This is a genomic window from Streptomyces sp. NBC_01549, from assembly GCF_026339955.1.
Classification (GTDB): Bacteria; Actinomycetota; Actinomycetes; order Streptomycetales; family Streptomycetaceae; genus Streptomyces.
Genome location: NZ_JAPEPW010000001.1, coordinates 3,697,514 through 3,754,766, shown reverse-complemented (window position 1 = coordinate 3,754,766; position 57,253 = coordinate 3,697,514). Strand labels below are relative to the sequence as shown.

Sequence of the window (57,253 nt, the reverse complement as noted above, 5' to 3'; positions counted from 1 at the left end):
CGCACGAACTCTCCGGCGGCCAGCGTCAGCGCGTCTCCATCGCTCGCGCGTTGGCGGTGGACCCGCGCCTCATCCTGGCCGACGAACCGACGTCGATGCTGGACGTCTCCGTGCGCGTCGGCGTGCTCAACCTGATGCGGCGCCTGCGCGACGAGCGGAACATCGCCATGCTCTACATCACCCACGACCTGGGCTCCGCCCGCTACCTCGCGGACACCACCATGGTCATGTTCGCCGGCGAACTCGTCGAGGGCGGAGATGCGTTGGCGGTGATGGACGCCCCCGCCCACCCCTACACCCGCCTACTGCTGTCCGCCGTACCCGACCCCGAACGGGTCGGCAGCTACGACCCCGTCGAGCGCGCCAGGCTCCGCGAGGCGATCCTCAACCCCACGTCCTGCCCCTACGGCGACGACGGCGCGTGCAGCCGCACCGAGCCCGTCCGCCACATCGTCGGCGAAGACGACGGACAGCCCCACTGGGTGCGCTGCCATCTGCGCGCACCCGCCTCCGACATCGCCCGCCGCGTCCTGAAGGCCACCGACCGGCCGGACGGCGAGGCCACCGACGACACCGAGAAAGCGGAGACCACCGCCGCATGACCCACGACCTCACCCTCCCCTCCGGCAGCCACATCGCCGAGGGGCTGGCCGAACGCGCCCTGCGCGACCCCCACCGCCCCCGCTTCCACTTCACCTCGCCCGGCGGCTGGCTCAACGACCCCAACGGGCTGAGCCACTGGAACGGCGTCTACCACCTCTTCTACCAGTACAACCCGCTTGCCGCCGCCCACCACCGCATCCACTGGGGCCACGCCACCAGTACCGACCTCGTGCACTGGGCCGATGAGCCAGTCGCCCTAGTGCCAGGCTCGGACGGCCCGGACCGCGATGGCTGTTGGTCCGGTGTCCTGGTGGACGACGGGGGAGTGCCCACGCTCGTCTACTCGGGCAGGCACGGCGAGCATGAACTCCCGTGCGTGGCCAGGGGATCGGCGGATCTGAGGTACTGGACCAAGGACCCGGCCAACCCGGTCATCACCGCCCCGCCCGAGGGCGTCGACATCACGGCTTTCCGCGACCACTGCGTCTGGCGGGAGGGCCAGGTGTGGCGCCAGCTGGTGGGCTCGGGCATCCGGGGCGTCGGCGGAACGGCCTTCCTGTACGAATCCGACGACCTGCGCAGTTGGCGCTACGTCGGCCCCCTGCTGACCGGCGACGCCTCGCAGAACCAGGGCGAGCTCGACTGGACCGGCACGATGTGGGAGTGCGTCGACCTCTTCCGGCTCGGCGAGGACGAGGAGGACGGCAGCACCGACGTGCTGGTCTTCTCCGCCTGGGACGAGGGCACCACCCACCACCCCCTGTACTGGACCGGCCGCTACCAGGGCGACACCTTCAACCCGACCGCCCTCCACCGCCTCGACTACGGCGGACGCTACTTCTACGCCCCCCAGTCCACTCGCGACGAGCACGGCCGCCGCATCATGTTCGGCTGGCTCCAGGAGGGACGGACGGATGAGGCGAACGCGCAGGCCGGCTGGTGCGGCGTGATGTCCCTGCCGAGGGTCGTCACGCTCGCCACGGACGGCGGCCTGCATCAGGCCCCCGCGCCGGAGCTGACCGAGCTGCGGCGGGAGCGCGTAGAGGTGGCTCCGGGCCGGCAGGCCGACCGGTACACCAGGCTGCCCGCCGTGCGCGGGGACCAGCTGGACATCGAGACGACCCTGCGTCTCGCTCCCGGAGCGACCGCCCGGCTCGTGGTCCGCGAGACACCGGACGGCGCGGAACGCACGGTCGTGGAGGTGAGCAGGGCGCAGGACGGAACGGGCGGCACCCTCCGCCTGCACCGCGAGACCAGCAGCCTCGACCCGACGGTCGACACCGAACCCCGTTACGGCGAACTGCCGTTGGGCACTGACGGGCGGGTCGACCTGCGCGTCCTCGTCGACCACTCCGCACTGGAGGTCTTCGCCAACGGGCGTGCCCTCACCGCCCGCATCTACCCCACCCGCCCGGACGAGGCCGTCGGCGTCGGTATCGGCGCCGACGGCGACGTGGCCCTGGAGCGGTTCGACGCCTGGCAGATGGCGTCGGGCTTCACCAACGGACCCCGGCCGCTCTGGCCGTGACGGTCTTACACACGGCCACGGCCCGCGGGGTGGACGTCCCCCTGGGCCGTGGCCCACCCTCCCCTGCTCTCCTCAGGAGCTGCCATGAGCGTGTCCCGCCGTACCCTCCTGCTCGCCGGAGGAACCGCCGCCACCCTGCTGCCTCTCGGAGGCATCCTCCCCGCAGCACAGGCCGCCACCCCGAGCGCCGCCGGAGCGACCGCCGCCGCCACCCCGATTCCCGACCCCATCCCCGTCACCGGCACCTGGACCCTCACCTCCGACGGCGGCCAGAAGGCGACCGCCGGCCGTCGCGGGCCCGCCCTCGCCCTGTCCGAGCAGCAACTCGCGGCCAAGGGCACGTATGCGGCCCGCGTCACGCCCCAATCCTCTTCCGCCGTAGGCGCGTTGGTGTTCCGGGCAGCCCTGGACGGCTCGACCGGATACGCGGTCGCCATCGACCCCGGCCGCGCCCGCATACGGCTCTACGACCTGACCGGCGGCGACACACTCGCCACCGCTCCACTTCCGGGCGCGCGGACCGCAAGACCCTATGACCTCGAAGTGGCGGTCGACGGACCCGAGCTGACGGTGCATGTCGACGGCAAGCGGCTCCTCCACACCGAGGACCACCGCCACGACACCGGCTCGGTGGGCCTGCTCGCCCAGGGCGGCACCGTCACCTTCGGCCCGCCCTCCGTCTCCGCCGTCACCACCAACCTCACCGGCTGGACCACAAGCGGCGGCACCTGGACGGCGACCCCGCTGGGCTGGCGCGCGGACCCGTCCCAGGGAACCACCACCCGCGCCGTCACCACGACCCAGGCATACGACACCGCGCTGCAGGCCGACCTGCTCCTGCACGACACCTCCGCGGTCGCCGAACTGCTGGTGCGTACCGACGAGGCGGCCACCCGCGGCTACGGCGTCCAAGTAGACCCGGGTCACAGCAGGCTGAGGCTCTACCGCATCGACGGGAACGTCACCCTCGGCACGTACGCGACCGCCATCGAGGCCGACGCGGTCTACCGCCTGCGCGTCGAAGCCGAGGGCACCGAACTGCGCGTGCACTGGCAGACCAACTTCCTCTCTCCCGACGGCTACAGCCCCGTCATCACCGCCCAGGACTCGACCCACACGACGGGCCGACTCGCCGTCAGGGCATCGGCCGGCGCGGTGTCCTTCGAGAACATCGCCGCCGCGGACCTCGTCACCAGCGTCCAAGGCTGGACGGCCCGCTCCGGCACCTGGACCCCCGACCTGCGCGGCATCCGCGGCGAGAACGGCCTGCGGACGGCTCCCTTCACCGACGGCGACCTGGTGGCGAGAGCCGACATCACCCCGGCTGGCACCTCGTCCTCGGCCGGTCTCGTCCTGCGCGCGTCCGCGAACGGCTCCGGCGGCTACGAGGCCCGCCTGGAAGCCGGCCGGAACGCCGTCGTCCTGCTGGACCGCTCCTCCGGCGCCCGCCTCGCCTCCGCCTCCGGCCCGGTCCGGCGCATCGCGTCCGGCGGCACGTACCGCGTCGAGGCCCGCGCGACGGGCAGGACGATCGAGGTGTACGTGGACGGCGTACGGGCGCTGAAAACCCGCGTGTCCCGCACCACGGGCGCCACCGTCGGCACCACGGCCGCGCACGGGGCGTCGTACTTCCAGAACGTCGAGGTCCGCGGCACCGCCGACTACTTCACCGAGCCGTACCGCCCCACGTACCACTACTCCCAGCTCAGCGGCTCCACCAGCGACCCCAACGGCCTGGTCCACTACGACGGCGAATACCACCTCTTCCACCAGGACCAGGGCCGCTGGGCGCACGCGGTCAGCACCGACCTCGTCCACTGGCAGCCCCTGCCGATCGCCCTGCCCTGGAACGAGTACGGCAACTGCTGGTCGGGCTCGGCGATCGTCGACGCCGACGACACCTCCGGCCTCTTCGACGGCGGATCGGGCCTGATCGCGTACTACACCAGCTACCACCCGGACAAGCCGGGCGGAAACGCCAGCGTGCGCATCGCCTACAGCAAGGACAAGGGCCGCTCCTGGCAGTGGCACGGCGGATCGGCCCCGACCATTCAGAACCCGGGCGGCCCCGACGCCGGCTGGACGTTCCGCGACCCGAAGGTCATCCGCGACGAGGCCCACGACCAGTGGCTGATGGTGGTCTCCGGCGGCGACCACGTCCGCTTCTTCACCTCAACCGACCTGCTCACCTGGACCCAGGTCAGCTCCTTCGGTTACGGCGACTGGGTCACGCCGGGCGTCTGGGAGTGCCCCGACTTCTTCCCGCTCCGGGTCGACGGCGACGAGAACCGCGTCAAGTGGGTCCTCACCCTGAGCACGGGCGCCGTACGCGCCACGAACGGCTCGGCCGCCCAGTACTTCACCGGCGACTGGAACGGCACCAGCTTCCGCCCTGACCAGAGCGCCGGCGCGACCTTGCGCGCGGACTCCGGCCGCGACTACTACGCCGCCATGTCCTACTACGGCCTGGTCGACGGCCGCCGCGTCTGGCTCGGCTGGATGAGCAACTGGGACTACCCCTTCAGCGCCCCGACCGGCGCGTGGAACGGCCAGCTCAGCATCCCGCGGGAACTGACCCTCACGGACACCGCCGACGGCGTACGCCTGGCTCAGCGCCCGATTCCGGAGCTGTCCGCTCTGCGCACGTCCACCACGACCCGCAAGGACCTCTCCGTCAGCCCCGAATCCGCGAACCCGCTCGCGGGTGTGACGGGCATCGCCTACGAAATCGAGGCCGAGATCACCCTCGGCACCGCCACGGAGATCGGCTTCAAGCTCCGCGCCGACGACGACCAGCACACGACGGTCGGATACGACGCCGAGGCGAACCAACTCTTCGTGGACCGGTCGGAAGCGGGCCTGAGCGACTTCACCCAGTACTTCGCGGGCCGCACGACCGCAGCGATGAAGCCGGCCAGCGGCCGGGTGACCCTGCGCGTGTACGTCGATTCGTCATCGGTCGAGGCATTCGGCGCAGACGGCCAGGCCGCCGTGACAAGCCTGATCTTCCCCTCCCCGGCCGCCGACAGCATGGCCTTCTACACCAAGGGCGGCACCGCGCACATCGAGTCGCTCACGGTGCACCGGCTGGAGGGCACCTACCGCCTCGTGGACCAGGTGAAGCCGCTGGTGGCCACCCCGACCGGCGGTGAATTCCGCTCGGACCTCGGCAACTTGACGATCACCCCCGCCGGTCGCTGGTCGACGGACAGCGCAGGCCGCACCGGAACCTTCGACCAGGACTCCAACGCGATCTCAGCGCGCACGGCGACAGACCTGGACCTCACCACCCTGGTCCGGCTCGGCGGCCCCGCCCCGGACACAGGCGGCGCCCTCTCCCTCCTCTGGCGCGCCTCCTCCGACGGCACCAACGCCTACTGCCTCAACATCGACCCCGACCTACGGGTGATCCGCCTGGTCGCCAAGGCCAACGGCTTCTTCGACGACGGCGCCGCCCTCGCGCGCGTCCCGGCCCTGGTCCGCCGCGGCACCACGTATCCGGTCCGCATCCTGGCCCAAGGCGACCGCATCCAGGTGTTCCTCAACGGCGAGCAGATCATCAACGTGACGGACACGACGTACACCAACGGACACATCGGCCTCAACGTGTTCGGAGGGAGGGCGGCGTACCAGGACACGTACGCGAAGGAGCTCTGATCTCTGGTCAGGGCGACCAGCGACAATGACCGCGGAGGCTCCATCCCCGGTACCGGGCGTGGAGCCTCCGCGAGCTGGAAGGGCAATCCGCTGCGGGCATGCGGGCCCTCTCCCCGAGCTGCGAGATCGCCCTTCAATGCCCTACTTGATGGACTGAGTGGATGAAGATTCTGTCGCCTCGCGCGCTGCGGGCTCTTGAACAGTTCAATGCCGCCTACCCCTGGGATCACAACGCCCACTACCACCGCTGGATCCTGCGGCAGCTGCCGAGACGCTTCAACCGGGCCCTGGACATCGGCTCTGGAAGCGGTGACCTCGCAAGGCTTCTGGCCGGCCGTGCTGCCGCCGTGAAGGGAATCGATTCCGATCCGGCGATCACCGCTCAGGCCCAGAAGCTGACTCCAGCTGCGCTCGCAGTGACTTTCACCGTCGCGGATGCGATGGCCGAGTTCCCCGCCGACTCGTACGACGTCATCACGTGCGTCGCCACAATCCACCACCTGCCGTTCACACAGGCGCTCACCCGTTTCCGCCGCCATCTGGCGCCGGGAGGAACCTTGGTGATCGTCGGACTGTCCCACGCTCAGACCCCTGTAGACCACCTGCTCGGCGCGCTCGCCATCCCGGCCAACGCCGCCATGGGCTGGCTGAAGAACAAGGGCCGTCCCTCGCCCCGGCCCGTCTCCATGACGGCCCCTACTCGCCCAGCGGACATGACCTTCGACGACATCGTCCGTGAAACCAGAAACGTACTTCCCGGCGCACGGCTGCGACGACGGCTGTTCTGGCGCTACACGCTCGTATGGCATCACCGCTGAGCGGTCCGCACCGATTCAGAAGGCGGGCGGGCAACTGGACGCGGGTGAGGCCGATCAGCGCGACACTGCGGATGCCTTCGCATGCAGCTACGCCCTCTGGACAAGGGCTGCGTGCGTGCGCGATGCGTGAGCGGACTGTCCGGCACGGGCCGTCATACGCTGGATGAAGCGCGAAGCCGCATGGCGCTGACCAGGCGAAGCAGCACCACGAGGCAGTGTCGAGCAGCACCCGGCAGGGATTCGATCCCACTCCTAAAGCGGGTGTCGCAGGTTCGAATCCTGCCGGGGGCACAACGCATTAAGCCGCTGACCTGGGGTTTCTCCCCCAGGGAGGCGCTCTTTCCGGCCCCGGACTCCTCGTCCGGGGCCGTTTGCGTGAGCGACGGGGACTGCTCGGCCGGTAGCGGGTCTGTATGCGCAGGTCTGGACGTCGGGCCCCTTTCCGGTTCAGGCCAGACCGAACTTCTCGGCGTGCACCTGTCGCGCAGGACCCGCAGGCCTCGTAGGCCGGCGAGCACGGCCCTGGTCATGGCGGGCGGGCCGCAGACGTACACGTCGCATTCGGTAATGTCGGGGACCAGCCGGTGCCGAACGGCGCAGTGCCGCCCTCGCCGGTTCTGCCGGTGAGCAGGTGCAGCCGTCCGCCCCGGAGCGCGACCAGGTGGCGCACCTCGTTCAGTTGCACGGCGTCGACGTCGCTGCGCACCCGGTACAGCACGACGATGTCGCCGGTCGCCTGTTCCTCCAGCATGGCCCGCACGGGCGTGATCCCCACGCCGCCGGCGATCAGCAGGGTGCCGGGCCGGGTCCGGTGCAGCGAGGTGAACGCCCCGTACGGTCCCTCGACGAAGGCGCGGCTGCCGACCGGGGCGTTCCGCAGGCCGGCGCCGGTTCCTCACTTGTCGTGGGCTCGCTGGTCGGATGCTGGCCGACGGGGAGGGGTGCGAGCGAGATCAGCATGCCGGATGGACGGCAGACAGTACGCTGCATCCAGCGGGATCGGGCCCGCAGCACAGTGTCCGGGAGGTGCTTCATGACGGCCGAGATGATGGCCCCGGCGTGGATGCATGAGCAGATCACGGCGGAGGAGTACGAGTCCTGGTCCGAGGAGCAGTGCGCCGGTATCGAGATCGTGGACGGGATGGTCGTCGTGAGTCCGAGTGCGTCCAAGCGACACAACCGGCTGGCCCGGATTCTGGCGAACGCCCTGGATGCCGCCTCGGGCCCGGAGTGGAACGCCGACACGGACTTCGACGTCCGGCTTCAGGACGTCCCTCTCACCAATCGCCGCCCGGACGTCGTCGTGTACCGCGCAGACACGATCGACATCACCCCCACTCGCCCTGAGCACGTGCTGCTGGTCGCGGAGGTGGTGTCGCCAGGCTCGGAGACCACCGACCGGATCGTGAAGGTCGACCAGTACGCCAAGGCAGGCATCGGCTTCTACTGGAGGATCGAGCAGGCCGCGACAGGCGTTCCTCTCGTGTACACCTACGTTCTCGACCCCGCGACGAAGACCTACCGGGACGGAGACGTGTTCACCGGCGTCCTCAAGGTAGCGGCCCCCTTCCCGGTGGAGATCGACCTCGGCCAGATCTGACCCACGCGCTGCTCAGCAGCCGACAGCGCGTGAGCGATGCGTGAGCGGACATCCCAATACAGGGCGGCATGAGCCGGAGTCAAGTGGCTCGCCGTGCGGTTCTGACCAGGGGAAACAGCACCGCGCGGCAGCGCCAGGCACTCCCCGGCAAGGATTCGATCCCACTCCTAAAGCGAGTGTCGCAGGTTCGAATCCTGCCGGGGGGCACAGCAAGAAGGGCCAGCTCAGGAGGGGTTTCCTCCAGGGCTGGCCCTTGGCCGTTTCCGTGCCATGCCACTACGTCCGAGTGACGTCCTTGTTGTTGCTGTCCGAGGGGCCTCCCCCGCCGTCGCGAGTCATCGGGCCGAGGCGGTCGGCAATGGCCCGATCACGGTCGCTGGTCATGTGCTGATAGATCAGCGCGGCCCGCGAGCTGCTGTGGCCCATCCGCGTCATCAGCTCCCGGGTGCCGGCCCCGGCAGTGGAGGGCGGCGTATTGCCCGTGTCGCGATCGGTGAGGACATGGTCCGGGTCCGAGACGGTCTCGCCGACATCGAAACGTTCGTCGCACAGCGATCAAGGGCGTGTATGGCGACTCAGAGCCGGGTGGGCAATCGCTGCCACTTCCGCGGCATGTCGTACCCCAACGCCTACATGCCGACGCGTGGTTGAAGTTCGCCCCCCAGAACCAGGTGAAGAGATGATGACCTGCGGCGAATGCGGGGAGCCGACCCTCAGCATCGAGGTCGACATGCTGGACGACCCCAATAACTTGTACCTGTTCTGCTTGTCCTGCACCGCTCGGATCCCAGTCCCCACCCATATGGACGACTCCACCGTGCCGATGCCCAAGAGCAGCAGCTGAGAGGCACACCAGCCCAAGGTTGAGCATCCCGAGCGAGTTGCCTCGGGATGAAGAGGTCACGCCAGACGCATGCCAGGGAACTACGGGTATCCGAATCCGCTGCTATCCAAGGCGCCGACACCCATAAGATTCACCGGATCAAATTCTGATATGCACCTACAGGATTGACTCCGAGTGCGACCAATACGGTGAAAAATGCAGTCGGCGCGTTCGCTGGTTGTCTTCTTTTGGGGGCGTGTGCTGGAATGTCGGCGACATGCCCTTTCGGAGTGCATAGTAAATGGTCTGGGTCTCCTCATTTCGGCCCATGTCCGCTTTTGCTTGTACGCCGTGGTGATTGGAAAAGAGGTGGCGGCAATTTCCGCAGTGAAGCTTTCTTGGTGTACGCGCACTGCATCAGCGTCCCTGATGGCACTTGCGATCACGAGCGCTCTAGCGACCGCTCAAGCCCAGGCCCTGGGCAATCCGGCGGGTGTGGGCGCCCTTCGCGCATCCGGCACCCCGGGAGTCCCGCAGGCCCCGGTCACGGTGTTCGTCGAGAACTTCGAAAACAAAACAGGCGGCACCCCGACTTTCCTGGAGGACTACGTTGGGGCTCCACCGCTCAACGAGAGGTACACGGCCGACCCACCCTGGCTTGACCACGGACAGTGCAACGGCATCATCCTGAACCAGACCGGTGCTGATCAGCCTAACTGCCGGTGGCTGCAGTATTTGAAGGGCATGGCCAATGCGCTGGGGCAGGTCGGCGGGATGAATCCGCCGACCAACCACGCGGTGTCGGCGTACAGCGACACTGCGAACCCTGGCTCCGACCGGGTGGAGTTCCGGACCGAGCAGCCGATCCCGATCGCGAAGCCGAATCGCTACATCACCTTCGCGGTGGACGTAGCTGCAGATAATTGCGCACTCAAGAATCCACTGCTGAAATTCTATCTGACCGGCAGCGGGTCGGACATCCCGACCTTCACCACCCCCATCAATCCCTGCACCGACCCCAACTCCAAGCCCTACCCCGGAGGAATGAGAGGGCTCAAGGCCGGGTCGTTCGCCAGCGACAGAGCCGTACTGTTCAACGGCACTCAGTTGGGCATCAAGATGCTCAATGGGCAAGGAGAGTGGAACGGCAACGACCACGCCTTCGACAACATCCGGATCCTGGATGCGACTCCACAGCTGGACAAGTCGTTCAGTCCCGCCACCATTGACGAGGGTGGCACCTCGACGCTCACCATGACGGTGACCAACACCAGTGAACTGGCGGCGAAGAACGACTTCGGCTTCACCGACAGCCTGCCCGCGGGCGTGAGCGTGGCCCCGTCCCCCAACGCGTCGACGACCTGCGGCAGCGGCGCGGTCTCCGCGGCGGCGGGGGGCGCGTCCGTCGCTCTGGACGGCGGCGACCTGGCCGCCGGCGAGAAGTCCTGCACGGTCACGGTGAATGTCACCGCCGTCAAGGCGGGAACCTACGTCAACCGCCCCGAAGCGATCACTACGGTTGGCCTGAATCCCCCGGGCCCCGCGCCCCTGACCGTCAAGAAAAAGGGAGCGACAGCGGTGGGCACCGCGACGGGCTCGGGCGGTCTGCTGTCCGGCAACGTGGTGCAGGTACCGGTGGACATCCCGGTCAACGCTTGCGGCAACTCCGTGAACGTCATCGGACTGCTCAACCCGGCGGCGGGAAACGCCTGCGTCAACGGCTAGCAGACCAGGTCACTCGCCGCGCCGGGACCGGGCGGGTCCCGGCGGGCACAGATCGTCCGGCTGACATCACCAGTTGACACTAACGCCGCTGAATGAGGGCAGACAACGGCAACTCTGCCCGCAGTGGCAGACAGCCATAAGGGCCCGTTCCGTGAGGTCGCCCCACGCAGCGATCGAACTCCTAAAGCGGGTGTCGCAGGTTCGAATCCTGCCGGGGGCACGGAGAAACACCTGGTCAGAGGCCCTTCCGTCCGACGGACGGGAGGGCCTTCGTGCGCGCGGCACAGCGCCAGGGCGGGCCAGACCCACCTGGCTACCTTCCGGCGCGTTCTCCCCGGCGTTGGAGGGGCGGCATCTGCCAGACCCCCTTTCAGGGTGGGGGAGGCGGCGCACGGGTCGGGCAGCGGGACGGCGCGGCGGCGACGGCTCTTGGGACCGTCGCCGTACCGGACATCCCGACGCCGTCGGCCCCGGTGACGGACGTACAGGACCCGGCTCCCCGGGTCGGTGTCGGACCGGCGAAGCCCGCCGGTCCCACTCCGGCGTCGGCGGACGGCCTCGTGCAGCCGCCCACCGGCCGCCCCCTCCGCAGGGCGTTCGGACGTCGCTGCGCCGGCGCGGCACCCGCCCGGGACCCAGCTGTGCAGTGTGCCGGGATGAGGGCGCGTTCCTCGGTGATACCCGGCGGGTGCGCCACGTGCCGGGCGTCGGGCCGCGCTGCGCGTGCGATGCTGGAATCCTGGAGCACGCCGGGTCTTCGGGCCCCGCGTCCTCACCGGGCGTGACGGCCCCAGGGCGGCGATGCGTATGACCGGGCAGCAGTGCCAGGATCGTGAGAACAGCCGATACCAGAGTGTGCGGCAGGCCCCGCCCTGCCCGCAAAGCGGGGCCGGGTGAGCGTCTCCGCGCCGGCGCAGGAGTCCGTGCTCGCGCCCGGGGTGATGTCGGCGGCGGTCCTGCCGGGGGACGATGTGCTGCGTGAACTCGGTGTCGGCGCCGCCGAGGGTCTCGGCGGCGAGGAGGTCGTACGACGGCAGGTGCGGTTCGGCCCCAACGCGGTCGCCACACACCATGCCCGGGTGTTCCCTGTGCTGTGGCATCAGCTGCGCTCTCCTCTGCTCGGACTGCTGATGGCGGCCGCTGTCGCGTCTTTCCTGGTGGGCGAGCGAAGCGACGCGGTGATCATCGGGGTGATCGTGAGCGCGTCCGTCGGGCTGGGTTTCGTCAACGAGTACCGGGCCGAGCAGGCAGCCGAGGCGCTGCACTCCCAGATCCGCCACCAGGCCGTGGCGCTGCGCGACGGCCTGGCGACCCTGGTGGATGTCACGGCACTGGTCCCCGGTGACGTGGTGGAACTGCGTCTGGGCGACATCGTTCCGGCGGACCTGCGGCTGCTGCGGGTCACCGGTCTGGCGTGCGACGAGTCGGTGCTGACCGGCGAGTCGCTGCCGATGGACAAGAACCTCGCCGCGGTCGCGGCCGGGACCCCGTTGGCCGAGTTGTCCGGGTGCGCTCTCATGGGCACGGTCGTCCGGACCGGTTCCGCCCGCGGGGTAGTGGTGGCCACCGGGGCGCACACCGAGTTCGGGAAGATCGCCGCCGGGCTCGACACCCACCCGCTCGACACCGAGTTCCAGGTCGGCCTGCGGCGCTTCTCGCTGCTGTTGGTCTACGTCGCGGGCGCGCTGACCACCTCGATCTTCGTGATCAGCGTCGTCCTGCACAAGCCGGTCATCGACGCGCTGCTGTTCTCGCTCGCCATCGCGGTCGGTATCACCCCGCAGCTGCTGCCCGCGGTCGTCTCGACCAGCCTGGCCGCCGGGTCGCGCCGGATGAGCCGGCGCAAGGTGTTGGTGAAGCGGCTGGTCTGCATCGAGGACCTGGGCGACGTCGATGTCCTGTTCACCGACAAGACCGGCACGCTCACCATGGGCCGCATCGAGTACATGCGCGCCGTCCCCGCCGACGGCCACGGCTTTGAGGCGGTGGTGCGGTGGGGACTGCTCAGTACCGAGAACGCGGCGCGGGACGCGCAGGACGTCGGCGGGAACCCGTTGGACCAGGCCCTGTGGCGGTCTCCGGCCGCCGCGGGCGAGCGGGCCGCGCTGGACGGGTACACACAGGTCGCGGTGCTGCCCTTCGATCACGAACGGCGCATGGTATCGGTCCTCGTACGGGACGGGGGCGGGCGTTCGAGCCTGGTCACCAAGGGTGCTCCGGAGACCGTCCTGGACCGCTGCGTCGAGGTCCCGCCCGAAGCCCGTGCGGCGCTGGCGGCGGAGTTCGCCGCAGGGAACCGGGTGGTCGCCGTCGCCACCCGGCCCGTCGCTCCCGGAACGCAGACCGTCGAACCCGACAGCGAGCGGGAACTGAGCCTGGCCGGACTGCTGGTGTTCCTCGACCCGCCCAAGCCGGACGCCGCCACGGCGCTGCGCAGACTCTCCGGCCTCGGCATCGCGGTGAAGGTCGTCACCGGTGACAACGCCGCGGTCGCCGCCAAGGTCTGCCACGACCTGGGGCTCAACGACGCGGGCGCGATGACCGGAAGCGAGGTCGATGCCCTGGACGACGCACAGCTGGCCGAGGCGATCACCAGGACCACCGTCTTCGCACGGGTGAGTCCCGAGGCCAAGGCCCGCATCGTGCACGCACAACGGCTCAGCCGCGGCGGCGTGGCGTTCCTGGGCGACGGAGTCAACGACGCACTGGCCCTGCACGCCGCCGACGTGGGCATCTCCGTCGACTCGGCCACCGACGTCGCCAAGGACGCGGCCGACGTCATCCTGCTGGAGAAGGACCTCGACGTCCTCGCGGACGGTGTGGCCGAGGGCCGCAGGATCTTCGCCAACACCATCAAGTACGTACTGATGGGCACGTCCAGCAACTTCGGCAACATGGCCTCCGCGGCGGGCGCCTCGCTGTTCCTGTCCTTCCTGCCGATGCTCCCCTCACAGATCCTGCTGAACAACCTTCTCTACGACAGCAGTCAGCTCGCCATCCCCACCGACAACGTGGACGAGGAACAGCTGCGGAAGCCCTCGCACTGGGACATCGCCTTCATCCGCCGGTTCATGATCTCCTTCGGGCCGCTCAGCTCGGTGTTCGACTTCCTCACCTTCGGCGTCATGCTCTGGGTCTTCCACTCCGGGCCGGCCCAGTTCCGCTCCGGCTGGTTCGTCGAGTCGCTGGCCACCCAGACCCTGGTGATCTTCGCCATCCGTACCCGGCGCGTCCCGTTCTTCCGCAGTCACCCCAGCCTGCCGCTGACTCTCGCCGCGCTCGGCGTCGTCCTGGTCGGCGCGGTGCTGCCGGCCACCCCGCTCGCCCACGCCCTGGGCTTCCAGCCGCTTCCCGGGGCGTTCTTCACCGCGCTGGTCGGCATGATCCTCGCCTACCTGGTCCTCATCGAAATCGGCAAACGGCTGTTTTACGGCGCCGTGGCAGTGGCACCTCCGGTTCCCGGGCACTACGCCGACCGGCGTCACCTGCGGCGCCGTGCCGGCCGCTTCAGCACTGCCGCGCCCCGCCCCACGCCGGCCGACGGCCCGCCGTGATGCGGACCGTCGACCCAGCGGGGCGGGGCGCGGACAGGGAAGGAGACCCTGCGGTGACCCGGCAGGCGACATGCGCCGTGGGTCACCGCGGGCTCACGGCCACAGGGGCCCTCACCTGGTCTCGGTCGCCCCACTCGGTGCCGGCACGCGAGCGGAGTCGGTCAGGCCGAGGTCCGGTACGGGTGCGGGGGACGGCGGCACCGTGGCGGGAGCCCTGAGGGCCGGTACGGGTGCGGGAGCCGGCGGCACCGTGGCGGCGGCCGCGTTCGCTTCGCGGGCGAGGAAGGAGCCGAGTTCTCCGATGGTGCTCATCAGCGGTGCCGGGAAGACGACGGTGGTGTTCTTGTCCACGCCGATCTCGACCAGGCTCTGCAGGTTGCGCAGTTGCAGGGCGAGCGGGTGGGCCATCATCGTGTCGGAGGCGTCGCCCAGGGCGGCAGCGGCCAGGGACTCTCCCTCGGCGTTGATGATCTTGGACCGCTTCTCCCGCTCGGCCTCGGCCTGCCGGGCCATCGCGCGCTTCATGGACTCGGGCAGCTGGATGTCCTTCAGCTCCACCAGGGTGACCTCCACGCCCCATTCGGCGGTGGTGATGTCGAGGATCTGGCGGATGTCCAGGTTGATGCGGTCGGTCTCGGACAGGGTCTCGTCCAGGGTGTGCTGGCCGACGACCTTGCGCAGGGTGGTCTGGGCGATCTGGTCGATCGCGGAGTTCACGTTCTCGATCGCGATGACCGACTTGACGGCGTCGACCACGCGGAAGTAGGCCACGGCGGAGACGTCGACGCTGACGTTGTCCTTGGTGATGATGCCCTGGGACTGGATCGGCATGGTGACGACCCGCAGCGACACCCGGTGCAGGGCGTCGACGAACGGGATGATGAACCGCAGCCCCGGGGAGCGTGTTCCGACGAGTCGGCCGAAGCGGAACAGCACCCCTTTCTCGTACTGCTTGACGACCTTCACGGCCATGGCGAGCGCCACGAGGGCCAGAAGGCCGACCACGACGATGAGAACGATCAGGGCTTGCATGCAAGGCTCCTCGGGACGAGGACCGCGGCGTTCGCGCGTGGTCCTGGGAAATGGGTCGGCGGAGCACGTGACGCCAGGGGGCGAGCACTCTGTGAGTGCTCGTGTCCCGTCGCGAGGAGCGCGATTCACCGGCACCGGGCACCCGATGCCGTACGGGCCTCGGGACCGGCCGTGTGTCCAGCATCGCCCCACGCGCACGCACACCGCATGGGCCGAACGGTCCCCACCGTGACGGCCCCCGCACAGGCGAGAGGTCAGCCCTTGTCCGCGGGCAGGGGGACGGTCCAGTCGAGGGTGGTGCCGGTGGGCCGGTGCCAGCCGATGGTGAGGGTGCCACCGAGTTCCATGGCGCGGATGCGGAGGGCGGCCAGTCCGCTGCGACGGGTGCGAGCCGGGTCGACGCAGTGGCCGTTGTCGCAGACCCGCAGCCTCAGGTGCGTGGCGGTGGCCTCGACCGTGACGTCCACGGCGGTGGCGTGGGTGTGCCGGGCGGCGTTGACGAGGGCTTCGCGGAGCACGGCGAGCAACTGGTCGGCGATGTCGTCGGCGACGAGGGTGTCCAACAGGCCGGTCATGCGCAGGGCGGGAGTGGAACCCAGGGTCGCTGCGGCCTCGCCGGTCTCGGCGACCAGCCGCGTCCGCAGGCGGGTGTGCCCCGTGCTGTCACGCTGCCCCAAGGCGTAGATCGTCGACCGAATGATCCCGATGATGCCGTCGAGGTCGTCCACGACCCGTTGGACGGCCTCTGCGGTCTGCGGGCGGTCGGAGACCTGCGCGAGGACCGATTGCAGGGCCAGTCCTCCGGCGAACAGGCGCTGGATGGCCAGGTCGTGCAGGTCGAGGGCGATGCGGTCACGGTCGCCGAGGAGCAGGAGCTGTTCGGCGGCGCGGCGGTGCTCGGCGATCTCCAGGGCGAGTGCGGCGTGGTTGGCGAATCCGGCGATCATGGCGACGGTCGCGTCGGCGAAGGCGGAACGACCGGGGAGACCGCCGACCAGGAGAACGCCCCGCACGTGTTCGGGGGTGCCGAGCGGGACCAGGAAGACCGGCCCCAGCGGCATGAGGGCGGTGTCGTGTTCGGTTCGGGGGTCGGAATTCCCGTCGCCGACCGTAATCGTCTCGCCGGAGGTGTAGACCTTCGCGGCCAACGCGGTGCCCGGCAGGACCAGCCCGCGTACGCGGTCGGCGTCCTGGCCCGCGGCGGCTTCGACGACCAGGTCGCCGGTGCGGGGGACGGGCACGGCGAGGGCGACCAGATGGGCGTCGGCCATGTCCCGGACGGTGGCGGTGAAGGTGTCCAGGACCTCGGCCGGGGCGGTGCCGGACAGCAGGCTGCGGGTCAGTTCGCCGCTGGCCGCCAGCCAGCGTTCACGGCGCTGCGCCGTTTCGTACAGCCGGGCGTTGTCGATCGCCACCCCGGCCGCTGCGGCCAGCGTCACCAGCACCGCCTCGTCATCGGCGTCGAACTCGGCCCCACCGCGTTTGTCGGTCAGATACAGGTTGCCGAACACCGCTTCGCGCACCCGGAGGGGTACGCCCAGGAAAGTCCGCATCGGCGGATGCCCGGCCGGAAAACCGACGGCCTCCGGGTGCTCGTTGAGGTCGGCCAGCCGCAGCGGGCGCGGTTCACGGATCAGCAGCAGTCCGAGGATGCCCCGGCCTTCCGGAGGGTGCCCGATGGCGACGAGGGCCCTCTCGTCGATCCCGTCCGTGACGAACTCTTCGAGACCGCCTTCCTCGCCCAGTACGCCCAGCGCCCCGTACTCGGCGTCGACCAGGGTGACCGCGGACCGCACGATCTGCCGCAGCACCGTACCCAGGTCCAGATCGGTCCCGACGGCCAGGACCGCCTCCAGCAGTCCGTGCACCCGCTCCCGGGCAGAACGCACTCGCGTGATCTGCGCCTGCATTTCCTGCAGTTGTTCGTCCAACCGGAGCTGGGGCGGCGCCCCGCCCCTGGTGCCCTCTGTAGCGCTCGTGTCCTCGTCCACTCCGGCTCCCCTCGGGAGGAAGACTCCCTCCGGTCCCTCCAGCATGCATCCGGGATACCGCCGTCGACCCGTCGCGGACGGAACCACGTCTGAACCGTCGCATCGAGCGGGCAGACCGGCAACCGACGCGGTCGGCGCCCCACGGCCGGACACCCTCGGTCTCCGGCTCTGTCCCGGGAGTGGCGCTCGCAGAGACGACGCGCGTGCCGCACGAGCCGGGCCAGGGCTTGGGCGATCGCCCGTTCCGCCCCGGAAAACGTCAGATGCTCCGTCCGCCACGGCCGGGAGGAGCCTGAGCACCTACCGAGAGCATTTCGGACGCACGACGACGCCGTTCCCGGCAAGTGACTGACACAGGCATCTGAAAGCTGCCTGTGACGGGATCGCCCGATGGACACCATCGCAAGGCCCGCCGAAGATACGCCCCCGGTCACGCACACACCTACCGGATGCCCATGCCCCGGCTGAGCCTCACGCCGGACGTCATCCGGTCCTCGCGCCACGGGTGCCGGTGTCTCCGCAAGCGCCCGGCCCCGGCCGGCCCCGGCCGGAACGGATCCGGCACACATGAGGCCGGGAAACCTCGTGAACACACGAGAACCATGGAGGAGTGTCTTCCCGGGCCAGGCACCCAACTACCGACGTTTCCGCAGGTCACGAACCCGACCGGAGAAAACTCCTAAAGCGGGTGTCGCAGGTTCGAATCCTGCCGGGGGCACAAGGCCAAAGGCCCCGGACCGATCATGGTCCGGGGCCTTTGACATCCACTTTTGACATCAACGGGGGCTGTCAGCAGCCGAGCCATCCATGACACTCACGGCAAGAATCCGTCGTCGATGTCGGCACACCAGCAAGTCTCACGATCAGCGACCGCCAGGACGAACGGCACGTCGACGTCGTCACGCCACCCAAGCGCCACGAAGTGGTCTCGCAGGAAAGCGTCAGCTGCGGTCAGGGCCGCCCATGGACTGTCGTAGCTCTGCGCTGCCTGCTCGCCGGTGCCGTCGCAACCGTGCCCCGTCCACGTCCACGTCCACGAAGATCGCCCCTCCGGGACCGTGATGGACAGGATCTCCACCTCCTCGTTCGCGGTGAACATCACGTCGACCGTCATGAGCTTCGCACCAGTGGCCAGTTCACGGTGCTCCTTCGTCCCGGGCGACGTAGCGGATGACCTCAACCTCGTCAAGGATGACCATGCCTTCGCTCACGAGTTCGTCCAGTTGTGGGAGGAAGGCACGGATGACGTCTTCGGTGTCGACGATGATGACGGTCACCGGCAGGTGTTCGCTGACGGCCAGCAGCCGAGGGGTGTGGATCAGCGAGGAGGCTCCGTAGCCTTCGACGCCTCGGAAGACCGAGGCTCCGGCCAGCCCGGTGGCGCGGGCCCGGTGGACGATCTCGGTGAAGAGGGGCTTGTGGTGCCAGGTGTCGTTCTCGCTGATGAAGATCGTCACGCGCAATGCCGTACCAGTCAGTCTCATTGCTGCTGCCTCCACCTGTTGACGCGGTGGGTCGGTGTCGCCGCGATCCATACCGATGCCAGGGCGGCCGGCATCGTCCCGGCTGGACGGACGAGTCAGTTCTGGATGGCGACGGGAACTGGACTGCTCCGTTCCTCAGGGTCACAAAGCGGAACGCCACAGCGGGCCTCCCTGGTTGAATGCTCCCCGAATCACGATCACACAATGTCCTCGGAGCGGGTTACAGCCAGGTCAGGAGCACGTAGCCGGCGGCTGCGGCGGCGAGGCCGAGCAGGAGGCTGCCCAGGGCGTTGAGTCCGGCTTCGGCGAGGGAACCGTCCTCAAGGAGGCGGACGGTCTCGAAGGAGAAAGTGCTGAAGGTGGTCAGTCCGCCGCACAGGCCGGTGCCGAGCAGCAGCATCACGGACGATGGCAGGCCGTGGGCTGCCGCCGCTCCGGCCAGTGCACCGAGGATGAACGAGCCGACCGCGTTGACGGTAAGCGTTCCGACGGGAAAGACGCTGTCGTGGCGAGCCTGGACGGCCTTGTCGGTGAGATACCGCAGAGGGGCACCGATCATGCCGCCAAGGAAGACCATGAGGACGGGCATCAGCGCATCTCCCCCTCGGCGAGCGGACGAGGCACGCCGGTGAAGTGGGCGACCACCTGCACCGGGTCCAGGGTCACCAGGGCCTGGGGGACGACGTCGTGGACCTCCGAGAGGAAGGCACGCACACGGTCTTCCTCGTCGATGACCACGACGGTCAGGGGGAGGTCTTCGGCGAGGTCGAGCAGGCGGGTGGTGTGCACGAGAGAGGAGACGCCAAAGCCCTCGAAGCCACGGAAGACGCTGGCGCCGGCGAGCCCGGCGCGGTGCGCGCGGTGGACGATCTCGGTGTAGGCCGGATTGTGGTGGTACTGGTCCCACTCGCCGAGGTAGACGGTCATACGCAGGCCCGGGCCTTTGAGGGGCGCGCGTGGCGCGCGAGGGGGAAGGTCATCATCCACCTGGTGGCGCCGAGGAAAGTGCGGGTTCATCGCGAACTTCCTTTACGGGGCGGATCGCCGGGTGAGGCGGGTAGCCGTGCCGGCGGGGGCGCGGAGGGTGTCTGGTCGCGGCGGCTGGGTCCGCGTCGCACTGGTAGCCCGGCGGCCCGGCGGGCCACCGCGATGCCTATCCAGACCGCTACGAGTCCGGCGACAAGGCTGGTCAGCGCGTAGGCGTCGGCCATCGACCAGTGGGTGGTGGCGAGCAGGTGGCGCATCTCCACGGTGAAGGTGGAGAAAGTCGTGTAGCCGCCGAGGACGCCAACACCCAGGAACGGGCGCACGTAGCGGGAGGCCGGCCACACCTCCAGGACGTAGACCATGAGGAGTCCCAGCGCGAGACTTCCGGAGATGTTGGTGACGAACGTCGCCCATGGAAATCCCTGGTTCGGGGTCGGCCAGGCGTGGGCGATGCCGTAGCGGGCGACGCTGCCCAGTCCGCCGCCAAGCGCAATGACTGCTAGGACGTCCGCCTGCCGCGGCCGCCGGGTGCCGGGGGACGGCTCCTGGGGTGAAGCCTGCGGTTCGGCGCTCACGGCGACGTCAGGGTCGACCGGCAGGCTCTCAGCTGGGGGCAGGTCGTCGCGGGGCTGGGCCTCGGGGCCCTCTCCGCCGGACATGCGGCACTTCCTTGTGCGGGCTGGGCTAGGGGTCCCACGGTGGCCCGCGCGGCGCAGCAGGCCAGCCTCGTGGGTTGCACCGGCCGCTAGGGGTGGCCGCAGTTCCGTGCGGGCTCCCGGTATTACGTCCCTGTTGCGGCGGGGGGCTGGATGGCCGGGGCATGATCTTCTCCTACCTGTGGAGATGCCTGCGTGGCAGGTATCAGGTAGGGACTGTTGTCGACCCAGTCGTAGCGGTCGCGGTTTCGGCGAGCCCCACCGCCCTCTTGTTGCACTTCCCAGCGTACGACGCAAATCCGCCGATATGCGGCACGAAAACCCTTGGATCTGCACCAGCCACGTCCGCGCGCGGTGCCGGTGGCGGCGGACTTCCCGGATCGGAGCTCGCGGCGCCGACAGCCGAGGACCGCTGGACGCCCCGGGCACGCGGGAGCGCAAGCACGGGACGACGAACCGCGCCCGCCGGACGCCCGCCGGATCAGGGACTGGACAGACAACTGTTCACTACGCCTGGCTATCGCGGCCGGCCCCGGCGGGGTTATCGACGACCTCGACGGGCTGAAGAGTCGCCAGAAGGACCCCCTGCATACGGTCAAGCCGGGTCACGAACGCCTGCAGGACGACCAGGTCCTCGACGAGGACGATCTCGGCCGGAAGATGCTGAACAACCGGGAGCACACTCTCCCTGCGCACGGTGCCGGCATCGCCGAACCCCGCGATACCGCAGCGCACGCTCGCCCCCCGCAGCTTTCCTTCCAGCGCACGGAGCACAATCTCCGTGACCAGCGACCGGCGCCGCCACTGCCGCGCGGCACCGAGGTAGATCGTCAGGTCCCAGCCGGCCGATGAAGTCATGGCTCCCCCTTCTCTTCGGCAGGGCAGGAAACCCCTGTGGCTCACGGCGCGGTAGATGCCCAGTAAATGCCCCACTCTCAGGGTGCACCCGGTATGTCCCCAATGCCTTGCGGCGGGAGGAATCGCGCTGACTTCCTCCGTGCGCAACTGTCCCCCGCCCGGCTGGAGCTGCTGGGCCACACGCGTACTTTTGTCAATCGCTCACTTTGCGGTAATAGACATTCGCTGAGGCAACTGCATTTCATGTCGTTCGTCGTGCTCACGCAGCGTCCTCCCGCCCACCCGCGTCCAGCCAGCACGTGCTTCACCTGTCGGGGGCCCCTCAACCATCGCCCTCTCGGGTGGATCAGCCCAGTCAAGCGGGAGCGAGCACCCCCGGTGGGGACCTATGGTCTCGCGGGCAAGGTCTGCGGTCCGCCACAAGGGAGTCGACGGACCGGTGCCTGATGAGGGGCGACGATGGAAGCTTCAGTGAGTAAGGTTGCCTTGAGCAAGTTGCCGCTGGTCGGCGCAATGTTCTGGGCGACCAAGATCGTGGCCACAACGCTGGGCGAGTCGGCATCGAACTTCGTCACGATGGCGCCATTGAATCTCGGCTACGCCGTCGGCGCGATCATCTTTCTGGTGGCCTTCGCGCTCACCCTGGTGATGCAGCTCAAGGCCGACCGCTTCCGCCCGATGGTGTTCTGGTCGGTCATTCTGACCACCAGCATCGTGGGCACCTCGATGTCCGACTACATCAACCGCACCGCTGGGCTCGGTTACGCCGGCGGCTCGATTCTGCTGACCAGCCTGCTGGCGATCGTGCTGATCGGGTGGCGGATGACCGGACAGACCATGGATGTGGAGCGGATCGCCACGACTGAGGGCGTGGTCTTGTACTGGACCGCGACACTGGTGTCCAACACGCTGGGCACCTCCAGCGGTGACTTCCTTTCCGGCGGTCTGGGTCTCGGCTTCCGCGACAGTTCTCTGTTGCTGTGCGGAGCCATGCTCGTGATCCTTGCCGCGCACTATCTGACCCCGGTCTCGGGCACGGTGCTGTTCTGGGTGGCCTACGTGTTGACCCGCCCTCTGGGTGCGGTGGCGGAGAACGCGGTGGAAAAGCCCGTCGCGCAGGGCGGACTCGGAGTAGGAACCACGATCACCTCATCCGCTCTGCTCGCCGTCCTGGCAATTCTGGTGGGCTGGCAGATGCTCACCGACCGCCAACAAACCCACACGGTGGATACCGTCCTCGCACCCGATAGCCACCATCACCAGCCCGCTGGTCAATCAACAGAAGCTTCTGCGGATGACTACGCGGGCAAACCCGCCGACACGCCACGCGCACCAGAAGGAAGGCGACCGGGCTGATCATTCTGAGCTGAGTGGGGGCCGAGGCTGTCAACAGGAGGACTTCAGTCGAGGCGTTGTTCCTCGCCGTCGGGGCCACGGGGCCCAAAGCCCCATCCGAGTCGGCCGCGGTGGCTGTACAGCAGCGGGGTACAGCAACCAGCGCAACCACAGGTGGCCACCAACGGCTGTCGATGACCACACGACCAGTGCCCTGGACCGGAATGACCTTTCATCCGAGAGTTCGGGACGCAGGAGTCGTGCCAGACGCGTGCCAGGTTGTACGGGGAACCACGGGGAACACCGGGGAATCGAGCGGCGGCCCATGAGGGGCACCAGCGTCCTTGGCCGCAGGTCAGCAGGGCGACCGGGGCCAGGAGACACGAGCTTCCCAAGCTGATGGCTCAGGCATCGTGCTCACGGGCCGGCCGTCCTAGCTTCCTCTGGTCGACGAAACCTCGACAGCGTGGCTGAGGCCAGTGGGAGTGCAGCGAGGCACACGCGCGCTGGAGGGCCAGCTCAGGAGGGTTTCCCTCCCAGGCTGGCCCTTTGCTCTGTGTACACGCGTGCTACCGATGCCACGTGGATCGTGTGCTGATAGATCAGCGTGACCGCTAGCTGCTGTGTCCCGGGCGCGTCATCAGCCCCAGACCTGTTGCCTGTACCTCGGAAGGTCGTGGAGGTCCCCCGATTCGGCCGCGGCTACCTCAAGGCAGGCCGCATAGCCGAGGAACACGGGCAGTTCCGGGCCGCGCAGGCGATCGAGGGGCGCGAGGGCCGCGCATAACTCGTCACTGAGTCGGCTCATGGCGATGTCCCCGCGGAACGGATTCAGCACATATGAGCGCGGGAAACAACGTGAACACGCGAGAACTACGGAGGGGCGTTTCGCCAGGCCAGACGCACTGAGTCCCATGTTTCCGCAGGTCACAACCCTGCCCAGGGAAAACTCCTAAAGCAGGCGTCGCAGGTTCAAATCCTGCCGGGGCACCAGGCAAAACGGCCCGGACCGATCACGGTCCGGGCCGTTTTGAGGGCACCAATGACGGTCGCGGCTGTGTGGGTGTTCTGTATGCGGGTGACGAAGCGGCCGCAGACGCGGGGCTCGGCACGCGCGGTCAGCGTCTCCGCGAAGCCGAGGCAGTAGGCCCTCAGCATGTCTTCCGGGAGCCGGTTGGAGAGAACCATGGCGAGCCCTCCCTGCTGCTGTTCAAGTGAACCGGGTTACCCCGCCGGTCTGCTCGTAATGATCGCGCAGAGCCGTCGTGATGGGTGTACCGGACCGAATCTTCTCGGCCAGGAGAAGCCCTTCCGTGTCCTCAAGGAGGTCTCCGGGACTGGTGCGGAGCTGCGGCTTGAGTCGCGGGCGCGCGGGAGGCCGGAGCCGCTGCGGGCGAAGAATGACCAAGCTCGTTCGAATCCCGCCGGGGCACGGAGAGAAGTGCGCCTACGGATCGCCGTAGGCGCACTTTCGTATCCAGGTCTGACGACCGGTTCATCTGGTGGATACGACACGGGCGCCAGGGGCCCAGCGGATGCCGACCCGGGTCCGACTGTCTCGCCGACGTCGTGGAGGTACTGGCGACCATCGCCCCCGACCCTGGCCTCCATGCCGCGAAGGCCGCTTCCGGTCAAGGCGTCCCAGAATCACGACGACACCTCGCGGCCGATCCGGCCGATCCGGCCGGATCGGCCGGATCGCCGCAGACCGCGACAGGTCCCCCGAACAGAGGCCCCCCCTCGTTACTGAAGCCGTTGGGCCGTTCGAAGGAGTTGAGGCAGCGAGACAGCCAGGAGTGTCACGGACCGTCAGCTGCTCTTTTTCCTGCTCTCAGCGTGATTCCAAGCAACGACAAGGACGACACCCAGGCCCCTCCCCAGCGTCAATGGCCCATACAAGGGAGAGTTACGGATATATCTGCACTTTGTAACGCGAATCGTTTCCTTGGTCCGGTGTCGCCGTGGAGGACCACAGTGTGGGGCCTCGGCACCGAGCCGGGAATTACGGATTGCACGCCCGGCCCCGACCAGGGTCGGTGTGCACGAACGTGAGGTGACAGATTCATGTCTGTTTCTCGTACGACGTTCCGCTTGATCGCCACCTGTGTGGCTTCGGGCGTACTCGTCGGCGCGGCCGCCATGCCGGCCCTGGCCGCCGGAGCCGGCCACGACCACGACCACGACAACGGGAGGGGTTACTCGCACAGTCAAAGGAGCGACCACGACCACGACGGCCACTTCGGCGACCGGGACCGCGACCGGAGCTGGAACCGGGGCCACGACCACGACCGCGGCCGGGGTTGGGACCGTGGCTGGGGCTGGAACCGGGGCCACGACCGCGACCGCGACCGGGGCTGGGGCTGGGACCAGGGCCGGGGCGGGCACCACGGCTGGTACAACAACCGGCACCGCGATCAGGACCGCTACCTCGGCCACCACTAGCCCGCTTGGAAGCTGTGCTGTGACGCGGAGGCCCACACCCTCTGCCACCCGTCGTCATAGCCGGCACGGCCGCTTCACCCAGCCGGAGGGCCGAAGACTGCAAGGAACAGTCTTCGGCCCTCCGGCCACATGTCGCACCGTACGGCCGTTTCCCGGGTACCGCACCACCAACGTCCAGTAGCGGCCGGTCTCTCAGGGAAGCAGCGCGGCCCGCGAGGCACGTGCCAGGGAATGCGGAGGACACCGGGTTCCCGAATCCGCCGCTACCCAAGGAATCCACACTCGTAAGGTTTACCACGGCCCCGGCGTAGTTGATCTTTGATGGGTTTTGGGTCGTTTGCCCAGGGGGAGGGGTGCGAGTTGCCAGACGAGCGCGGCCTCTGATGATCTTTCAGGTTCCTACGCCAGAAGATCGTCTCAGGAGCCGCGCTCGTGTCCGCATCCTCCCTGATCAGCCCTGTCCTTGGCCAGCTCACCGATCTCGCGCTGTGGGAGGCCGAGCTCGCCGCCGACCCTGTGGCAGTGGAATCCGCGCTGGTCAGCAGGTTGCGGCAGGTCCCTGACCGGCGTGCGGAGCGTGGGCGGCGGCATCCCCTGGTGGTGATCCTGGTGCTGGCCGCGTGCGCGACGCTGGTGGTCGGTGGTGACTCCATGACCGCGATCTGGCAGTGGTCCGCCCGCGCCCCGCAGGTCAAACTGGCCCGCCTCGGCGCCCGGTACGACCCGCTGGCCGGCCAGTACCTTGTGCCCAGCGAGCGCACCTTCCGCCGCGTGCTCGCCGACCTGGATGCCGACGTGCTGGACGCGGCGACCTGCGCATACGTCACCGACGTCGCGACCGGAAAGGCACCGACGCCCGAGGTCCCGGACACCCCGGGGCCCATCGAGCGCGAACAGCGCCGCGCCGCCCAGCGGGCCGTGGAACACCCGGCGCCGGCCGGGCTGCTGCCCGCTGCGGCTCTCGACGGCAAGGCCCTGACCGGCGCCCGCACCGAATCGGGGCGGGTCTTCCTGGTCGGGGCGGTCGACCACGCCAGCGGCGCGGTCCTCGGCCAGAGGCAGGTTCCGGACAAGCGCGGCGAGGGCGAGGCGGCCCGCATGCTGCTGGCCCAACTCGCCTTGTCCGGCCGGGTGTTCACCCTGGACGCCCTGCACACCACGAAGAAGACCGCCCACCTGATCACGGACCGGCTCGACGCCCACTACGTCCTGATCCTGAAGGGGAACCAGCCGCTGGCCCGCGCCGCCGCCCAGGCGCTGCTGGCCGGTACCGACGCCGAGTGGACCGAGACCACCGAGGCCGAGGACGACCGTGGGCACGGGCGCACCGAGCGTCGCACGATCCGCACCGCCCAAGCCGACGACGCCCTCTTCCCCGGCGCGGGACAGGTCTTCCGCCTGCGCCGTGACACCGGCGGCCTCGACGGAACCTGGACCGGGAAGGAGATCGTCTTCGGCGTCACCAGCCTGCCCGCCCACCTCGCAGGCCCCGCTCACCTCAACCACTACGAGAGGGTCCACTGGTCCATAGAAAACAAGATCCACTGGGTGCGGGACGTCACCTTCCATGAGGACAACTCCCAGGTCAGGACCGGCACCGCACCCCGAGCACTGGCCAGCTTCCGCAACCTGGGCATCAGCACGCTCCGCCTGGCCGGACGAGCCAACATCGCCCACGCCCGCCGCGATCTCCTCAACCACAACGACGCCTTCGCCGTCTACGGCATCTGATCAACTACCACGAAGCCGGACACAACCGAACAACGCCGGGGCCGTGTAAGGTTTACCGGATCAAATTCCGATACGCACCCACAGGGTTGGCTCCGAGTGCGACCAATTCGGTGAAAGATGCAGTCGCCACGCTCGCCGGTCGTCTTCTCTTGAGGGCGCGTGCTGGAATGTCGGCGACCCGCCTGTCGAGGTGCATCGCTGATGGTCTGGGCTGCGCCATTTACGCCCATTCCCGCTGTTGCTTGTTCGTCGTGGTGATTGGAAAAGAGATGGTGGAGATTTCCGCAGTCAAGCCTTCCTGGCGCACGCGCGCCGCATCGGTGCCCCTCGTAGCACTTGCGATCGCGAGTGCCCCGCTGACCTCTCAAGCCCAGGCCCTGGTCATGTCGCCGGGTGTGAACGCCCTGCACGCACCTGGCACTCCGGGGGTCCCGCAGGCCCCGGCCACGGTGTTCGCCGAAGACTTCGAGAAGGCAGGCGAGACTCCGGTCTTCCTGGAGGACTACGTCGGCGCTCCACCCTTCAACGAGACATACACAGCCGACCCCTCATGGCTTGACCACGGACAGTGCAACGGAATCATCCTCGATCAGACCGGCGCCGATCAGCCCGACTGCCCGGCGGTATTGAAGGACATGGCCAATGCGCTGGGCCAGGTGGGCGGAACGAATCCGCCGACCAACCACGTGGTCGCGGCCTACACCAACTGGGTGTCACCTGGCACCGACCGGGTGGAGTTCCGGACCGAGCAGCCGATCCCGATCGCGAAGCCGAACCGCTACATCACCTTCGCAGTGGACGCGGCCGCCGTGAATTGCGACTCAGCGGCTCCTCCGCTGCTGAAGTTCTATCTGACCGGCAACGGGTCGGACATCCCTACCTTCACCACCCCCATCAATCCCTGCACCGATCCCAACTCCAAGCCCTATCCCGGAGGAAGCGGACTGAGGGCCGGGGCATTCGCCGGCAACAGAGCAGTGTTGTTCAACGACAGCCAGTTGGGCATCAAGATGGTCAATGGGCAAGGCGACTGGTTCGGTAATGACCACGCATTCGACAACATCCGGATCCTGGATGCGACTCCGCAACTGGACAAGGCGTTCAGCCCTGCCACCGTGGACAAGGGCGGCACGTCGACGCTCACCATGACGGTGACGAACACCGGTGAACTGGCGGCGAAGAACGACTTCAGCTTCGCCGACAACCTGCCCGCCGGAGTGAAGGTGGCCTCGAACGCGAACGCGTCGACGACCTGCGGCAACGGCACGGTGTCCGCGACGGCGGGGGGCGCGTCCGTCGCTCTGGACGGCGGCGACCTGGCCGCCGGCGAGAAGTCCTGCACGGTCACGGTGAACGTCACCGCCGTCAAGGCGGGAACCTACGTCAACCGCCCCGAAGCGATCACTACGGTTGGCCTGAATCCCCCGGACCCCGCGACCCTGACCGTCAAGAAAAAGGGAGCGACAGCGGTGGGCACCGCGACGGGCTCGGGCGGTCTGCTGTCCGGCAACGTGGTGCAGGTACCGGTGGATATCCCGGTCAACGCTTGCGGCAACTCCGTGAACGTCATCGGACTGCTCAACCCGGCGACGGGCAACGTCTGCGTCAACGGCTAGGCGGTGTTTTAGAAGAAGGGCCCGGCTCGGGAGGGTTTCCCTCCCAGGCCGGCCCTTCGCCGTTTCAGGCGCCGTGCCGCAACCGCACCGACGAACCAAGGACACCGCGTCCGCCGTCCCCTGTCTCGGAGTCAGTCACAGCTGCGGCGGGTGCGTCAGTTGGGTGGGCATCCGAACCAGTTCACCGCACCCTTGCTGGAGATATAGCCCATGCACCTGATGGTTTTGTTGTGCAGGGTCTTGGTCCCGTCGACCCCTCCGTCCAGAGTGTCCCTCTTGTAGTGGGTCCGTACGAGGGTGTCGATCTCGATGGTGTACCAGCGATGTTTGTTGCCCGGGATACTGCAGCGGTGGCCGGTCAGGTTGCGACTGGGCCCGCTGCTCCACATGTCCTGTTCGGCCCGGTCGCAGTGCACGCGGCCGGCGGCGTCGGCGGTGCCGACGCCGGTGCCGAGCAGGGCCGCCCCGCCCGTGGCCACCGCCGCGGTGACGCCGAGCAGGCGCTTCAGAGTCAGGTTCATCGATTGGTCCTCCTGCCAGGTGTGGTGACGGCTCGGAGTCGCCATGTCACCCCGGTGCGATAGTCGCACTTATCCGGCATATCCGGCCCGGCAGGCGACGGCGCAGTCCCCCAACCTGGTGACGCCGGTGACGCCAATGCAGCAGGCCGCGGTCACACCCCGGCCGGCCAGAACCGTCGGCCGACGTGGGTGGGTTGACGATCGCTTTCGGTACTTCGCCGGATCCCGCGGGGAACCACGGGAACCCGCTCTTGAGCTGCGTCCGCGGCTTGCCCGCGGGCTGGTCGTACAGCGTCACGAGACGGGAGTTGTACGTGGTTCCCAGGTGCGCGGTGACCTTGACGGTCGCACCGGAGTGGTACGACTTCGCGTCGGTCGTCAGGCTCACGCTCGGAGTGGCTCGGGACACCTGTACCTTCGCCGACGCGGTGACCGGAAGGTAGGACGTGCCACCGTCGTAGCTGAAGGCGTAGGTGTTCGCGCCCCCGACCTGCGGGGTGTCGTGGAAGGCGAAGCCGCCGTCGGCGGCGACGGGCACGGTGCCCAACGAGTATCCGGAGCCGTGCGCCAGGTCGGTCTTGACGACGTGCACCGCACCGGTCGTCACATGCGCGTGCGGCCAGGTGAGCCGTCCGGTGACGGTCAGCGGCGCGGCACGGCCCCTGGTGGACGGGGCGGTCAGCGCCATGGTGGGCGCGTACTTCGCGACAAGGAGCGCAAGTTAGCGCGGGGAGGGTCCGGCCCCGACAGGGGGCGGAGGTCAGGAGAAGGGGCCTCGCGTGTCGCTGCCTGACGGTGTGGGTCCGTCGCGGTTGTTCAGGGCCGGTAGACCATCCCCGGCTGGGGCTTGGCAGGGGCGAGCAGCTGCGACACCGTGACGATGCTGTAGCCGCGCTGCTTGAGCGCCTTGATGATGCCCGGGACGGCGGGCACGGTCCCTTTGTGCAGGTCGTGCAGCAGGATGATGCCGTCGCGGTGAGTCTGGTCGAGCACCCGCTTCGTGATCAGGGCCGAGTCGGTCGTCTCGTAGTCCTTGGCCGTGACACTCCACAGCACCTGCGCCAGCCCCAAGTCCTGGCAGATCTTGGCCACCTTGCGGTTGGTGCGGCCCTCCGGCGGACGCATCAGGATGGGCCTGGTGCCAGTGATCTTCTCGATGGCGTCCTGCGTCCGGGTCAGCTCCCGACGGGCGTCGTCCACGTCGATGTCCGTCAAAACCTCGTGATACCAGGTGTGGTTGCCGATTTCGTGCCCCTCGTCCGAGATACGGCGCAGGATCTTGGGGTACTTCGCGATGTGGCCCTTGCCCTGCACGAAGAACGTCGCGTGCAGATCATCCTGTTTCAGGATGTCCAGCAGCTTGGGGGTCGTCGGGCTGGGGCCGCCGTCGAAGGTGAGGGCCACACATTTCGCCTTGCGGCAGTCGACGCTCCCGGCCACCGATCCCGATGCCTTGTCGCGGGCGGCGCGCGGCGAGGTGTGATCGTAGGTCGTGACCGTCAGGGCCACGATCAGCGCGACGGCCACGGCGGCGGCCACGGCTGTCGCGACGGCGATGAGTAGGCGAGACCGTCGTATTCGCACCTTGAGGGGCATGCGAGACCTTTCCCTGGATCGGGTTGTTGCTGCGGTATTTGTTGAGTGGGGCCTGTCGGGCGGGTCGCTTCTGAGTGGTCTCGCCTCGCGCTACCGCGTGCGGGCGAGAGCCGGCTTCGCCGCGAGGTCCCGCAGACGCACGTCAAGTGTCAGGCGGTGCCTCAGGAAGCGTCCGAGCGGGCGCTCCACCCATAGGTGGATGAGCGCGGCCAGGCCCAGCATGCAGATGATGGACACCGCCATCGAAGGCAGCGGTCCCAGCCCCGGAACTGCCTTGATCAAGCCCTTGGCCAGGGGAATTCCGATGCTCTGGTGGACGAGGTAGAAGGGGTAGGTGAGCGCCCCGGCGGTGACCAGCCAACGCCATTGCAGTCCCGCCAACGGTCCGACACCGGCCAGTGCCAGCAGCCCGAGACAGAGTGTGATGACGGCCGCGCACACGGCCCAGGAGGGCCGGCCCTCGCCGGGGGACGTGGTGGCGTGGTCGGCCACCCGGAATTCGAGCACGGTGAGTTCGTAGCACCAGGCGAAACCCAGCAGAAGCCACAGCAGGAGGTTCTGTCCGAACCTTTGCATGAGGTAGAGCACGATCCCGGCGACGAAGAGGCCGGTGTACCGGGTCAGTACGAATTCGTTGAGCAGTGACGAGTGAAGTTCAAGGGCGATGACACCGGCCAGGAGCCAGGCTCCGCAGAAGGCCACCATCCGCTGATAGGACAGTCCGGAGATGAGCATCACGGCCATCAGCAGGTAGAAGCGAGCCTCCACCCAGAGTGTCCAGCTGACTCCGCTGACCAGGTTGAGCCCCAGTGGCCCCGGAACCATCGTCAGGTTTCCCAGGACTGTACGAGGATCGATGTGCGCGGCGGCAGGCCAATGGCCCATCCGTGCGACCAGGACAACCACGACGACCAGGAGGACCGCGCACCAGTAGGCCGGAAAGAGCCGTGATATCCGGGAGACGGTGAACTGTGCGGGAGTCCGCCCCCAGCAGCTCATGCAGATGACGAATCCGCTGATGATGAAGAAGAACTCGACGCCGAGCCAGCCGTAGCGGCTGGTCTCATGCAGGAACGGGGCGAAATCCCTGAGCTCGGTCTTTCCCCAGAAGTGCGGGGTGGGCGTCCCCAGAAAGTGATACGCGGCCACCATCACCGCTGCTACCAGGCGGAGCCCGTCTATCGCGGCCAGGCGCGCCGGCCCGCTTCGCGGTCCACTCGCGTCGATGGGCCCACTCGGCTCACCGTGTTCCTGGATCTGCCTTGCTGTTCCATGGAGCAGACTCATGCGACGCACCCCGTGTCCCGGGAGCGGCCGTCGCGCGGATTCTTCGGTGGCTTGGCGTCGGCGGGCATGGCGAAGTGACCTCCGTGCAAAGGGAACCCCGGGTGAGGGGGTGAAGGGGTGAAGGGGGTGACCGGTGCGGTGGCGCGCCGCGGTCAGACGCGGCGGCGCAGGAGCAGCACGGTGGCTGCGGTGAGCAGGAGGGCGAGGCCGCCGAGGACGGCGGTGTCGGTCCACTGGAAGGTCCAGTAGTCACCGGCCGGGTTGGCATCGTAGAAGCGGGCGACGTACCCGTGCTGGGCCATGCACTCCTTGAGCTCGGCGCCCGAGGGGAAGGGGCACTTCAGCACGTCGTCGTGGCGGCCGGAGGCGGTGACGAGGCCGTAGTGGCCGGTCGACCACTTCTCGCCCATGGGCGCCTTGGGAACGATGCCGGCGCTCACGTACGTGTGCGGCGAGACCAGCAGGCGCGTCCTATGTGCCCACTCCAGCAGGAGTGTCATCGCCCCGGTGACCAGGAGGGTCAGGGCCATCGCGGCCAGGACCCGGCGGGCCAGCAGACCCAGCAGCGTGCCGGCCGCCAGTCCGAAGAGGGCGGCTGCGACGACGCGCGGGCCCGAGCCGCTCAGGGCTGTGACGTCGTACCAGAACAGGCCGTAGCTGCGGTCGGCGGCGGGCCCCCGCCACCATGCGAACACTCCCGCGAGCAGGCCGGAGAGGGCCGCCGTGGTCGCCGCGGCGAAGGCGAACCGGGAGGCGAACCACTGTCCGCGGCTTATGCCCTGGGCGAGGACCATGCGGTGCGTGCCCAGTTCCCGGTCGCGGCCCAGCAGCGGGGCGCCCCAGAAGACTCCGATCAGGACGGGCAGGGCGATGTTCAACATCCCCAAGTACTTCAGCGGGGCGATGTCCAGCATCAGGGGCGGCAGGCTGGTGTCGGTGCGCAAGCAGGACAGCGGTCCGGTGCCGCAGTGGTCGAACAGCCCGCTGTGCAGGGCGTCCAGCATGCCCGAGCGGGAGTACACGGCGATCGCCGCGGCGCCGGCCAGGACGACCGCGCCGATGCCGACCAGCACTCGCTGCTGACGCCACGCGAGCCAGAGGGAACCGCTCCAGAGGGAACCGTCATGGGCGGGACCGGTACGGAGGGAACGGTTACGGAGGAGGGAGTCCTTCACGCCGCCACCTCCGTCCGCTCGGTGCCGGCCGGGCGCACCGTGTCGCCGGCGTGGAGGTAGCCGACCAGGATGTCCTCCAGGCTGGGCCGCTCGACGTGCCAGTCGCCGCGCAGCGGTCCGCGCTGCCGTACCAGGGCGGTCATCTGTCGGCCACCGGACCGGCGGTGCACGACGGTGTGCCCTGCGGCCAGCGCGTCGGCCTGGTCGGCGTGTCCGGTCAGTACGGCGTGGTTCTCGCGCAGTTCCTCGGCGTCCTCGCTCAGCTCGACGCGGCCGTCCCGCAGCAGCAGTACCCAGTCGCAGGTCTGCTCCAGTTCGGGCAGGACGTGTGAGGACAGCACGATGTTCGTGCCGCCCTCGGCGGCCTCGGTCATCAGCGCCCCCATGATCTCGCCTCGCGCCACGGGGTCGAGGTCGGCCATCGGCTCGTCGAGCAGCAGCAGTTCGGGCCGTTTGCCGAGCGCCAGGGCGAGTGCGACACGGGTGCGCTGCCCGGGCGACAGCTCGCCGACGCGGGCGGCGAGTGCGATGTCTCCCTCGCGGACGGTCCGCTCGGCGGCGGCCTGGTCCCACGAGGAGTTCAGCTTCTGCCCCATCCGCAGGGTGTCCGCCACGGTGAAGCGGGGGTAGAGCGGCTTGTCCTGGGTGAGCAGAGCGACCCGGGCGCGGGCCTCGGGAGTGCCCGGGGCGGTGTCCAGTACCCGTATCTCCCCGGTGCGGGGGCGCAGCAGGCCGCCGGCCAGGTGCAGCAGGGTGCTCTTGCCGGCGCCGTTGCGTCCGACGAGGGCGGTGATACGGCCCCCGGGCACAGTGAACTCGCAGTCCCGCAGGGCCCAGCCGCCCCGTGCCCGGTACCGGAATCCGACTCCCGTGGCGCGCAGCGCGGCCGGCATGTCAGGCCCGGTCATGCTTCCTCCTCTTCCGCTCCCGGTCGCCCGGGGTGTGGCTGTCCCGCTCGTTGTCGTAGGTGTCCAGGGTGGCGGTGACCAGGGCGAGGATGTCGGCCCGTTCGAGTCCCGCCGCCCGTGCCCGTGCCATCCAGTCGGTGAGCTCCGCACGCAGGGGCGAGTCGTCCTCCGCGCCGGGCCGCGCGAGCGACCGCGTCACGAAGGTCCCCAGCCCGCGGCGCAGTTCGACCAGACCGGCCTGCTCCATGTCGCGGTAGGCCCGCAGCACGGTGTTGGGGTTGATGGCGGTCGCCGCCACCACCTCCCTGGCCGTGGGCAGCTTGTCCCCGACCTTCAACGTGCCCATCCGGAGCGCCCGTTCGGTCTGCTCCACGATCTGTACGTAGGCCGGTACACCGCTGCCACGGTCGATCCGGTACTCGACCACATCACCTTCCATGACCACAGTGTGCCCAGTGTGCTTGTGTTAATGCATTAATACAAGCATGGTGGAGGCGCGGCAGGAATGTCAAGGCGGTCGATGGCGCGTCCTACGAGGCACGGCCGTAATTCGGGCGACGCCGACACGCGCCGTGCGTACGCTCCGCCTCCGGGAGGTGCGCCGTGGGGATGTCCCTGCTCTATCAGGTACTCGAGCCGTTGCCGGACGCCATGAGCGCGCTGCGGCGCGCCCGTGAGCTGCTGGGTGCTTACGCGGAGTGGGCCGACGACCCGTTCTCCCCCGAGGTCGGACCTGTCGTGACAGTGGAGCAGTTCCGCCACGCGCGCCACCACTTCTCGTGGGGCGCCTTCACCTGCCGTGACGACAGCCCCTTTTCGCCGGACGGACTGGTCGAGTTCTGGCGGGCGGTCGCCCGGACCGACGCGTTGCGCGGGGGCTACGCCCACCGCGTGGAAGTCGAGTTGCGCTCCGTGTTCGCCGAGGTGTGGCCCCTGATCGAGGAATGGGGACTGCAACTGGAACTGCCCGGCTGGAGCACTCCGCCGTTCACGGTGCGCGAGCACGACGAGAGCTGCACGGAGGCGGAGTTGGACCTCATGGTCCAGGCCGTGGGCCCGCTGGGATTCGACGTGTCCTGGGAGGGGGCCTTGCGGGGCCTGCCCTCGTCGAAGCTCTGCGGAGTGCAACTCTGCCTCAACAGCGTGTGGACCAAGCAGTGCACCGAACCCGCCCCCGGCACCCACGCGGTCTACCTCTCCATAGACACCCGCAACCGCGACGTCCAGGAGGAATGGCTCCACAAGACCGGACTCAGCCGCGGTCCCGCGGTCCTCGGCTGGTAGGCACCGCCTCTGCGGATACGCGGCCTGCGGCCCGCCGGATCGAGCGACCGAGCCCGTAGGGTTCCACCCATGGTGACTGCGATCGTCCGCGAGTGGAACGACGAGGAAGGGTGGGGCGTGCTCGACTCGCCCGAGACTCCCGGCGGCTGCTTCGGCCATTTCTCCGACGTCCGGACGGCCGGCTTCCGCACACTGTCGCCCGGACAGCAGGTCGACCTCACATGGGAAGCCCCCGGCTTCGAACAGGACGGCTACGACTACCGCGCGGTGAGCATCACGCCTCGGCCTGCCTGACATCCACACCCGACACCAATGACGGCGCACGCCCACGGTCATGGGCGCACGCTGCGCGGACTCCACGAGCCCGCGGACGGCCCGGGTACGGAACCCGGGCCGTCTCATGGCAGGCAGGTCTCAGGGAAGGAGCCCCGGGAAGCCCTGGTGCGGCGGCGTGGTGTCAGCCGCGGTGGGTCGCCCGGGCGAGGGCCGGAACGAAGCGCAGGGCGTCCACGGTGCCCACACCGGTGGCCATGTCGTAGCCGTCGACGGCCTTGTAGCCGGTGACGCCTTCGTACGAGTTGTCGGTGCCGTCGTTGACGTCGACGATGCCGGTGCTCTTGTCGTGGTGGGCTGAGCGCTTGGAGAGGTCGTACAGCGCCTCGTTGATGTTGCCCACCCGGTGGCCCGCCGCCTGGTCGGCGAGGGCGACGATGCCCGCGAAGAGCGGGCTGGCCTCGCTGGTGCCGCCGGTGACGTCCCAGCCGATGGCGGTCGGGTCGTAGCTGGAGTAGATCCAGGCGCCGCCGTTGACCGCTGCGGCCAGCGACACGTCCGGGGTGCCGCGGCGGGCGCCGACGACGTTCTTCACGCCGTTCTGGAAGGCCGGGCGAGTGAAGACGTGGGACTGGCCGCCGCCGCCCGAGCCGTAGTCGTTGTAGACGCTGTCGGGCTTGACCCGCTGACCCTTGTCGTTCAGGTGGAGCTGGGTGCCGCCGATGGAGGTGACCAACGGGTCCGAGGAGGGCCAGGAGTTGACGGGCTTGTCGTAGTAGGTCTTGCCGTCCGCCTTCAGGTCGGTGGCGCCGCCGTCGCCGGAGGAGGCGAGGACGGTCACGTGCTTGCGGTTCGCGTCCTGGAAGGCGTAGCGCAGCTTCTTGATGCTGGAGAAGTCGCCCTTGTCGAAACCGGGGAAGGTGTCCTCGGTGGCGCCGAAGCTCTGGGTGATGACATCGCCGACGCCGTGGTCGATCATGTGCTTCTCGGCGTCCATCATCTCCGGCAGACCGGTGACGCCCTCGGTCTCGGCGACCGCCGTCTCCACCAGGACTATCTTGGCGTCGGGCGCCACGGCGTGGGCCATCTCGACGTCCAGGGTGGTCTCGCCGGCCCAGCCGGTCATGTCCGAGTTCTTGGGGTCGAACACGGGGACCTTGCCCCACTTGACCACGTCGACCTTGGTGCTGCGCAGACCGAACTGCTTGCTGTAGACGTCGAGGTCGTGCTGGATCGTCGGGGAGCCGAACGAGTCGACGATGACGATGGTGCGCCCCTTGCCCGTGATGCCCTTGCGGTACAGCGCGTTGAGGTCGTACGCGGTGCGGTACTGGAGCGGGTTGTAGCAGGCGATGTGCCACTTGGCCTGGCACTGCTCACTGGAGAGCGGGCTGGCCACGCCATGGACCAAGGTGTGGCCGGCGGTGGCCGGGACCGCCTTGGTGTGCGGTACGGCGGCGGTGACGCCGGCCAGCGGGGCGGTCGCCAGCGCGGCGGCGGCGAGAGCGGCGGTGGCGGCCGTGGAAGCCGCGACGCTCCGTCGGGTACGGGCTATGTGCATGAATCCCCCTAGTGGTCCTGAGTGGTCCTGCGTCGCACGAAGTGGTCTCCGTGCATCTCATCGAGTGAGACATGCACAGGACAAGACCGTTGAACTGTCGATGCCGAACCCTTTGCCCAAACAGGACCTTCCAGCGCGAACATGCCTTCCTGGCAGGCACGTTCTTGACGCGAGGGCGCGGCCGACGCCCGTCGCAGCGGCGAACGGCGGTCACCGCCCGCCGTGCTCTCGTCCGGTCAGGAGCGCCGCGTCGGCGCCGGCAGTCCGAACGCGGCGGTGTGCAGCGAGCGCCGCATGGCCAGCGCGATCGGGCGCTCGACGAACCGGTGCACGAGATACGCCAGTACGACCAGAGCGCTCACCGTGACCGCGACCAGGACCGAGGGGTCGACCCGGTCGCCGTAGTGGTGCGCGACGGTCATTCCGATCGTGTCGTGCAGCAGGTAGAGCGGGAAGGTCATCGTGCCCGCGACAGTCAGTCCGCGCCAGCGGATCCGGCGGGTCCAGCCGAGTGCGATGGCGCCGACGAGCAGGAAGAACACCGTGGTCAGGAGGATCAGCCAGCCGCGCCAGGGCGACCAGGTGGCCCAGTTGTTGCGGCCGCCGTGGGGTGCCAGCAGGAAGTGCAGCGCCAGCAGCCACGACATGGCGACGATCCCCCACAGCAGCGGTGTCGGCCGATAGCGGTACATGAGGTGGAAGGCCATGCCCGCGATGAAGTACGGGGCGGACGTCGGGTTCACGATCAGCGTGAGCAGCGGGATGTGAGCGGCGGGCGCCAGCACCGCGGCGACTGTCCACAACCCGCAGAAGATCACCACCCGCTGGTGGGTGAGGCCCTTCCACACCACGACCGCGAACGTGAGGTAGAAGCAGAGTTCCGGCCAGAGCGTCCAGTAGACCGGGTCCAGGTTGGCCACACCGAGCGGGGTCTGCAACATCGTGAAGTTCGCGAAGAGCAGCCGTGGGTTGGGGTGCCCGAACGGGCTGTCGGCGAAGTAGACGAAACACACCGACACCACGATCGCGATCCAGTACATCGGGTACAGACGGGTCACGCGTGAGATGAAGAAGTCCCGCGGGGTGCGCCCCCACGCGCTCATGCAGATGACGAACCCGCTGATCAGGAAGAACAGGTCGACACCGAGCCGTCCGAAGGCGAAGTAGCCGTGCAGCTCGGGGAAGGTGCTCCGGTACGGGCGCCCCCAGACGACGATCATCGCACCGGGAGTCTGGCCGACGAAGTGGAAGAGCACCACCGACAGCGCCGCCAGGAATCGCAGCCCGTCCAACGCGGCGAGCCGGTCCTTCCGGGCGCCGGGCCCGGCCGCGATCACCCGCGTCACGGGGGCCGCCTGCGGCAATGGCGCTTCCTCGACGACCGTCCCTTCGTTCCTCCGTCTCGTGGCCACGCCGGCCGATCCCCTGCGATCCGCCTGGGTCATGCATGCCTCGTTCCAGGGTCGTCCTTCTACTGACAGGGCCTGGGAGCCCCCGATCACGTGCCCTACGGGCATGTGACAAGGTTGCCGGGTTTGTGCTCGTCTGGGCGGATGACGGCACCGTCCTGGCCCACGGATGGCCCGTACCCACAGACGGCCATGCGATTCGGGCCCACCAGAGTGAGGCATGCCGCACGCGGGAGGGACGCCGACTCTGGATCACCCCGACGTCGCGAGCAGACGGGAATTTGACGACAGGGCCTAGAGCAGGCCCAGGTCGCCGAGTTCCTTGTGGAGGTCGGCGCGGGGGTTGTCGGGGCGGGGCTGGAGGGCGCCGCGGGGGGTCGGGCCGGTGCCGCCGCCCGAGGGGGTGTCCTTGGCGGGCCGGGGGCGTCGGCCCCGGAAGAGCCGGGCCCCGACCAGGCCGCCGATCAGCCCTCCGAGGTGTCCCAGCCAGCTCACCCCCGGTGTCCCGGGCACGGCCACGGTGAGCATGTAGGCGAAGGAGGCGCCATGACGACACCGATCAGGGTGTCGATCAGGTGCCGGTCGAAGAGTCCGCGCACCACGACATAGCCGAAGTACCCGAAGATCAGGCCGCTGGCGCCGACCGTGTCCACGTTGCCCTGCTCGAGGAACCAGACCGTGAGGCCGCTGGTCACCGCGATGAGCAGGCTCAGCCCGAGGAAGCGGACCACCCCTCGGTAGGCGGCGAGGAATCCGAAGACGCGAGACGCTCGCCAGTCTCGCCTTCGAGATCGAGTCCCTGCTCGGCGAGGACCGCTGCGACGACGCCCTCGCGCTCGCGATGGCCACCCTCGACATGCTCAAGGACGTGGCGCCGCGCGCCGCGGAGATCGACCCGGAGGTCGGCGAGATGGGCGAGCTGCTGGAACACAGCCGGCAGGACCTCGTCGAGGTGTCCACCGGCGCCTGACGAGCCCGGTCGGATCCCAAGTCTCGCCGCCAGATTGTTGACGATTTTGTGTACCCATCCTACGGTCGGTAACCATCTCCAAGGAGAGCGGAGAGCTCGAGGAGGCCCGAGGCGCTCCAGGAGCTCGAGACCGAAGGAGTACGTACGTGTCCCCAGCTACCGGCAGTGCCAAAGGCAGCGGCGCCGCTGCCAAGGAGCAGGCCCTCGTCGCGCTGCGCAGGGCCATCCTCGCCGGTGACATGGTGCCAGGACAGCGCCTGGTCGAGGCCGAGTTGGCCGAACAGTTCGATGTCACGCGGGCCAGTGTGCGGGCCGCGCTCGTCGATCTCGCCGCCGACGGTCTCGTGGAGCGGATCCGCAACCGCGGGGCCCGGGTCCGGACCGTGTCCGTGAGCGAGGCGGTGGACATCTACGAGTGCCGCAGGGTGCTCGAGGGACTGTGCGCGGCCAAGGCCGCCGAGCGGGTCACCGATGCGCAGATCACGCAACTCCTCGCGCTCGGAGGGCAGTTGCGCGCCGCCGTGCAGGCGGCCGAGCCGCTGAAGTACTCCGAGCTCAACCGCCAACTGCACGACTTCGTCCGGGACATCTCCGGCCAGGACACCGCCGCCGAACTCCTCACCCGCCTGAACGCACAGATCGTGCGCCACCAGTTCCGGCTGGCGCTGCAGTCCGGGCGCCCCCAGGTCTCGCTGGGCGAACACCTCGCCCTCGTCGAGGCCATCGCCGCGCGTGATCCGGAGCGCGCCGAGGCGGCCGCCCGCGCTCATGTGGCCAGCGTCATCGAGGCCCTGCGGGCCGTCGAGGGGTCCGGGACGGGCAAGGCCTGACCTCACGGGGACGATCAGGCTCTCGGCCCTCAGGAGGCCGAGAGCCCGCCGGGACGCGTTCCTCACGCCCACCGGGCTGCCCCGCGAACGGATCAGTTCTGGTACGTCTTGTTGCGGCCGGGACCGCCGGACAGGAAGTCCTTGCCCGCACCTCCGTGCAGGACGTCGTTGCCGCTGTTGCCGTACAGCTTGTCGTCGCCCGCGCCGCCGTACAGGGTGTCGTCGCCCCGGCCGCCCTGAAGGAGGTCCCGGCCCGCGTTGCCGTACAGCTTGTCGTTGCCGTCGTCGCCGAAGAGCGAGTTGTCGCCGCTCGTACCCGACAGGCTGTCGTTGCCCGCGCCACCGTGACACTCGGCGCTGCAGTTGACGAGGGTGTCGTTGCCCGCGCCGCCGTTCGCGCCCTCGTCGTAGACCCCGCCACCGCCGGAGAGACGGTCGTTGCCGCCCTGGCCGTAGAGGACGTCGACGCCGTGGCCGGTCAGGGTGTCGTTGCCCGGCCCGCCGTAGATCCTCGTGTACCCGCCGCTGGCGTTGCCGGTCGTCGCGGTGTCGTTGCCGTCGCCGAGATCGACGATCAGGGAGTCGAGGTCGGACGCCGAGGTGTTGGGCTCGGTCACCGTGCAGACCGCCTTGGTGTCGTCGCCGCCGGCCGGGCGGACACAGCCCGCGCCGAGGGAGATCCTGACGGTGTCGTCGAAGGTGTAAATGAAGTCGCTCAGCTGGGAATCCGGGTCGAACGCGCCGAGCGCCCAGGAGATGGACAGGTGATTCGTCTGACCGGCGGCCGCCGTGTAGTACAGCTTCTGGCCGACGACGACCGCGGTCGCGCTCTTGGCGGGCGCGGCGTGTGCCGCGGGGGCGGCGACGGTCACGGCCACGGCGGCGGTGGCGAGCGCCAGCACCTTCGGCAGCGCGGTGATGCGGCGACTGAACATGGTTGGTTCTCCTCCACGGGGCCCGATGGGCCCAACGGGGCCCTGGGGGCCGATGAGGTCCGCGCGTGAGTCTGTGCGCGTGTGGTCATCCCGTTCGACCCCGTCCTTGGAGGGCGAGTTGCGGCTCCGATCGCACAACCTTTTGGGGTTCAGGGGGAGTTCACTTCCGGTTGCTTCTGTTGTGGTGTGGACACTTCCGGGCGTTGGCGGGGGCCCGAGATCAGCAGCGTCGCGACGAGCGACGTGATCGCCATCACCGTCATCGCCGTGGCGGGCGAGGTGAGTTGGGCGACCGTTCCGGCCAGCGCCGCGCTCACCCCCTGCATCGTGAGCATGCCCGAGGAGTGCAGTCCCAGGGCATGGCCGCTCAGCTCGTCGGGGGTCAGGGACATCAGGCGTTCCTGCTGGATCAGGCTCGCCCCGAAGCCGACCGAGGCGAGGGCGACCGCGCCCGCCGCCACCGCCACCCCCGGCCCCAGCGCGAACGGCAGATACGGCGTCGCCAGGAGCAGCAGGAACGGGATGCCCAGGCGTCCGCGGACCGTGGGCGGGATGAAACGGCCCGTCGTCACATCGCCCACGAACATGCCGAACGCCGCGAAGGCGAAGAGCAGGCCCGCCCGGTCCGGCGCGTAGGACACGTACAGGGACTCGCAGCCGACGATCAGACCGTTCGGGATCCAGAGGAGCAGGTACGTCGTCCGGCGCGGGGGCGAGGACCACAGCAGCGCGTTGGTGCGCCAGGTCTGCGCGATCGAGGCGCGGCCGGTGGCCCTCGGAGCCCGGCAGGTCATGCCGAGGCGGGTGACGAGGGCCGCGGCGAGATACAGGGCCGCCGCGCTCGCCAGAGTGATCCTCGGCGAGAGCACCGCCACCAGGACGCCGCCCGTCGCATAGCCGGTGATCTGCGCGAGACCGGCCACCATGTTCATGACCGAACGGCCCAGCAGAAAGCCGTCCTTGGACAGGATCTCGTTCAGCAGACCCCAGCGGACACCGCCGCCGAGGGACGAGACCAGACCCAGGACGAAGATCAGGAGGAACAGCCCCCAGACCGGCAGACCCGGCGTCGCCATCAGCGCCGTACCGACGGCGAAGGACAGGGCGATGCCCGTCAACGTGGCGCGCGGCGCCAGCCGGTCCGCCGCCGACAGCAGGGTGGTCGCGCCGACCACCTGGGCGAGCTGCGGGCCGAACATGCTCACCGCCGACAGCAGCGGCGAGTCCGTCGCCTTGTACACCAGCGTCCCGACGGCCAGGCCGCCGATCGTCGAGGCCGCCGAGTTGAGCGCGGAGGACAGGAAGAGAGGGGTGAACTCCCGGGTTCGGAAAAGGTCGGAGTAGCTGCGCATGGATGGAGTCTCGGGTGGCGCCCGGCGTGGTCGTTATTGTTTCGCGGAGACGCGAAACCACACGGGGCAACGGACAGCGAGAGAAGCGACGGGAGGGCGCGGATGGGCTGGTGGCAGATCAACGCCGACACTCTCGCCCGCACCCGTTTCGTGCTCTCACCACTCGCCGAGACCTTCGCCGGCGTCAAGCTGTTGCACGCGGGGACGGCCGCGCACCCCGGGGAGCGGGCGTGGCTCGACGCCCATCTGCCCGGGTACAGAAGGCGGTTGGCCGGTGACCCCGTCACCTCGCTGCTCATGCGGTCCGGACTCGGACGGAACTGGATCGCCGACTTCCTGACGCCGCCGCCGCGCGGCGAGGCCGACTTCGAGGAGGAGGTCGCGCGGGTACGGGAGGCGTCGGGCGCGGACGCCCGGGCCCACCTCACCGTCTCCCTGGCAGGGCCGCTGCCCGCCGCCCTGCGCCGCGACGACCTCCCGGAGCGCGCAGCCGACCTGCTCACCCACGTCTGGACCGAGGCCGTACGCCCCTACTGGAACCGGCGGCGGCGCGTCCTGGAGGCCGATGTCGTCGCTCGGACCGCGCAGTTGAGCCAGGGCGGCTGGGCGGCGGCCCTCGACGCGCTGCGACCGGGCACCCGCTGGCTCGGCGACAACCGGCTGCAGGTCAATCTCCACGAGTACCCGCCGCGCGAGATCTCCGGCGCCGAGCTGGTGTTCGTACCGGTCACACCTCGCAACCACGGCTGGGTGTCGTGGGAGGAGCCGGACCGGTACGCGGTCGTCTTCCCCTGCTCGGGCGCGCTCGCCGCCACGGGTCCCGACCTCGTGCCGGAAAGCCTGGGCGCACTGCTCGGCCCCGCCCGCGCCGGGGTCCTCGTCCTCCTCGACTCCCCCATGAGCACGACCCAGTTGGTGGCCGTGACCGGGCAGGGTCTCGGCTCGGTCGGACGCCATCTGAAGGTGCTGCTGGACGCCCGGCTGGTACGGAGGGGGCGGGCCGGGCGGTCGGTGCTGTACTCCCGCACGCCCGCCGGGGAGGTACTCGTGAAGGCTCAGGAAGGTTAGATGCGGGGCGCGCCGGTCACCGACATCATCAGCGAGTAGAGGGACGTGGACGCCGTGATGAAGAGGCGGTTGTTCCTGGGGCCGCCGAAGGTGATGTTGGAGACCCGCTCGGGGATCAGGAGCCGGCCGATGAGGGTGCCGTCGGGGTCGTAGCAGTGGACCCCGTCGTCGAGGGCGGCCGCCCACAGCCGGCCCTCGTCGTCGAAGCGGATGTTGTCGAAGTGGACACCCTTCTCCGCCTCCGCGAAGGTTCGCCCGTCCGTGAGGGTGCCGTCGTCGCGGACGTCGAAGACGCGGATGCGGGCGGCGCGGGAGTCGGAGACGTACAGCTGCCGTTCGTCGGGCGAGAAGACGACTCCGTTCGGCCCGTCGAAGCCGTCCGCGGCGAGCCGTACCTCGCCCGTGCCCGGGTCGAGGCGGTAGACGTGACACGCGCCGATCTCGGACTCGGCCCGGTGACCCTCGTAGTCGCTCAGGATCCCGAAGTCCGGGTCGGAGAACCAGACCGAACCGTCCGACCGTACGACCGCGTCGTTCGGGCTGTTGAGCCGCTTGCCGTCGTAGCGGTCGGCGAGGACGGTGACCGACCCGTCGTGCTCTGTCCGGGTCACCCGGCGGTTGCCCTGCTCGCAGCTGACCAGGCGGCCCTCTCGGTCCAGGGTGTTGCCGTTGCCGTAGCCCGCGGGGGTGCGCAGGACGCCGACCGTCCCGGTGGGCTCGTCCCAGCGCAGCATGCGGTCGTTGGGGATGTCGCTCCAGATCAGCTGGCGCCAGGCGGGCACGTACAGCGGGCCCTCGGCCCAGCGGCAGCCGTCGTGCAGGATCTCCAGCCTGCCGTCGCCGTTCGTGCAGCGGCCGGTGACGAAGCGGTCGTCGAGTACCTCGTAGATGCCCTTGATCGTGTTCGCTGTGGTCACGTTCGCGACCTTACCGAGCACACCGGGAACCGGCCGGGCGGCGGCCGGGGCGACATCAAGCGGAGTTAGCATCCGTTTATGACTACCGACAGTTCAAACAGTTCCGTACTCGACGTCCAGATCGATTCCCTTCAGGGTGGGTCCGCGGACCTCGGGCAGTACCGCGGCAAGACCGTGCTCATCGTGAACGTGGCCTCCAAGTGCGGGCTGACCCCGCAGTACGCGGGGCTGGAGCGGCTGCACGAGCGGTACGCCGGGCAGGGCTTCACCGTGCTCGGTGTGCCCTGCAACCAGTTCATGGGGCAGGAGCCCGGCACCTCCGAGGAGATCGCCGAGTTCTGCTCCGCGACCTATGGCGTCACCTTCCCGATGACCGAGAAGGTCGAGGTCAACGGGGACGCGCGGCACGAGCTGTACGAGCGGCTGGTGGACACCGCCGACGGCGAGGGCCACAGCGGTGACATCCGCTGGAACTTCGAGAAGTTCCTGATCGGGCCGGGCGGAGACGTGGTGGCGCGGTTCTCGCCGCAGACCGAGCCGGAGTCGACGGAGGTCGTGGCGGCGGTGGAGAAGCACCTGGCCGCCTGAACCGTTTGACCTTGCCCCAGGGGCAGGGAGCAGCGTCCTTGTCACCGGGCCGAAGGCGCCCGGTGACGGAGGATGGGCTCGTGCATCAGGAACTGCTCACGATCGGCGCGTTCGCCGCCCGCGCGCGGCTCTCGCCGAAGGCGCTTCGGCTGTACGACCGGCTCGGACTGCTCGCTCCGGCCCACGTCGACGAGGTCAGCGGATACCGCTACTACCGCGCCGACCAGGTCGAGCGCGCCCGCCTGGTCGCGCTTCTGCGGCAGCTCGACATGCCGCTCGCGCGGATCGCCGAGGTGGTGGAGGTCGAGGCGGCGCAGGGTGCGGCGCTCCTCGCCACGTACTGGGCGGATGCCGAGGCCCGGTTCGCTTCGCAGCGGACGCTCGCCGAATACCTCCGTGGAAGGCTGTCCGGGAGGAGTACCGACATGTACGGGAAGTTCGTGGTCGAGACGGTGGATGTGCCGGAGCGAGTGGTGCTGACGGAGAAGCGGCACACGCTGGCGGACGAGCTGCCGGTCTGGATTCCGGCCTCGCTGGGGCGACTGGAGGACGGGGCACGGGAGTGCGGCGGGACGACCGGCGCCCCCTTCGTCGTCTACTACTCCGAGGTCAGCATGGAGAGTGACGGGCCCGCCGAGTCGTGCGTGCCGGTCGCCGACGAGGCGGCCGCGCGGGCGTGGGCCGAGAAGCGGGGGCGGGTGTCGGGGATCGGGGTTCGGGTGGAGCCTGCGCGACGGCTCGCCTACGCACGGATCACCAAGGCGCAGGTCGCCCATCCGCAGATCGTGGCCGCGTTCGAGGCGGTCGAGGCGTGGATCGCGGAGCGGGGGCTGTCGTACGACGGTCCCTGTCGGGAGGTGTACTTCGCGGACTGGGACGCGGCGGGGCCGGAGGACGCGGTGTGTGACGTGGCGTTTCCGGTGAAGTGAGCGGCGGGGCGGGCACCGGGGGTTTCTCGCCCCCGCCGCCCCTACCCGTCCCATCCCCACTTGGGGGCTCCGCCCCCAAACCCCCGATCGGCCTGAACGGCCTCGTCCTCAAACGCCGGACGGGCTGAAAGATGCGCCCAGCGTCCGGTTCAGGTCACCGTAGTTCCTCGGGGCACGGGGTTCCCCTGGGGAGCTGGTACGGGGCCGCCAGGCGGTACGTGCCGGGCGCCGGGGCCAGGAGTTCCGTCCACTTGTCGCCGGAGGCGTTCTCCGCGGTTTCCATGAGGCAGCCGTTGAGGTTCTCGTACGTCTTCGGCGTGCCCTCCTCACGGTGCTTGGACTCCTTTGTCTCCTGCGGCGGCTTCACGCTCTTGCCCTTGGCGTCGACGAGCCCGAGCCACGGGGAGTACGGGATGCGGATGAGGACGCGGCCCGCCTTCTTCACCTCGATGGTCAGTTCGCCCTGCTCCGCCCGGTCGACGACCGCCGGCGGATCGGCCAGCGGCGTGGGGTCCGTGACCGAGAAGAGCTGCCAGTTCGCGTCGCCCCAGATCTGACGGAGGTAGGGCATACCGCGCTGGACCAGCTGGCGTTCACGTTGGCCGCCGTCCCCGTCCGGTTCGCCCTTGGGCAGCACCACGTAGTGGACGGCCCAGCGCTGAAGCCACTCGTGGTAGTTCGCGGAGTTGAGGGTGTCGTCGTAGAAGAGCGGATTGCGCTCCATGTCGGCCTGGCGGTTCCAGCCTCGGGCGAGGTTCACGTACGGCGCGAGCGCGGACGCCTCGCGGTGGGAGCGCGCGGGGACCACCTCCACGCGGCCCTTCTCGGCACCGACCACCTGGAGCTGGTTGACCAGCGGAGCGAGCTCGCGGGCCCAGGACGCCGCCGGTGTCGTGTGCAAGATGTCGTCGACCGACTTGAAGCCGATCCACCCGACGAATCCGGCGAAGGCGAGGACAGTCACGTACCACTTGCGTGACTTCGGCACGGTGAAGGGGAGCGCGGCGAGCAGCACGGCGCCCGCGAACAGCATCGCCAGGCGGGAGATGTTCGAGCCGATCTGGGAACTGATCAGCCACACGAGGAGCACGGCGAGGCCGTACACCGCCGCCGTGATCCGTACCGTCTTCCACTCCTTGGGGACGAGTGCGAAGACCAGCCCGGCGTAGAGCAGCGGCAGCGAGGCCGAGCCGAAGGACATCGGCTGGGTGCCGGAGAAGGGGAACAGCCATGCCGAGACCGCGACGACGATCGTCGGCGCGATGCCGAGCGCGTACGCGCCGGGCCGGCGCTTCTGGAGGAACAGGGCGGCCGCGACCAGGCCCACGAACAGTCCCGCCACCGGCGACGCGGCGGTCGCCAGCGCGGCGAGCGGCGCCGCGCACAGGGCCTTCGCCCAGCGCTTGTAGCGCCAGCGGTACGGCCAGCAGAAGACCACGGCCGCCGCGGCGAGCCCGAAAACCATGCCGAGGCCGTAGGTGACTCGCCCCGATATCGCGTTGCAGACGAGCGCGAAGACACCCGCGAGGGCGGGCGCGAGCGGCTTCCGTATCGCCCGGCTGCGGATGAGGATCATCATCAGCAGGCCCGCCGAGATCGTCCCGGCGATCATCAGCGTCGTACGGACGCCGAGGACCGACATCAGATACGGCGACACCACGCTGTACGACACCGGGTGCATACCGCCGTACCAGGCGAGGTTGTACGCCGAGTCCGGGTGCCGTCCGACGAACTCCGCCCACGCGTCCTGCGCGGCGAGGTCTCCGCCACTGTTCGCGAAAGTGAAGAACCAGATGACGTGCAGGAGGCCGGCCAGGACGGTGACGGAGGCGACGGGGTGCCGGCGGGCGAAGGCCTTGAGGCGGGTGCGTCGGTCCTGCGGCACGGACTCGGGCGTCGTGGACCCGGGCGGCATGGACTCCGGCGGAGCGTCATCCGTAGGGCGGTCATTCGTGGGGACGTCATTCGTGGAGACGGCGGTGGCGCGTGCGGGCTGCCGTATTCGCGAGCCCGCTCCGTGCTCCGGTCCAGGACGTGGTCCAGGATCGGCGTCGTCGGCGTGTGTCGGCTCCGCTGTCGCCACTGCAAGGCTCCCGTGTCCCGTTTTCTCGTGTCCGGCCCGGGACCCGCGGCCCGCAAACCTGCCCGGATCTCGCGACGCTAGCACGCACCCCGCCAGGGAGCTCCCGGGCGGGGCGCCCCGACGGGGTGCGGGTGCGTTCGCGCCGCGCTCACCGCGGGCTCACGGCGGGCTCACGGCGCGTTCACATGACGTTCGGGGCACTTCCGGCGTACGGGGGATACGCCCCCTGCCGGAAGCGCCCCCCACTCGTACGCCCGTACCCGTCCCCGTACGCCCGTACCCCCCTGCGTACGTCCGCTCAGCTCACGCGGGTCAGCTTGGCGCCGAAGCCCGGCTCGACGAGGTCCTTCTGGAGCTCGACGGGAACCTGCACGGCGCCGCTGCTGCCGCCGTCGCCCACGGTGAGCGTGCCCACCTTGGTGCCGGCCTTCGCGGAGTGCGGCACCTCCGAGGAGACGAAGGACAGCTTGACCTTGAGCCCGGCCCAGCCGACCGCCGTGACGTCCTTGGTGATCACGACCGGCGTACGGCCGCCGAGCCCGTCGTCGACGTAACCGACGACATCGCCCTTCTTCAGGATCGTCGCGGACTTCAGCGAAGCCTGCGCGGCGCGGATCAGCTTGTCGCCCGCGGCCAGGGCGCCGCCGAGGATGGTGTTGTCGGAGCCGCCGGGGCCCTGGCTGATCACCGCGCCGACGATGGTCCGCACCTCGCCTCCGACCTCCTTGGTCGCCGCGAAGACGAGGTTGCCGCCGGCCGCGGTGGTGGTGCCCGTCTTGATGCCGATGACGTTGTTGGAGCCGACGAGGTGGTTCCAGTTGCTGTGCTTGGTGCCCTTGTAGTCGGTGTACTCCATCATCCGGGCGACCTCGCGGAAGGAAGCGTCCTTCATCGCGGCCTTGGCCAGCTTCACCTGGTCCGCGGCCGTGCTCACGGTCGTCTTCGTCAGGCCGGACGGGTCGGTGTACGTCGTGTTCGCCATCCCGAGTTCCTTGGCGGCGGCGTTCATCTTGGCGACGAAGGCCGTCTCTGAACCGGCGTCCCAGCGCGCCAGCAAGCGGGCCACGTTGTTCGCCGAGGCGATCAGGACACCCTCCAGGGCCTCCTTCTGCGTGATGGTGTCGCCCGCGTGCACGTTGACCGTCGACTCGTCGCCGGCGTCCGACTGGTCCTCGGCCTTCTGGTCCACCTTGATCTTCGCTCCGTCACCGGACTTGATCGGGTGCTCGCGCAGGATCAGGTACGCCGTCATCACCTTGGCGACGCTCGCGATCGGCGCCGCCTTCTGCGCGCCGGACGTGCCGAACGAACCGATGCCCTGGACGTCGAGCGCGCCCTGACCGGAGGACGGCCACGGGATGGAGGCGTCGCCGCCGTCGAAGGTGTAGCTGGATTCGGCGGTGAGGTCGAGCGTGGGGGTCGGCAGCGGCCGCAGCGACTGTGCGACCGCAAAGACGACCGCGAGCAGCAGGGCCAGCGGCGTCCAGATCTTCACCCGGCGCGCGAGTGTCCGCACCGGGGTCTGCGGGGGCGGCGGCGTGTTCGTCAGCTCGGCCAGCAGGTCCAGCGGCGGCTTCGGCGGCAGCGGCTGCTGAGTGGTGCGCTCCGGGCCGACCTGCGGGAGGGCGGCGGTGGCGTCGGCGGGGGCGACCCCCGAGGGCGAGGAGGAAGCGGAGGGAACGGGCGGGGTCGCGGTCGTCTTCGGCTTCAGCCTCGACACGGGTTCGTCGAGAGGCTTGAGGGCCACGAACTTACTGGTGCGCTCGGACGGGGCCTCGGGCTTCGAGCGGTCCGCCTTGGGCTGGTCCGCCTTGGGCTGATCCGCCTTCGACCGGTCCGCGGGCTTGTCGGTGGCCGGCTTGGCGCCGCCCAGTTTGAGCATGGTGGTCGGCTGGTCCACCGCCGGGCGCTTCGGCGCCTTGAAGATGGCGGTGGGATGGTCGACGGGCTCGGCGGCGGCGTCGACGTCCGGGGCGTCCTTCGCTGACGGTGAGTCATCAGCGGACGGCGAGTCGTCGGCGGACGGCGAGTCGTCATCAGCGTCCTGCTGCGCCGCTGCGTCCTCGGAGTCCTCGACGTCCGAGGGGGCCTCGGGGGTCGCGGAATCTTCAGAACCTTCGGAGTCTTCGGAGGTCTCAGACGTCTCGGGCGCGTCCTCCGGAGAGTCCTTCGCCTCCGGCTTCGCGTCCTCGGTCCCGGTCTTGGTCTCGGACTCCGTCTCGGACTCCGTCTCGGACTCCGTCTCGGACTTGGCGTCCGACGTGGCCTTCGCGTCCGTCTCCGATTCGGCGTCGGCGTCACCCACCGCCGCGCTCTGGGCCTCAACTTCGGCCTCAGCCTCAGCCTCGGACTTGGCCTCAGCCTCGGACTTGGCGCCGGACTCCGAAGCCGACTCCTCGTCAGCTTCGCCCTCGACCCCCGCTTCGGCCCCGGCCTCAACGTCGGTCCCGGCGTCGGCCTCCGTCTCCGTCTCCGCCCCGGCGTCGTCCCCCTCCGCCGCCGTACCGGCCTTCTCCGCGCCCTTGGAGCCCTTGTTGGGGCCCTCCGGGTCCTCGGAGCCTTCCGGAACCCCGGACTCCCCCTCAGGGGCCTTCTCGTCCGCGCCTGACACCCAGGCGGCCACCGCCTCGCGCAGTCGCGCGTCCTCCACGGGGCCCTTCCCTCCGGACCCGGCGGAACCTTCCGCCAACGCCCGCGTCGAGAACACCGCCGTCGCCTGATCCACCCGCACCGTGGCGGCCCGTTCGCGAGCCACCGCCAGACGGGGATCGGCCGATGCCGCCGACGCGGCGGCCCGGCCCGGGCCCGGAACCGCGGCCGGGGTCCCCGGCGTCGCTTCTGCCGACGGCGCCGACGACTCGTGCCGCTTCGACCTGTCGGGGGACTCGCCCGCCACCGATGCCTCCTCCGTGCGCCCCCACCGGGCGCCCAACGAACCGTAAAACCCTTGCCCCGCCGCCCGGACATCGCTGTCCGAACCATGCACCAGTGTCCTGTGTGCGGGCTTAACCCCTGCGGTAGACGAGAACGACATACCTACTGGTTCCATCACGAACCGGTCAGGCACTCTCGACAGACCAATGTGAGAGGGGTCACCCTGTCATTCATCCACGCGGGGAGGCATGGATGGGCAGGAGCCGCAGAACACTTCCGGAAGAGCTTCTGCTGCTGGCGCTGGACCCGACCACGGGTACCACCGCACAGCCGCAGTCGCTCGACCTCGGTCTGGCCGGAGCACAGCTAGTAGAGCTGGCGCTGGCCGGACGGATAGCCCCAGACGGGGATCGTATCGCCGTGGTGCAGCCACGGCCGACTGGAGATCCAACACTGGACTGTGCGTTGGAACTGCTTCGCCGACGCGGAGCACCCGTACGCGCGGTCAACTGGATTGGCGGACCCCGGCTGGGGCTGCGCCAGACCTACCTCTCGCATCTGGAGAGGTGCGGCATGGTCCATGCCGTCGCCGGCCAGATGTGCGGGGTGCTTCCGACGACTCGCTACCAAGCGACGGACACGGAGATCAGCCGGGAGATCAGGTCCCGGCTGGACAGCGCGATCCGCACCGGCGTACCGCCGGACCCGCGGACCGCGGCGCTCGCCGCGCTGGCCCATGCGGTCGGTCTCGGCAAGCACCTGTACCCGGGCAACGAGGGACGCTCGTCCCGCTCCCGGCTACGGGACCTGATCAGGCATGACCCCATGGGCGGCCTCGTGGCCCACGCGGTCATGGACGTTCAGAACGGTGTGGGTGCACAGCCACGCCGCAACCCGGCACCGGCAGGCCGTCCAGCCACCGCCGGAGTCAGGTCCGCACCGGAACCCGCTCGCGGTGTTCCGATGCAACCGCGCCACGGTTCCATGGCGCGCGCCGTGGTCCACTGAGCCGCAGTCCCACGGCGCCACCAGGCACCGTACGCACCACCACGCACGACCACGCACCACTGAAGAGCACCGCCACGCACCGCAGGCACGACCCCAGCGCCGCACCGCAGTCCCCAAGACCCGGTTCGGGAGCCGCTGGCTCGCGCGGGACGGTGGGGCCGTACGTCCGGACGACGACACGGCTCCACCGCCCCGCGCGGCCGCATTTCCCGGCGCCGCGCATATGCGCGCGGTACGGGTGAAGACGACGTACGCGTACACGATCCGCGTGATATGTATGCCAGATCTCCGAACTGGCGTGTACCCAGCGCATATCCGGTGTTTTCCAGCGGTAGAACGCACCTTGGTGGCAGTCTGCTCAACAGCAGATACGCAAAGTAGAGGCCCGCAGCCGGAGGTGCACGTCCCGTGGCGTCCAATGTCAATCCCACCGTCCGGCGGCGCCGGCTGGGCCAGGAGCTGCGCCGGCTCCGCGAGCTCAAGGGCATGACGGCCGAAGAGGTCGCCGAGCGACTGCTGGTCTCGCAGTCGAAGATCAGCCGGCTGGAGAACGGGCGGCGCAGTATCAGCCAGCGCGACGTCCGCGATCTGTGCGGGGTCTACGAGGTCGAGGACCACCGGATCGTCGACTCCCTGATGCAGATGGCCAAGGACTCGCGCCAGCAGGGCTGGTGGCACTCCTTCGGAGACATCCCGTACAGCGTCTACATCGGGCTGGAAACCGACGCCGCGTCTCTGCGCGCCTACGAACCCCAGATCGTGCCCGGCCTGTTGCAGACCCGCCCTTACGCCGAGGCGCTCATCCAGGGTGCACTGCCGGAGACTTCGACGACCGACATCGAAAAACGCGTCCAGGTGCGCCTGCGGCGGCAGGAACGTGTCTCCACCGAGGACTCCCCTCTCCGCCTCTGGGCGGTGCTCGACGAGGCCGCCCTGCATCGGGTGGTCGGGAACCGGCAGGTGATGCGCGAGCAGTTGGAGCACCTCGCCGAGATGTCCCAGCTCCCGCACATCACCGTGCAGGTGCTGCCGTACGAGGTGGGGGCTCATCCCGGTCTCAATGGCCAGTACGCGATCCTGGAGTTCCCCGACGCGGCCGATTCGAGCGTCGTCTACATCGAGGGGGTCACCAGTGACCTCTATCTGGAGAAGGCCGCTGACGTGCAGAAGTACAGCGTCATGTACGAACACCTGCGGGCCCAGGCCCTGAACGTCGACCAGTCGCGCCAGTTCATCGTGGACATCGCGAAGGAGTTCGCGCGCTGAATTCGGGCGGACCAGCATCCGGGGGAACGATTCTCCGAGCTGCCGACCAGTAAGGCGCGGGTGCTACACCTTCGCCACCTCGGGACGGAAGACTCCACTGGAATATGCCACCCGGTCGAGTGAATGGCTGCTTCACCCGCCGATGTTGGCGAGTAGCGTCGATCACGCCATCACGTAACAACGTTGGCGCAATCCGCACCGCTGGTTCCGGCAGGGACCGGCAGTGCCGTGACAGCAACTCGACACTGGCTACCGGAGCAAAAATGGCAATTCTTCAGGGTGCTACGGAAACGTGGACGAAGTCCTCGTATTCGGCCGGCAACGGCGCATGCATCGAGGTCAAGTCCCCGCTTCTCGCGGCCCTGGCCGTACGGGACTCGAAGGTCCCCGACGGCCCCACGCTGGCGTTCCCCGCGAACTCGTGGAACGCCTTCGTGGCGGAGGTCAGCCGGGGAGCTTTCGACCTCGCCTGATGCATCGCCCTCAACCTCACCACCCACAACTGCACCGACCAACCGCATACGCACCACCGGTACCGCATGCACCACGTGCGGTACACGCACCACTGAAAGAGCCCTCTCGACTGGCCCGCCGTCCTGGCCGAGGGGGCTCGGTGCTTTCCCGCGCCAGACCCGCTACCTCAGCCGGTCCACATACGTATCGGTCCCCGGCACCGTCGGGACGAAGGGGGCCACCAGCTCCACCTTCCCCAACCCTCCTTCGGCCACCGCCTCCTCCAGTCCCCCGAAGTGGTCCTCCCAGCACTCCCTCGGGTCCGTCTCCAGGAACCACAGGAGGGTCAGCCGGGTGTCGACGCCCTCGACCTGCTTCACGTACGTCATACGGTCGCCGGGGAGCGGGGTGGGGCGGAAGACGGTCACCATCGCGGCCGGGGAGCCCGCCAGGCGCCGGGGGAGGTGGCGGGCGCGCAGCCACTCCAGCAGTTCGGCGCGCCCGGCGGCGGAGTCGGCGTCGACGACCTGGAGGACGAGGCCCGCGTAGGGGTGGTCCAGGGCGTGGAAGTCGCGGGGCCCCGCGGCGCCGTCGCGGTACACCGTGGCCTCGTGGTCCTGGAAGGCCGTGAAGACGTGCGTACGGTCCTGGTAGACCCGGCCGTCGCGGTTCAGCCGTTTGTTGATGCCGACGGTCCACCTCATGTGGTCGTCGTAGCGGCCCTCGGTGACCCAGTACGTCGAGAGGTAGCAGCCGGCGGTGACCGGCTGGGCGATCGCCGATTTCTCGGGGTAGCGCAGGAGTTGCAGGTCGCGGGTGGCCACCCAGCGTCGCCCCGCGTACATCCAGGGCATGGCCATCGCTCCCGCGATGAAATGATCATCCTCGTACCAGCGGTTGTACGCGTACTCGTGGCCGGGGTGCGGTTCGACCATGGTGATCAGGGCGTGGCCCGGGTGGACGCCGTACGGGCCGAGGGCGGCCAGTTCCGCGTACACCTCGCTACGAGTCTCCTCCGACATGACGATCCCCTTCCTCGCTCTTCCTTCCTCCGCCGGACGCCCATACTCTGACGCTCAGTCAGACAATGCGCCAGAGTCAAGCCAAGGCGAGTGAGCCGAAGGGGCGCGCCGGTGGCGAACCGAGCCGCAAAAAAAGGGGAGGCTTCCGATGTCACTGCTCGCGGGGAAGACGGTCGTCGTTTCGGGGGTCGGGGCCGGGCTCGGTCATCAGGTCGCGGCGGCCGTCGTACGGGACGGGGGCAACGCGGTGCTGGGGGCGCGCACGGAGGCCAATCTCGCCTCGTCCGCGGCCGAGCTCGACCCGGACGGCGCGCACACGGCGTACCGGGCCACGGACATCACGGACGAGAAGCAGTGCGAGGCGCTCGCGGAGCTGGCGACGGAGCGGTTCGGGCGGATCGACGCGGTGGTGCATGTGGCCGCCTGGGACAGCTACTTCGGCGGCCTGGAGGACGCGGATTTCACCACCTGGCAGTCGGTCATCGACGTGAATCTGCTGGGCACCCTGCGGATGACCCGGGCCTGTCTGCCCGCGCTGAAGGTGTGCGGCGGCTCGGTCGTCATCATCGGGACGCAGTCGTCGGTGGCCGCGCCGAGCCAGGTGCGGCAGGCCGCGTACGCGGCATCCAAGGGCGCGCTGACGAGCGCGATGTACTCGTTGGCGAGGGAGCTGGGCCCCCATCGCGTCCGCGTGAACACCGTGCTGCCCGGATGGATGTGGGGGCCGCCCGTCGAGGCGTACGTCCAGTTCACGGCGCACACCGAGGGCGTACCGGAGGCGGACGTCCTGAAGCGGCTCACCGAGCGGATGGCGCTGCCCGAGCTGGCCACGGACGGAGATGTGGCGGACGCCGCGGTGTTCCTGGCGTCCGACCGGGCACGGGCGATCACGGGGCAGTCGCTGCTCGTGAACGCCGGCGAACTCATGCGCTAGCGGTACCGATGGCGGAACCAGTCGGCCGTCCCTTCCCAGCCGTGCGGGACCCGCATCCCGTACGTCTGTCGACTCGTCGGTGTGACCTTGCCGTGTCGTCTGACGAAGTGCCCGCTCATGGTGTGGTCCACGTCACGAGCACGACAACAGCCGTACGGGTAAAGTGGAGGCAAAATCGTTCTGCTTTCTGATCTGCGTTCATATCTGTGACCGGGAAAGGTCTTGACCGCCCCCTCCGAACGGCGGTTCAATCCCCAAAGTCCCCGCTCCCGCACGGGGGCGCCGCCCATGTGCGTACTGGCGAAGTGCCGTCCGGTATCTGCAAGTTCACAAGGCGGACCCCTGGAGGGGGCACATGAACGGCTTCGACTGGGCCGTCCTGGTCGCGTACTTCGGTGTCATGACCGCGATCGGTGTCTGGTCCCACAAGCGTGTGGACGACGTCAGCGACTTCTTCACCGCGGGCGGCAAGATGCCCTGGTGGCTGTCCGGCATCTCGCACCACATGTCGGGCTACAGCGCGGTGATGTTCACCGGGTACGCCGGTATCGCGTACACGTACGGCATCACCTCGTACGTCACCTGGGCGCTGCCCATCGCCATCGGCGTGCTGCTCGGCGCGAAACTGTTCGCGCCCCGGCTCAACCGGCTCCGCTCCCGACTGCACGTCGCCTCACCCCTCGAATACCTCAAGGACCGCTACAACGTGCCGACACAGCAGGCACTCGCCTGGTCCGGCATCCTCCTGAAGATCGTGGACGTCGGTGCGAAATGGGCGGCGATCGCGACCCTGCTCAGCGTCTTCACCGGGGTCACGCTCACCCAGGGCATCCTCATCACCGGTGGCATCACGGCCGTGTACTGCACGATCGGCGGTCTGTGGGCGGACGCGCTGACCGAACTGGGCCAGTTCGTGATCCAGTTGCTGGCGGGTCTGTCCATGCTGATCATCGCGTTGAACAAGATCTCCGACCAGGGAGGTCTGTCCAAGGCGCTGGACTCGCCGAAGCTGCACGGTCACGCGAACGGCTTCGCGGGCCCGTACCTCACCGTCTTCTTCATCGCGTACCTGTTCATCAAGCTGTTCGAGTACAACGGCGGGATGTGGAACCAGGCCCAGCGCTACATGGCGACGGGCAGCGCCAAGCAGGCCACGAAGTCGGCCTTCCTGTCCGCCGCGCTCTGGTTCGTGTGGCCGGTGATCCTTTTCATCCCGATGTGGCTGTCGCCGCTCCTCGTCACGGCGAAGAAGCCGGACGGCTCGGACGCGTACGGTCTGATGACCGAACAGCTCCTGCCCCACGGGTTGCTGGGCCTGGTCGTGGTCGGCTTCTTCTCGCACACGATGGCCATGTGCTCGTCGGACGCCAACGCCATCGCCGCCGTCTTCACCCGGGACGTGGCCCCGGTCCTCTCCAAGGCCGCGCGCAGCTGGGACACCAGGGCCGGCCTCATCGCGGGGCGGGTCACGACCGTCGCCTTCCTCGGGTTCTCGATGGCGGTGGCGACGCAGGTCAACTCGCCCACCTTCAAGGACATCATCACGGTCGTCATCAAATGGGTGGCGGGA

At 69.0% G+C, this 57,253-nt stretch carries 49 protein-coding genes, 1 tRNA gene and 4 pseudogenes (2 of these 54 cut by a window edge); 25 read left to right on the top strand and 29 right to left on the bottom strand.

The features are described 5' to 3' along the window. The 4 genes from OG819_RS16825 to OG819_RS16810 form a co-directional block, all read left to right on the top strand. Positions 1 to 602, top strand: partial view of an ATP-binding cassette domain-containing protein gene (locus tag OG819_RS16825; RefSeq protein ID WP_266625482.1) — the 3' portion only. Its footprint begins 442 nt before the window's first position; 602 of the gene's 1,044 nt are visible here — the last part of the coding sequence; its start codon lies beyond the left edge, outside the window; its stop codon occupies positions 600 to 602. Beyond that, on the top strand, positions 599 to 2,131 hold the full coding sequence (locus OG819_RS16820) for a glycoside hydrolase family 32 protein (protein WP_266650155.1): 1,533 nt from the start codon (positions 599 to 601) through the stop codon (positions 2,129 to 2,131). The genes OG819_RS16825 and OG819_RS16820 overlap by 4 nt, the downstream gene beginning before the upstream one ends. A gap of 84 nt (positions 2,132 to 2,215) precedes the next feature. Then, a complete protein-coding gene (locus tag OG819_RS16815; RefSeq protein ID WP_266650153.1) occupies positions 2,216 to 5,788 on the top strand; it encodes a glycoside hydrolase family 32 protein in 3,573 nt (1,190 codons plus the stop codon). A 161-nt stretch (positions 5,789 to 5,949) separates the two neighbouring features. Next, positions 5,950 to 6,606: a class I SAM-dependent methyltransferase gene (locus tag OG819_RS16810; protein WP_266625488.1), complete on the top strand. Its 657-nt coding sequence runs from the start codon at positions 5,950 to 5,952 to the stop codon at positions 6,604 to 6,606. Positions 6,607 to 7,132: 526 nt separating this feature from the next. Here OG819_RS16810 and OG819_RS16805 read toward each other — a convergent pair. After that, positions 7,133 to 7,381, bottom strand: coding sequence for a hypothetical protein (locus tag OG819_RS16805; protein WP_266650152.1), 249 nt, complete (start codon positions 7,379 to 7,381; stop codon positions 7,133 to 7,135). A 258-nt stretch (positions 7,382 to 7,639) separates the two neighbouring features. Here OG819_RS16805 and OG819_RS16800 point away from each other — a divergent pair, with 258 nt between their 5' ends. Then, positions 7,640 to 8,206, top strand: a complete 567-nt coding sequence (locus OG819_RS16800; RefSeq protein ID WP_266625490.1) for a Uma2 family endonuclease — start codon at positions 7,640 to 7,642, stop codon at positions 8,204 to 8,206. 276 nt (positions 8,207 to 8,482) lie between these two features. Here OG819_RS16800 and OG819_RS16795 read toward each other — a convergent pair. Continuing rightward, a pseudogene (locus OG819_RS16795) lies at positions 8,483 to 8,695 on the bottom strand (site-specific integrase); the annotation flags it as partial. Between the two features lie 763 nt (positions 8,696 to 9,458). Between OG819_RS16795 and OG819_RS58590 the strand changes: the two are divergent. Beyond that, on the top strand, positions 9,459 to 10,754 hold the full coding sequence (locus OG819_RS58590; RefSeq protein WP_323139349.1) for a chaplin: 1,296 nt from the start codon (positions 9,459 to 9,461) through the stop codon (positions 10,752 to 10,754). A 398-nt stretch (positions 10,755 to 11,152) separates the two neighbouring features. Here the strand turns inward: OG819_RS58590 and OG819_RS16780 are convergent. After that, a pseudogene (locus OG819_RS16780) lies at positions 11,153 to 11,281 on the bottom strand (site-specific integrase); the annotation flags it as partial. Between the two features lie 366 nt (positions 11,282 to 11,647). Here OG819_RS16780 and mgtA point away from each other — a divergent pair. Then, complete coding sequence (gene mgtA, locus OG819_RS16775) at positions 11,648 to 14,308, top strand: magnesium-translocating P-type ATPase (RefSeq protein ID WP_266650150.1); 2,661 nt, start codon at positions 11,648 to 11,650, stop codon at positions 14,306 to 14,308. Positions 14,309 to 14,419: 111 nt separating this feature from the next. On the opposite strand, the gene OG819_RS16770 is transcribed toward mgtA, so the two are convergent. The 8 genes from OG819_RS16770 to OG819_RS16735 form a co-directional block, all read right to left on the bottom strand. Beyond that, positions 14,420 to 15,340, bottom strand: a complete 921-nt coding sequence (locus OG819_RS16770; RefSeq protein ID WP_266625494.1) for a slipin family protein — start codon at positions 15,338 to 15,340, stop codon at positions 14,420 to 14,422. 254 nt (positions 15,341 to 15,594) lie between these two features. Further along, entirely contained in the window at positions 15,595 to 17,376 is a 1,782-nt protein-coding gene (locus OG819_RS16765; protein WP_266650149.1) for a GAF domain-containing protein, read from the bottom strand. A 769-nt stretch (positions 17,377 to 18,145) separates the two neighbouring features. Beyond that, positions 18,146 to 18,445 carry a hypothetical protein gene (locus OG819_RS16760; RefSeq protein ID WP_266652948.1) on the bottom strand — a complete coding sequence of 100 codons (300 nt, stop codon included), beginning with the start codon at positions 18,443 to 18,445 and terminating at the stop codon, positions 18,146 to 18,148. A 22-nt stretch (positions 18,446 to 18,467) separates the two neighbouring features. Next, positions 18,468 to 18,815 (bottom strand): DUF190 domain-containing protein, encoded by a 348-nt coding sequence (locus tag OG819_RS16755; protein ID WP_266435874.1) that lies wholly within the window; start codon positions 18,813 to 18,815, stop codon positions 18,468 to 18,470. A 220-nt stretch (positions 18,816 to 19,035) separates the two neighbouring features. Beyond that, positions 19,036 to 19,404: a fluoride efflux transporter CrcB gene (crcB, locus tag OG819_RS16750; RefSeq protein WP_266625499.1), complete on the bottom strand. Its 369-nt coding sequence runs from the start codon at positions 19,402 to 19,404 to the stop codon at positions 19,036 to 19,038. After that, positions 19,404 to 19,742, bottom strand: a complete 339-nt coding sequence (locus tag OG819_RS16745) for a DUF190 domain-containing protein (RefSeq protein ID WP_266625501.1) — start codon at positions 19,740 to 19,742, stop codon at positions 19,404 to 19,406. Before OG819_RS16745 ends, crcB (OG819_RS16750) begins: the two co-directional genes overlap by 1 nt. An 86-nt stretch (positions 19,743 to 19,828) precedes the next feature. Then, positions 19,829 to 20,461, bottom strand: a complete 633-nt coding sequence (gene crcB / locus OG819_RS16740; RefSeq protein WP_266625503.1) for a fluoride efflux transporter CrcB — start codon at positions 20,459 to 20,461, stop codon at positions 19,829 to 19,831. 504 nt (positions 20,462 to 20,965) lie between these two features. After that, positions 20,966 to 21,316: a DUF190 domain-containing protein gene (locus OG819_RS16735; RefSeq protein WP_266650147.1), complete on the bottom strand. Its 351-nt coding sequence runs from the start codon at positions 21,314 to 21,316 to the stop codon at positions 20,966 to 20,968. 486 nt (positions 21,317 to 21,802) lie between these two features. Here OG819_RS16735 and OG819_RS16730 point away from each other — a divergent pair, with 486 nt between their 5' ends. After that, entirely contained in the window at positions 21,803 to 22,672 is an 870-nt protein-coding gene (locus OG819_RS16730) for a hypothetical protein (protein ID WP_266650145.1), read from the top strand. A gap of 888 nt (positions 22,673 to 23,560) precedes the next feature. After that, a tRNA-Leu gene (locus OG819_RS16725) sits at positions 23,561 to 23,644 on the top strand. Here OG819_RS16725 and OG819_RS16720 read toward each other — a convergent pair. Then, complete coding sequence (locus OG819_RS16720; protein WP_266650143.1) at positions 23,624 to 23,839, bottom strand: hypothetical protein; 216 nt, start codon at positions 23,837 to 23,839, stop codon at positions 23,624 to 23,626. The genes OG819_RS16725 and OG819_RS16720 overlap by 21 nt on opposite strands. 876 nt (positions 23,840 to 24,715) lie before the next feature. On the opposite strand from OG819_RS16720, the gene OG819_RS16715 reads away from it, so the two are divergent. From OG819_RS16715 to OG819_RS16700, 4 genes and pseudogenes are all read left to right on the top strand, one after another. Continuing rightward, on the top strand, positions 24,716 to 25,093 hold the full coding sequence (locus OG819_RS16715; protein ID WP_266650142.1) for a hypothetical protein: 378 nt from the start codon (positions 24,716 to 24,718) through the stop codon (positions 25,091 to 25,093). A gap of 432 nt (positions 25,094 to 25,525) precedes the next feature. Beyond that, positions 25,526 to 26,824: an ISAs1 family transposase gene (locus OG819_RS16710; protein ID WP_266650140.1), complete on the top strand. Its 1,299-nt coding sequence runs from the start codon at positions 25,526 to 25,528 to the stop codon at positions 26,822 to 26,824. Between the two features lie 167 nt (positions 26,825 to 26,991). Beyond that, a pseudogene (locus OG819_RS58585) lies at positions 26,992 to 28,212 on the top strand (hypothetical protein); the annotation flags it as partial. 69 nt (positions 28,213 to 28,281) lie between these two features. Further along, positions 28,282 to 28,434, top strand: a pseudogene (locus OG819_RS16700) (chaplin); the annotation flags it as partial. A 161-nt stretch (positions 28,435 to 28,595) separates the two neighbouring features. Here OG819_RS16700 and OG819_RS16695 read toward each other — a convergent pair. The 7 genes from OG819_RS16695 to OG819_RS16665 all read right to left on the bottom strand — a co-directional run bounded on the left by OG819_RS16695 (position 28,596) and on the right by OG819_RS16665 (position 34,366). Further along, entirely contained in the window at positions 28,596 to 28,961 is a 366-nt protein-coding gene (locus OG819_RS16695; protein WP_266625511.1) for a hypothetical protein, read from the bottom strand. Between the two features lie 46 nt (positions 28,962 to 29,007). Further along, positions 29,008 to 29,649 (bottom strand): hypothetical protein, encoded by a 642-nt coding sequence (locus OG819_RS16690; RefSeq protein WP_266625512.1) that lies wholly within the window; start codon positions 29,647 to 29,649, stop codon positions 29,008 to 29,010. Between the two features lie 128 nt (positions 29,650 to 29,777). Next, positions 29,778 to 30,557: a polysaccharide deacetylase family protein gene (locus OG819_RS16685; RefSeq protein ID WP_266650138.1), complete on the bottom strand. Its 780-nt coding sequence runs from the start codon at positions 30,555 to 30,557 to the stop codon at positions 29,778 to 29,780. 90 nt (positions 30,558 to 30,647) lie between these two features. Beyond that, positions 30,648 to 31,844 carry an acyltransferase gene (locus tag OG819_RS16680; protein ID WP_266650136.1) on the bottom strand — a complete coding sequence of 399 codons (1,197 nt, stop codon included), beginning with the start codon at positions 31,842 to 31,844 and terminating at the stop codon, positions 30,648 to 30,650. Positions 31,845 to 31,996: 152 nt separating this feature from the next. Beyond that, positions 31,997 to 33,019, bottom strand: a complete 1,023-nt coding sequence (locus OG819_RS16675; RefSeq protein WP_266650134.1) for a transporter — start codon at positions 33,017 to 33,019, stop codon at positions 31,997 to 31,999. After that, positions 33,016 to 33,927 carry an ABC transporter ATP-binding protein gene (locus OG819_RS16670; RefSeq protein WP_266650132.1) on the bottom strand — a complete coding sequence of 304 codons (912 nt, stop codon included), beginning with the start codon at positions 33,925 to 33,927 and terminating at the stop codon, positions 33,016 to 33,018. The genes OG819_RS16675 and OG819_RS16670 overlap by 4 nt, the downstream gene beginning before the upstream one ends. Further along, complete coding sequence (locus OG819_RS16665; protein ID WP_266625520.1) at positions 33,914 to 34,366, bottom strand: GntR family transcriptional regulator; 453 nt, start codon at positions 34,364 to 34,366, stop codon at positions 33,914 to 33,916. Before OG819_RS16665 ends, OG819_RS16670 begins: the two co-directional genes overlap by 14 nt. 170 nt (positions 34,367 to 34,536) lie before the next feature. Here OG819_RS16665 and OG819_RS16660 point away from each other — a divergent pair, with 170 nt between their 5' ends. Together OG819_RS16660 and OG819_RS16655 are read left to right on the top strand one after the other, a co-directional pair. Continuing rightward, positions 34,537 to 35,211 (top strand): hypothetical protein, encoded by a 675-nt coding sequence (locus OG819_RS16660; RefSeq protein ID WP_266650130.1) that lies wholly within the window; start codon positions 34,537 to 34,539, stop codon positions 35,209 to 35,211. Positions 35,212 to 35,280: 69 nt separating this feature from the next. Further along, the gene (locus tag OG819_RS16655; protein ID WP_266433666.1) at positions 35,281 to 35,505 is read left to right on the top strand and encodes a cold-shock protein; all 225 of its coding nucleotides are present in this window, start codon (positions 35,281 to 35,283) and stop codon (positions 35,503 to 35,505) included. A gap of 163 nt (positions 35,506 to 35,668) precedes the next feature. Here the strand turns inward: OG819_RS16655 and OG819_RS16650 are convergent, their stop codons facing one another. From OG819_RS16650 to OG819_RS16635, 4 genes are all read right to left on the bottom strand, one after another. Next, the gene (locus OG819_RS16650; RefSeq protein WP_266650127.1) at positions 35,669 to 37,045 is read right to left on the bottom strand and encodes a S53 family peptidase; all 1,377 of its coding nucleotides are present in this window, start codon (positions 37,043 to 37,045) and stop codon (positions 35,669 to 35,671) included. 236 nt (positions 37,046 to 37,281) lie between these two features. Further along, complete coding sequence (locus OG819_RS16645) at positions 37,282 to 38,457, bottom strand: acyltransferase (RefSeq protein WP_266625528.1); 1,176 nt, start codon at positions 38,455 to 38,457, stop codon at positions 37,282 to 37,284. Between the two features lie 291 nt (positions 38,458 to 38,748). Next, the gene (locus OG819_RS16640) at positions 38,749 to 38,949 is read right to left on the bottom strand and encodes a hypothetical protein (protein WP_266650126.1); all 201 of its coding nucleotides are present in this window, start codon (positions 38,947 to 38,949) and stop codon (positions 38,749 to 38,751) included. Then, positions 38,946 to 39,185 carry a rhomboid family intramembrane serine protease gene (locus tag OG819_RS16635; RefSeq protein WP_266650124.1) on the bottom strand — a complete coding sequence of 80 codons (240 nt, stop codon included), beginning with the start codon at positions 39,183 to 39,185 and terminating at the stop codon, positions 38,946 to 38,948. Before OG819_RS16635 ends, OG819_RS16640 begins: the two co-directional genes overlap by 4 nt. Before the next feature lie 110 nt (positions 39,186 to 39,295). On the opposite strand from OG819_RS16635, the gene OG819_RS16630 reads away from it, so the two are divergent. Beyond that, positions 39,296 to 39,424, top strand: coding sequence for a hypothetical protein (locus OG819_RS16630; protein ID WP_266625532.1), 129 nt, complete (start codon positions 39,296 to 39,298; stop codon positions 39,422 to 39,424). 146 nt (positions 39,425 to 39,570) lie between these two features. Continuing rightward, positions 39,571 to 40,254 carry a GntR family transcriptional regulator gene (locus tag OG819_RS16625; protein ID WP_266650122.1) on the top strand — a complete coding sequence of 228 codons (684 nt, stop codon included), beginning with the start codon at positions 39,571 to 39,573 and terminating at the stop codon, positions 40,252 to 40,254. 92 nt (positions 40,255 to 40,346) lie between these two features. On the opposite strand, the gene OG819_RS16620 is transcribed toward OG819_RS16625, so the two are convergent. Both OG819_RS16620 and OG819_RS16615 read right to left on the bottom strand, forming a co-directional pair. Next, positions 40,347 to 41,189, bottom strand: a complete 843-nt coding sequence (locus OG819_RS16620) for a calcium-binding protein (RefSeq protein WP_266650120.1) — start codon at positions 41,187 to 41,189, stop codon at positions 40,347 to 40,349. Positions 41,190 to 41,338: 149 nt separating this feature from the next. Beyond that, complete coding sequence (locus tag OG819_RS16615; RefSeq protein ID WP_266625538.1) at positions 41,339 to 42,541, bottom strand: MFS transporter; 1,203 nt, start codon at positions 42,539 to 42,541, stop codon at positions 41,339 to 41,341. A gap of 102 nt (positions 42,542 to 42,643) precedes the next feature. Here OG819_RS16615 and OG819_RS16610 point away from each other — a divergent pair, with 102 nt between their 5' ends. Continuing rightward, positions 42,644 to 43,609: a winged helix-turn-helix domain-containing protein gene (locus OG819_RS16610; RefSeq protein ID WP_266650118.1), complete on the top strand. Its 966-nt coding sequence runs from the start codon at positions 42,644 to 42,646 to the stop codon at positions 43,607 to 43,609. On the opposite strand, the gene OG819_RS16605 is transcribed toward OG819_RS16610, so the two are convergent. After that, on the bottom strand, positions 43,606 to 44,526 hold the full coding sequence (locus OG819_RS16605; RefSeq protein ID WP_266625542.1) for an SMP-30/gluconolactonase/LRE family protein: 921 nt from the start codon (positions 44,524 to 44,526) through the stop codon (positions 43,606 to 43,608). The two genes, OG819_RS16610 and OG819_RS16605, sit on opposite strands and share 4 nt — an antisense overlap. Positions 44,527 to 44,604: 78 nt before the next feature. Between OG819_RS16605 and OG819_RS16600 the strand changes: the two genes are divergently transcribed. Beyond that, positions 44,605 to 45,114 carry a glutathione peroxidase gene (locus OG819_RS16600; protein WP_266625544.1) on the top strand — a complete coding sequence of 170 codons (510 nt, stop codon included), beginning with the start codon at positions 44,605 to 44,607 and terminating at the stop codon, positions 45,112 to 45,114. A gap of 62 nt (positions 45,115 to 45,176) precedes the next feature. After that, positions 45,177 to 46,043 (top strand): MerR family transcriptional regulator, encoded by an 867-nt coding sequence (locus tag OG819_RS16595; protein WP_266650116.1) that lies wholly within the window; start codon positions 45,177 to 45,179, stop codon positions 46,041 to 46,043. Between the two features lie 154 nt (positions 46,044 to 46,197). On the opposite strand, the gene OG819_RS16590 is transcribed toward OG819_RS16595, so the two are convergent. After that, on the bottom strand, positions 46,198 to 48,126 hold the full coding sequence (locus OG819_RS16590; RefSeq protein ID WP_266650114.1) for an MFS transporter: 1,929 nt from the start codon (positions 48,124 to 48,126) through the stop codon (positions 46,198 to 46,200). 298 nt (positions 48,127 to 48,424) lie between these two features. Continuing rightward, on the bottom strand, positions 48,425 to 51,022 hold the full coding sequence (locus OG819_RS16585; RefSeq protein ID WP_266650112.1) for a D-alanyl-D-alanine carboxypeptidase: 2,598 nt from the start codon (positions 51,020 to 51,022) through the stop codon (positions 48,425 to 48,427). 230 nt (positions 51,023 to 51,252) lie between these two features. On the opposite strand from OG819_RS16585, the gene OG819_RS16580 reads away from it, so the two are divergent. The 3 genes from OG819_RS16580 (at position 51,253) to OG819_RS16570 (ending at position 53,747) form a co-directional block, all read left to right on the top strand. Further along, positions 51,253 to 52,008 (top strand): GPP34 family phosphoprotein, encoded by a 756-nt coding sequence (locus OG819_RS16580; RefSeq protein WP_067372212.1) that lies wholly within the window; start codon positions 51,253 to 51,255, stop codon positions 52,006 to 52,008. Between the two features lie 408 nt (positions 52,009 to 52,416). After that, positions 52,417 to 53,274 carry a helix-turn-helix transcriptional regulator gene (locus tag OG819_RS16575; protein ID WP_266625553.1) on the top strand — a complete coding sequence of 286 codons (858 nt, stop codon included), beginning with the start codon at positions 52,417 to 52,419 and terminating at the stop codon, positions 53,272 to 53,274. Positions 53,275 to 53,537: 263 nt separating this feature from the next. Next, positions 53,538 to 53,747, top strand: a complete 210-nt coding sequence (locus tag OG819_RS16570; RefSeq protein ID WP_266650110.1) for a DUF397 domain-containing protein — start codon at positions 53,538 to 53,540, stop codon at positions 53,745 to 53,747. 162 nt (positions 53,748 to 53,909) lie between these two features. On the opposite strand, the gene OG819_RS16565 is transcribed toward OG819_RS16570, so the two are convergent. Further along, complete coding sequence (locus OG819_RS16565; RefSeq protein ID WP_266625557.1) at positions 53,910 to 54,749, bottom strand: hypothetical protein; 840 nt, start codon at positions 54,747 to 54,749, stop codon at positions 53,910 to 53,912. A gap of 148 nt (positions 54,750 to 54,897) precedes the next feature. Between OG819_RS16565 and OG819_RS16560 the strand changes: the two genes are divergently transcribed. Both OG819_RS16560 and OG819_RS16555 read left to right on the top strand, forming a co-directional pair. Beyond that, positions 54,898 to 55,683 (top strand): SDR family oxidoreductase, encoded by a 786-nt coding sequence (locus OG819_RS16560; RefSeq protein ID WP_266433632.1) that lies wholly within the window; start codon positions 54,898 to 54,900, stop codon positions 55,681 to 55,683. Between the two features lie 355 nt (positions 55,684 to 56,038). After that, positions 56,039 to 57,253, top strand: partial view of a sodium:solute symporter family protein gene (locus OG819_RS16555; protein WP_266583149.1) — the 5' portion only. The gene runs 366 nt beyond the window's last position; only the first 1,215 of its 1,581 coding nucleotides appear in the window; its start codon is at positions 56,039 to 56,041; its stop codon lies off the right edge, out of view.

Excerpts from the sequence above, each read along its gene's own strand:
- OG819_RS16820 (WP_266650155.1), top strand. The coding sequence starts at position 599 with ATGACCCACGACCTCACCCTCCCCTCCGGCAGCCACATCGCCGAGGGG.
- OG819_RS16815 (WP_266650153.1), top strand. The coding sequence starts at position 2,216 with ATGAGCGTGTCCCGCCGTACCCTCCTGCTCGCCGGAGGAACCGCCGCC.
- OG819_RS16810 (WP_266625488.1), top strand. The coding sequence starts at position 5,950 with ATGAAGATTCTGTCGCCTCGCGCGCTGCGGGCTCTTGAACAGTTCAAT.
- OG819_RS16800 (WP_266625490.1), top strand. The coding sequence starts at position 7,640 with ATGACGGCCGAGATGATGGCCCCGGCGTGGATGCATGAGCAGATCACG.
- OG819_RS58590 (WP_323139349.1), top strand. The coding sequence starts at position 9,459 with ATGGCACTTGCGATCACGAGCGCTCTAGCGACCGCTCAAGCCCAGGCC.
- OG819_RS16770 (WP_266625494.1), bottom strand. The coding sequence starts at position 15,340 with ATGCAAGCCCTGATCGTTCTCATCGTCGTGGTCGGCCTTCTGGCCCTC.
- OG819_RS16765 (WP_266650149.1), bottom strand. The coding sequence starts at position 17,376 with ATGCTGGAGGGACCGGAGGGAGTCTTCCTCCCGAGGGGAGCCGGAGTG.
- OG819_RS16760 (WP_266652948.1), bottom strand. The coding sequence starts at position 18,445 with ATGACGGTCGACGTGATGTTCACCGCGAACGAGGAGGTGGAGATCCTG.
- OG819_RS16755 (WP_266435874.1), bottom strand. The coding sequence starts at position 18,815 with ATGAGACTGACTGGTACGGCATTGCGCGTGACGATCTTCATCAGCGAG.
- crcB (WP_266625499.1), bottom strand. The coding sequence starts at position 19,404 with ATGCCCGTCCTCATGGTCTTCCTTGGCGGCATGATCGGTGCCCCTCTG.
- OG819_RS16745 (WP_266625501.1), bottom strand. The coding sequence starts at position 19,742 with ATGACCGTCTACCTCGGCGAGTGGGACCAGTACCACCACAATCCGGCC.
- crcB (WP_266625503.1), bottom strand. The coding sequence starts at position 20,461 with ATGTCCGGCGGAGAGGGCCCCGAGGCCCAGCCCCGCGACGACCTGCCC.
- OG819_RS16735 (WP_266650147.1), bottom strand. The coding sequence starts at position 21,316 with ATGACTTCATCGGCCGGCTGGGACCTGACGATCTACCTCGGTGCCGCG.
- OG819_RS16720 (WP_266650143.1), bottom strand. The coding sequence starts at position 23,839 with ATGGTTCTCTCCAACCGGCTCCCGGAAGACATGCTGAGGGCCTACTGC.
- OG819_RS16715 (WP_266650142.1), top strand. The coding sequence starts at position 24,716 with ATGTCTGTTTCTCGTACGACGTTCCGCTTGATCGCCACCTGTGTGGCT.
- OG819_RS16695 (WP_266625511.1), bottom strand. The coding sequence starts at position 28,961 with ATGAACCTGACTCTGAAGCGCCTGCTCGGCGTCACCGCGGCGGTGGCC.
- OG819_RS16690 (WP_266625512.1), bottom strand. The coding sequence starts at position 29,649 with ATGGCGCTGACCGCCCCGTCCACCAGGGGCCGTGCCGCGCCGCTGACC.
- OG819_RS16685 (WP_266650138.1), bottom strand. The coding sequence starts at position 30,557 with ATGCCCCTCAAGGTGCGAATACGACGGTCTCGCCTACTCATCGCCGTC.
- OG819_RS16680 (WP_266650136.1), bottom strand. The coding sequence starts at position 31,844 with ATGAGTCTGCTCCATGGAACAGCAAGGCAGATCCAGGAACACGGTGAG.
- OG819_RS16670 (WP_266650132.1), bottom strand. The coding sequence starts at position 33,927 with ATGACCGGGCCTGACATGCCGGCCGCGCTGCGCGCCACGGGAGTCGGA.
- OG819_RS16665 (WP_266625520.1), bottom strand. The coding sequence starts at position 34,366 with ATGGAAGGTGATGTGGTCGAGTACCGGATCGACCGTGGCAGCGGTGTA.
- OG819_RS16660 (WP_266650130.1), top strand. The coding sequence starts at position 34,537 with ATGTCCCTGCTCTATCAGGTACTCGAGCCGTTGCCGGACGCCATGAGC.
- OG819_RS16655 (WP_266433666.1), top strand. The coding sequence starts at position 35,281 with ATGGTGACTGCGATCGTCCGCGAGTGGAACGACGAGGAAGGGTGGGGC.
- OG819_RS16650 (WP_266650127.1), bottom strand. The coding sequence starts at position 37,045 with ATGCACATAGCCCGTACCCGACGGAGCGTCGCGGCTTCCACGGCCGCC.
- OG819_RS16630 (WP_266625532.1), top strand. The coding sequence starts at position 39,296 with ATGGCCACCCTCGACATGCTCAAGGACGTGGCGCCGCGCGCCGCGGAG.
- OG819_RS16620 (WP_266650120.1), bottom strand. The coding sequence starts at position 41,189 with ATGTTCAGTCGCCGCATCACCGCGCTGCCGAAGGTGCTGGCGCTCGCC.
- OG819_RS16615 (WP_266625538.1), bottom strand. The coding sequence starts at position 42,541 with ATGCGCAGCTACTCCGACCTTTTCCGAACCCGGGAGTTCACCCCTCTC.
- OG819_RS16610 (WP_266650118.1), top strand. The coding sequence starts at position 42,644 with ATGGGCTGGTGGCAGATCAACGCCGACACTCTCGCCCGCACCCGTTTC.
- OG819_RS16600 (WP_266625544.1), top strand. The coding sequence starts at position 44,605 with ATGACTACCGACAGTTCAAACAGTTCCGTACTCGACGTCCAGATCGAT.
- OG819_RS16580 (WP_067372212.1), top strand. The coding sequence starts at position 51,253 with ATGGGCAGGAGCCGCAGAACACTTCCGGAAGAGCTTCTGCTGCTGGCG.
- OG819_RS16570 (WP_266650110.1), top strand. The coding sequence starts at position 53,538 with ATGGCAATTCTTCAGGGTGCTACGGAAACGTGGACGAAGTCCTCGTAT.
- OG819_RS16565 (WP_266625557.1), bottom strand. The coding sequence starts at position 54,749 with ATGTCGGAGGAGACTCGTAGCGAGGTGTACGCGGAACTGGCCGCCCTC.
- OG819_RS16560 (WP_266433632.1), top strand. The coding sequence starts at position 54,898 with ATGTCACTGCTCGCGGGGAAGACGGTCGTCGTTTCGGGGGTCGGGGCC.